Source organism: Promicromonospora sukumoe (assembly GCF_014137995.1).
Taxonomy (GTDB): Bacteria; Actinomycetota; Actinomycetes; order Actinomycetales; family Cellulomonadaceae; genus Promicromonospora; species Promicromonospora sukumoe.
The window spans coordinates 1-56336 of sequence record NZ_JACGWV010000004.1; the positions used below are offsets into that span (position 1 = coordinate 1).

Here is a 56336-nt window from a genome sequence, read left to right on the forward strand (position 1 = left end):
CACCATCCTGAACAGCCCGTCCGACGGGTTCGAGCGGTCCGACGCGAACGGCCTCGGCCTGTACGTCCCGGCCGGCTCGGGCCGCGTCGCGGCCTACGACGTGCGCACCACCGTCCCCGCCGCCGACGCCGACCGCGTGTTCCCCGGGCTGCACCGCACCCTGACCGGCAAGGGGTACGACGACGCCATGGGCCCCGTCGCGAGCGAACCCTCCTCGTGGCGCGCTCGCGACGGGCGGGTCGCCTCGGTGCGCGACGGCGTGGTCACCGGCCGCAAGACGGGCACCACCATGGTGACCGCGGCATCCCTGAGCCGCTGGGGCCTCGCCACCGGCACCACCGAGGTGGAGGTCCTGGGCGACCTGGTCCGGACCGGCGTGGACACGCCGGTCGTCGGGCTGGAGGACGCCGACGCGACCGCGCCGCTGGTCCTGACCGGCTACGACGCCCAGGGCTTCGCCGCGCCGATCGAGGCGCAGGACGTCACGGTGACGGCCGTCGAGCCGGGCGAGCCCCGGATCGCCGGGGTGCGTGCGACCCGCGAACCGGTCGCCGAGCTGGTCCCCCGGGCCGACGGGTCCTTCGAGGTCCGGGCGCTCGCGGCGGTGGGCGGCACCACGTTCGAGCTGTCCGCGCCCGGCCCTCGCGGGACGGACCTGACCACCGAGGTGGCCGTGACGGTCAGCCTGGAGGAGGACGTCGTGGCCGACTTCGCCGACGCCGCCTCCTGGACCTCGGCCAACGACCGCGCCCCGGGCGGCACGCTCGCCCCGGCTACCGGGCACGACGGCGCGGCCGGGCTGCGCATGACCTACGACTTCACGCGGTCCACGGCGACACGCGGCCAGTACGCGGTGCTGCCCGAGGCCGCCGCGGGCGGGCGCGAGCTGCCCGGCGCGCCGCGCGCGGTGACGATGTGGGTGGACGGCGACGGTCACGGCGCCTGGCTGCGCCTCCAGGTGCGGCAGGGCGACGGCGTCGTCACGCAGCTCGACGGCCCCGAGGTCACCTGGACCGGATGGCGCCAGGTCACCTTCCCGGTGCCCGACGGCGTCGCGTTCCCCCTCAGGCTGCAGCGCGTGCGGGCGCTGGAGACGGCGGCGGGCGAGCAGTACACCGGCGCGCTGACGCTGTCGGCGGTCGCGGCGCAGGTGCCGCCCGCGGTGGACGCCCCCGAGGCGCCCCGGGTCGAGGACCCGGTCGTGGGCGCCGACGGCGCCACCGACGACGCGCCCTTGCGCGTCGCCGTCCTGTCCGACGCCCAGTTCGTGGCGCGCGACCCGGAGTCGGGTGCCGTGGCCGGTGCCCGGTCCGCGCTGCGCGAGATCGTGGACGACGATCCCGACCTGCTGGTCATCAACGGCGACCTGGTGGACGAGGCCGCCCCCGAGGACTTCGATCTCGCCCGGCGCGTCCTCACGGAGGAGCTCGCCGACGCCGACTTCCCCTGGTACTACCTGCCGGGCAACCACGAGGTGATGGGCGGCTCGATCGAGAACTTCGAGGAGGAGTTCGGCGAGCGGACCCGGGTGCTGGACATCCCGACGCCGGGCCCGCGGGGTTCCGGCCACCGGACGGGCACCACCCGGCTCGTCATGCTCGACTCGTCGGCCGGCCGGCTGGGCGCCGACTTCGCGCAGGTCCAGATGCTGCGCGAGGCCCTCGACGACGCCGCGACCGACCGCGCCGTCACCGGCGTGCTGGTGTTCGCGCACCACCCGCTCGACGACCCGCTGCCGACCAAGGCCAGCCAGCTCACCGACCGGCTGGAGGCCGACACGCTGCGCGGCTGGTTCGAGGACTTCGAGGAGACCTCCGGCAAGTCGGTCGCGTCGGTGGGCTCCCACGTGGGCGTGTTCCACGCGAGCACGCAGGACGGCGTCCCGTACCTGGTCAACGGCAACTCCGGGAAGAGCCCGGCGAGCACCCCGGCCGACGGCGGCTTCACGGGCTGGTCGATGGTCGGGGTGCGCCCGGCATCTGGCAAGGCCCCGGGAAACGTCCGGGGCAGCTTCCCGGGCGGCGGGTCCCGTGACCCGTGGCTCACCTGGGAGGTCAACGCCCGGGCCGAGCGCGTCACGGTCTCCGGCCCGACGGCGCTCGCGGTGGGCGCGTCCGCGCCTGCGTCCGCCGTCGTCGTGCAGGACGGGGACCGCGAGGTGCCGGTGGCGTGGCCCGTCTCGTCGGACTGGGGCGGCACGGGGGTGTGCGTCACGGACGAGCGGGGCCGGGACGCCCTGCGGGACTGCTCGCACGGCGCGGTGCTCGCGCTCGACCCCGCCACGCACGAGCTCACGGCCCTGCGGCCGGGCCGGGCCACGGTGACCGTCACGGTCAACGGCGCGCGCGGCGAGCTCATGGTCGCCGTGAGCCGGTAGATTTACCTCATGAGCAACTTCGAGGTGGCCCGCAGGCAGAAGCAGGAGCCCACGGCGGCGCTGGTGGTTCGCTTCATCGTGTGCTTCGCCCTGTTCCTGGGCGGGTTCGCGCTGATGGCCGTCGGCTCGCTCGGTGAGGCGGCGTCGTCGCCCTACCTGTTCGTGGGCGGCATCCTCGCCGTCTGCCTGTCGTTCGGCCTGCCGATGATCGGCGCCACCGAACGATAGAAGCACGCGCAGCGCCCGTCCGGTCCCGACCGGACGGGCGCTGCCGCATTTCTTCACCCACATCGTTCCTGACGCCCTGTCCGTGTTGGACAGCAGAAGCCTGACGGCGAGCGACCAGCTCGCCGGGACAGGCGCCGTCGAGCAGACAGGAACAGCCATGTCTCAGCACCGCACGTCCCGTACCGCCCTCCTCCGTCGGGGCCTGGTGGCGCTCGCCACCGCCACGACGCTCCTCGCCGGCGGCCTCGTCGTCGCCCCGTCCGCACAGGCCGTGCCCGTCGTCGACCTCGACTCGCGCGGCGGAACCGTCGTCAAGACCCGCATGGACGCGTGGGGGTCCGTGATCGAGGGCGACGTCACGACCGACAAGCTCTCGGCCGCCAAGGTCCGGTACGAGATCGACCTGGACTGGTCCGGCGGCAAGCTGAGCGTGAGCGACTTCGACGGCGTGGTGACGCTCCAGCGGGTCGGCGCCAAGCAGGTGCGCCAGTTTCCGGTGACCGTCGACAGGGACGGGAAGCGGAGCGGCACGATCAAGCTGCCCGGCACCCTGACGCCCGGTTCCTACCGGGTCGGCATCGAGTTCACCGCGCGGGTGAAGCGTCCCGACGGCCGGTCGATGTGGCACAGGGTCGACGTGAACAACGCGGAGACGGTGTCCGTGCGACGCGAGACGGTGCTGGACGCGTCGATCACCACCCCCCGGGCCACCGACGGCCGGTCCTCACGGATCACCGGCCGGGTCCGGGCCCTCAGCGTCAGCGCCGACGGCGACGTCTACTGGTCCACGCTGCGGAGCGGCACCGTGCAGCTCTCCTACTACCCCGGCGGTCTCTTCCGGAACGAGGCGGAGCCCGTCAGTGTCCGGCCGCTGACGATCGACCGGTACGGGAAGTTCACGACGGTCGTCCCCGCGCGTGACCGGATCTGGGTGCTCGATTACGCGGGCACGAAGCAGCTGAACCCGGACGGCCGCTTCGTCGTCCAGGGCCCTGAGCGGTCCTGCGGCTGCTGACGTCGGTCCGTCGAACAGGAGGGTCGCAGCCTGGTGCTGTGGCCCTCCTCTTCTCGTCCTCAACGTTCCTGTCGCCCCGTCCGTACCCGGTGGTGAGAGCCTGACGACGAGCGACGCGCACGCCGGGACAGGCACCACCGAACAGACAGGAAACCGTGATGTCCCTCCACAGCACGTCCCGCTCGTCCGCCCTCCGCCGGGGCCTGGTGGCGCTCGCCACCGCCGCGACGCTCCTCGCCGGGGGCCTGGTCGTCGCCCCGTCGGCGCAGGCCACCCCGCTCGTCGACACCAGCGAGCGGGCCGGCACCGTCGTCACGACCCGCATGCAGGCCAAGGGCTCGATCATCCGGGGCAACGTCGAGACGGACGAGCTCCACCCCGCCTACGTCACCTACTGGGTGAACCTGGACTGGACCGGCGGCGACCTGCAGGCGTTCGACGGTGTGGTCACGCTCCAGCGCGTCGGCGCGCGGCAGGTGCGCACGTTCCCGCTCACCCTGGACGCGGACGGGGACCGCAGCCGGAGGATCAAGCTGCCCGGGACCATTACCCCCGGGTCCTACCGCGTGGGCATCGAGTTCACCGCGACGGTCGAGCGCCGCGACGGCCGGCTGGTCGAGCACACGGTCGACGTGAACAACGCCAGGACCGTGCCCGTCCGGCGTACGAGCATGATCGAGGCGTCGATCTCGAACCCCACGGCCACCGACGGGCGCACCTCGCGGATCAGGGGAAAGCTGCTGGTCCTCGGGATCGCCGACGACGGCGACCTCACCTGGGACCCGATGCAGAGCGGCACCGTGCGCCTCTCCTACGACCCCGACGGCCCCTGGGAGGACCGTGCCCGGGAGGTGTTCGTGCGCGACCTGACCGTCAGCGGCGCCCACGGGACGTTCTTCACGCGCGTCGCCGCGCGTGACCGGTGGTGGAAGCTCACCTACGCGGGCAACGCCCAGTTCGCCGACTCCGTGCTGTGGCTTCCGCAGGGCGACCACTCGGGCTGCGGCTGCTGACGGACCCGGCCGGCGGCGGCACCCCCCGTCAGCCGCCCGGACCTGCTGAAAGAGGGCCGCAGCCCCGTGCTGCGGCCCTCTTTTTCACCCCGCCGCGCCGATGACGGGAGCGCCACGACACGCCGCTTCACCCGTTTGTCACAGGTTTGTTAGAACCATTGACAGATTATGACCCAAGTGAAAACGTGACCTGCACCACGACGAGAGGCAGGGAAGGTAATGGCCCAGTACAAGAGGCTTGGCGGGATCATGGTGATCACGCTTGCCGCGACGACAGGACTCACGGCCTGCGGGTTCGGCGGGTCCAGCGGCGAGGCGACCGGCGACGGGACGACCCTCGACCTGCTCGTCCCCAGCTACTCCGACGCCACCCAGGGCCTGTGGGACGACGTCATCGCCGGTTTCGAGGAAGAAAACCCGGACATCGACGTCAACCTGCAGGTCGAGTCCTGGGACAACCTCGAGTCCGTCATCGCCACCAAGATCCAGGGCGGCGACGCACCCGACATCTACAACGGCGGCCCCTTCGCGGGCTTCGCCGAGGACGAGCTGCTGTACCCGGTCGAGGACGTCACCTCCGACGAGACCTACGCCGACTTCCAGCCGACGTTCCTGGAGAACGCGCAGGTCGGCGGCACCACGTACGGCCTGCCCTTCATCGCCTCGGCCCGCGCGCTGTTCGTCAACGACGCCCTCCTGGAGGAGGCCGGCGCCGACGTGCCCGCCACCTGGGACGAGCTGCTCGACTCCGCCAAGAAGGTCTCCGAGCTCGGCGGCGGCGTGGCCGGCTACGGCATGCCGCTCGGCTCCGAGGAGGCGCAGGCCGAGGCCGCGGTGTGGCTATGGGGCGGCGGGGGCAGCTTTGGCGACTCCGAGGCCATCACGATCGACACCCCGGAGAACCTCCCGGGCGCCGAGTTCGTCAAGACGATGATCGACGAGGGCGCCACCCAGGCCGACCCCGGCGCCACCGACCGCAGCCCGCTGTTCGACATCTTCGTCCAGGGCAAGGTCGGCATGCAGGTGGGCCTGCCGCCGAGCGTCGGGCAGATCGAGTCGGACAACCCCGAGCTCGAGTACTCGATCCACCCCATCCCCACCGAGGACGGCTCGCCGTTCACGCTGGGCGTGGCCGACCACCTCATGGCGTTCCAGAACGACGGCGACAAGCAGGAGGCCATCACCGCCTTCTTCGACTACTTCTACACCGCCGACGTCTACGTGCCGTGGGTCCAGGCCGAGGGCTTCCTGCCCACCACCCTGTCGGGCTCGGAGCAGCTCGCCGGCGAGGAGGCGCTCGCGCCGTTCCTCGAGGTGCTGCCCGACGCGCAGTTCTACCCGACGACCAACCCCGACTGGTCCGCCACGGACTCCGCGTTCAAGGCGCTCTTCGGCCAGCTCGACGGGAAGAAGTCGGCCCAGGACGTCCTGACCGAGGTCCAGGAGCAGGTCGACGCGGGCTGACGCCCCGACGGACCGCCGTGCCCGGCACGGCTGACCACACGTAACGCCGAACCGAAAGCACGGGGAACTTGGTGAAGGACCTGATGAAGGCCCTGCCGTGGATCGGGCCCGCGGTCGCACTCATTGCGACCGTGGTCCTGTTCCCGGTCGGCCTGATGTTCTGGAACTCGACACGCGACATCAGCCAGAGCGGCGTCGACGGCGGGGGAGTGGGCCTCGCGAACTTCGCGACGGTCATCGGCTTCCAGTACTTCTGGCCGATCCTCGGGCGGACGGTCGTGTGGGTGGTCGTCGTCGTCGCCTGCACCCTGATCGGGTCGCTGGCGCTCGCGGCACTGCTGAACAAGGCGTTCCCGGGCCGCCGGCTCGTGCGGATGGCCGTCATCGTGCCGTGGGCGTCCAGCGTGGTCATGACGACGCTGGTGGTGCACTACGGCCTGGAGCCGTACTTCGGCATCATCAACTCGTTCCTCGTGGACGTCGGCCTGATCAGCACGCCGGAGGGCTACGGCTGGACCCGGCACCCCGGCACCGCGTTCGCGTGGGCCATGGCGGTGGCCGTGTTCGTGTCGCTGCCGTTCACCACCTACACGGTCCTCGCCGGGCTCCAGACGGTGCCCGGCGAGACCGTGGAGGCCGCGCGCATCGACGGCGCCAGCGGGTTCCGCACCTACTTCAGCGTGGTGCTCCCGCAGCTCCGCGGCGCGATCTCGGTGGCGGTGCTGATCAACATCATCAACGTGTTCAACTCGCTGCCGATCCTGCGCGTCATGACGGGGTCCATCCCCGGGTACGACGCCGACACCGTCATGACGATGATCTTCAAGTACATGCAGAACCAGCGGCAGATCGACCTGGCCAGCGCGCTGTCCGTCATCGCGTTCCTGGTGGTCATCGCCATCGTCGCCGTCTACGTGCGGGTCGTCCGCCCCCTGGAGGAGGTCTGATGACCACGATCACCGACCCGGGGACCACCCCGCGCGACGCGACCCGGCCGCCGTCGGGCGACCGGCGGCGGGTACGGAAGTACACGACCGACCAGGTGCCACTTGGCTCCGTGCTGCTGCGGGTGCTGGCCGGGCTCGTGGTGCTGGTGGTGTTCCTGCTGCCGTACCTGATCATGTTCTTCGGCTCCGTGAAGACGAAGGCCGAGATCAGGTCGGTCGACCCCACCTACTTCCCCACCGAGTGGCACTGGGACAACTACGTCACCATGTGGTCCACGCCCGAGACGCCGCTCGCGCAGAACCTGATCTCCACCCTGGTGATCTCGCTGTGCGCCACGCTGCTCGTGCTCGCCGTGGCGCTGCCCGCGGCCTACTACACGGCGCGGTTCCGGTTCCGGGGGCGGCTCGTCTTCCTGTTCCTCGTGATCGTGACCCAGATGGTGCAGCCCGCGGTGCTCACGTCGGGCCTGTTCCGCCAGTTCATCGCCCTCGGCATCCTCGACACGTGGCTCGCGATGATCCTGGTCAACGCGGCGTTCAACCTGTCGTTCGCCGTCTGGATCATGCACAGCTTCTTCGCGGGCATCCCCAAGGAGGTCGACGAGGCCGCGCAGCTCGACGGCGCCGGCACGTTCGCCGTCCTGACCAAGATCAACCTGCCGCTCGTCTGGCCGGGGATCGTCACGGCGGTCGTGTTCACGTTCGTCGCCTCCTGGAACGAGTTCGCGGCCTCGCTCGTGCTGCTGACGACGGCGGGCAACCAGCCGCTGTCGGTGGCGCTCACCAAGTTCGTGGGCCAGTACGAGACGTCGTGGCACTACGTGTTCGGGGTGTCCGTGGTGGCGATCGTGCCCGTCGTGATCCTGTTCATGATCATCGAGAAGCGCCTGGTGGGCGGCCTGGTGGCGGGGTCCGTGAAGTAGCGGACGCTGCGGGTGCGCGGTCCGTGGACCGGGGCGTCTCGACCGCCGGACGAATTCTGTCCCAGTGCTGGACAATCGCTTAGCATGGTGGCGATCCCATCCAGAGCGGTCGAGAGTCCTGGCTCCGTGACACCGCAGCAACCTGCCGACTTCCTGCCTCGTGGCCGTGGCGTGAGGACGTAAGGTGCTCACGCCAGGTTCGATGGAGCAGCCATGGTCGCCGAGGTACACCCGCACCGCCCCACGGTGTCGTTCGAGCTGATGCCTCCCCGCCGGCCCGACGCCGCGCCCAACTTCTGGGAGACGGCGCAGCGGCTCGTGGCGGCCCGCCCGGACTTCGTCTCCGTCACCTACGGGGCGGCCGGCGGCGACCGGGCGACGGCGCGCGAGGTGCTCGCGACGCTGCTGCGCGGTACGCCCGTGCTCCCGGTGGCCCACCTGACCTGCGTGGGCGCCTCCCGGGAGGACGTCTCCGCTGTGATCGAGGAGTTCCTCGAGGCCGGGGTGCGGTCCTTCCTCGCGCTGCGCGGCGACCCGCCGCGCGACGAGCCGGACTGGCGTCCGCCGGCCGACGGCGTGCGCTCCAGCGTCGACCTGGTGCGGCTGCTGCGCCAGGTCGAGGAGCGGCGCTGCGCCGCCGACGTCAGCACGGCGCTGCGCTCCGCCGCCCGTCCGCTGGCCATCGCCGTCGCGACGTTCCCGGACGGCAACCCCGGGGCGGGCACCACGCGCGAGCAGGAGGTGCGGCGGCTCCTGGAGAAGCAGGAGGCGGGCGCGAGCTTCGCAATCACGCAGTTCTTCTACCGGGCCGACTCCTACACCGGGTTCGTCGAGGCGGCCCGCGCCGCGGGCGTGACCATCCCGATCCTGGCCGGCGTCCTGCCGACGACGGAGGCGCGCCGGCTGCGCCGCGTCGAGGAGCTCACCGGCGTGGCGGCGCCCGCCGACCTCCTGCGGGACCTCGACCGGCTCACCGGCCCGGACGGCGCCGTCGACGCCGAGGCCCAGCACGCCCACGGCATCGAGTACTCCGCGGCGCTCGCGCGCGAGGTGCTCGACGCCGGAGCGCCCGGCGTGCACGTGTACACGTTCAACAAGCACCGCCCGGCCCTGGACCTCCTGGACCGCGTAGGCCTCACGGGCCGAGCCGCCGCCTAACCCCCTCGTTGAGTGCTGGGTATTCGCCCTTTTTCGCGCGCCGGAAGGGCGAATACCCAGCACTCAACGAAGCGGGGTCGGCATCTTGTGTCGGGGATATCCACGATGTGATGTACCCCGGGGTCGTGGGGGCGGCTGATACTACGGGTGAATTCGGCCCGTACCAGCGTGACCGACCCCGTGGAGGCCCCACCGTGCACGAACACGACCACAGCTCCACCGACTGCTGTCCCACCTCGCTCGGGCGGCGCGACCTGCTGCGCGGCGCCGTCGTCCTCGGCATCGGTGCCGCGGGCGCGACGATCGCGGCGCCCGGCGTCGCCGCGGCGGCACCCGCCGTCCCACCCTCTCTGGCGCCGGACCCCGAGGCGCCCGCCGACGCGCCGCCCGGCGCCGTCGCCGGGGTCGAGGTGGCCGCGCCGACCATCGCGAGCTGCGCCGGCTGGGGCGCCGCGGCGGCCCGCGGCACCATCGACGCCGTCGCGGCCAACCCGAACAAGATCCTGATCCACCACACGGCGTCGGCCAACGTCACCGACTACTCGCAGGCCGCCGGGTACCAGATCGCCCGCGACATCCAGCAGTGGCACTTCGCCAACGGCTGGGTGGACACCGGGCAGCACCTCACGCTGAGCCGCGGCGGGTACGTCATGGAGGGCCGGCACGGCTCGCTGTCCCGGCTGCAGAGCGGCAGCGGCACGGTGGTGGGCGCGCACGCCCCCGGCCAGAACAGCCAGGCCATCGGCATCGAGAACCAGGGCACCTACACGAGCGCGACGCCGCCGGCGCAGCTCTGGAGCCGCCTGGTCGAGCTGTGCGCCTACATCTGCGACCAGTACGGCATCGCGCCCACCCAGATCTACGGGCACCGGGACTACACGGCGACGGCCTGCCCCGGCGACGTCCTCTACTCGATGCTGCCGCAGCTCCGGTCCGAGGTGGCCGCGGCGCTGTCGGGGACCAGCTGGTCGGTCACCGTCGACAACACCTCGGCGGGCTTCTCCGCTGGCTCGTCCTGGCTGACGTCGTCCTTCTCGGGCGAGCGGTACGGCGCCGACTACCGCTACGCGACGCCCGCCGAGGTCAGCGACCTGGCGACGTACTCGGCGACGATCCCGTCGAGCGGCTCGTACCGCGTCGAGGCCTGGTTCCCGGGCATCGACGGCTACAACGCGTCGACGCCGTTCATCGTCTACACGGGCACCGGGTCGTCGACGATCCGCGTGGACCAGTCCACGGGCGGCGGGACCTGGCTCTCGCTCGGCACCTACGCGATGACGGCGGGCACCCGCACCGTGGTCGCCGTCAGCCGCTGGACCCAGGGCACGGCGTACGTCGTGGCGGACGCCATCAGGATCACGCGCCTCTGACGCCCCGCCCGCCCCTACGTGTCAGACCTACAGGTCCCCCGGGTGACCTGTAGGTCTGACACGGGCCTCAGTGCGGTGTCGGGGCCAGCGCGCGCAGCAGCTCGTCCGGCTCCGCGACGCCCACGAGCACCGACGACGCCCGGACCTTCCGCAGCACCTGCACCCGCGCCGCGGCCGGCCGGGACAGCTCGATCAGCACGGCGGGTGCCGCCATCGTCCGCACCAGCGAGACCCGGCCGGTCTCCTCGTCGAACCCGGCGCCGAGCTCCAGCGGCCGTGCCGGGGCGGCCCGGTACACGGCCGCGGAGACGACGTCGTCGAGCGCGACGTCGACCGCCGCCACCCAGCCCAGCCGCAGCCGGACGACGCCGTCCGCCACGCGGTGCCGCGACCAGAGCGGTGAGACGAACGCGGCCAGCAGGGCGGCCGTGAGCACGCCGGCGACGACGTCGACGGTCAGCGCGACCGGGCGCGGCAGCAGGGCGCCGGCGACCAGGTGCAGCACGAGCACCTCGACCACGCCCAGCGCCGCGACGCCGGCGACCAGCCCGAGCCACGGCCCGCGCCCGCCCAGCCCGAACGACCTGCTCGGGTCCGACGTCCGGCCCGAACCAGACGCCCGGCCCGAACCCGACAGCCTGCTCAGGCCGCGCTCACTCGGCACGCTCCTGGCCGCTCATCGCCTGGATGGACTGCATGACCTGCTCGGTCAGCTCGCGCCGCGCCTGTGCGGGCTTGGTGCCGGCCGCGATCTGCCGGGAGGGGTCGATCGGCGTCCCGAAGTGCAGCTCGACCCGGGCGAACCGCGGCATCTTGCCGATCGGCTTCACCTTGTCCGTGCCGAGCAACGCGACCGGGACCACGGGGGCCTTGCCGGTCAGGGCGAGCCAGGCGACGCCGGTGTGCCCCTTGTGCAGCTTGCCGTCCCGCGAGCGGGTGCCCTCGGGGTAGATGCCGAAGGCGCCGCCGCGCTGCAGCACGGCCAGCGCGTCCTCCAGGGACCGCTGCCCGGCGCGCGGGTCGTCCCGCTGCACGGGGATGTCGCCCATCTTGGTGAAGAACCAGCGCGACATTCGGCCCTTGATGCCCTTGCCGGTCCAGTACTCGGCCTTGGCCAGGAACGCGACGTGCCGCGGGGCCATGATCGGGATGAGCAGCGAGTCGATGAACGACAGGTGGTTGCTCGCGAGGATCACGGCGCCACGCTTCGGGATGTTCTGCAGCCCAGTCACGCGCGGGCGCAGGAGCACGAGCACGAGGATCGAGAGGATGAGCTTGAGGAACCGGTACGTCACCGGCCTATTGTGCACCCCCCAAGCACCGCTGTGGACTGGGTGTTATGTGGTGAAAAATACTAAAGAGACCTACAAGGTGCACACTCCGGTAGACGTGTCAGACGTACAGGTCACCCGGGTGACCTGTACGTCTGACACGTGGAGCGGGAGGGTCAGGCGTTCCCGTCGGCGCCCTTCTCGAAGGCGGCCGGACGCACCTGCACGGCGCGCACGCGGTCGACGTCGAGCTTGACGCTCCGGTCGAACCGGTAGATGCCGTTCTCCTCCTGGAACACGTCCGTGAGCTGCGTGTAGCAGTAGCCGAACATCAGCGGGTCGTCGATCAGCGGGTCCGTGAGGCCTGCGAACCGGACGTGGAACTCCTCCTCGTCCGCGACGCGCTGGCCGTAGCCCCACGAGTCGGGCGAGCTGCCCGAGGCGCTGGCCGCGGTCTCCGGGTTCCACCAGATGCCGCCGTACTCGCTGACGAAGTAGGGCTGACCGTTGTACGGCTGCGAGATCGGCGTGCCGTTGTCCCGCTCGTTGCCGTACGGCTTGCCCTCGGCGAGGCCGCCCACGAGCTCGGTGAACTTGGCCGGGTCCTGCTCGTACAGGTGCGAGTCCCAGACGTCCGTCTCGAGCACGCGGTGCGAGTAGCCGCTCGCGTCCAGCACGGGCCGCGACGGGTCCGCCACCTTGGTGGCGAGCCACATGGCGCGCGTCACGTCGTCGAGCTGCGTGATGCGGTCGTGCAGGTCCTGGTGGGTCTCGTTGAGCGGGCACCAGCCGATGATCGACGGGTGGTTGTGGTCGCGCTGCAGCGCCTCCAGCCACTCGGCGACGAACGACGTCGTCTGCCGCTGGCCGTCCTGCGGGGTGCCGTAACCGCTGACGCCCCAGTCGCCGAACTCGCCCCACACCAGGTAGCCCAGGCGGTCCGCGTGGAACAGGTAGCGCTCCTCGAAGACCTTCTGGTGCAGGCGCGCGCCGTTGAACCCGGCCTCCAGGCCCAGCTCGATGTCGCGCACCAGCGCGGCGTCGGACGGCGCCGTCATGAGCGACTCCGGCCAGTAGCCCTGGTCCAGGACCAGCCGCTGGAAGACGTGCTCGCCGTTGATCTTGATGGCCTGGCCGTCGATCGAGACGGACCGCAGGCCCGCGTACGAGCGCACCGTGTCCACGACGGCGCCGTCGGCGTCGCGCAGCTCGATGTCCACCCCGTACAGGTGCGGGTCCTCGGTGCCCCAGGTGCGCACGCGGTCCGCCGGGACGACGACGCGCAGCGCGGGCGCCAGGTCGAGGTCGGCGCGCGCGGTGGCGCTCGCGACCTCGCCGTCGGCGTCGGTCACCGTGACGGAGACCGTGTGGCCCCGGCGGTTAGCGGACAGCGGCACGACGACGTCGAACGCGGAGCTCGACAGGTCGGGCGTGATCCGCGGGCGGCGCACGTGCACGGCCGGCACGGGCTCCAGCCACACCGTCTGCCAGATCCCCGTGGTGCGCGTGTAGTTGCACTCGAAGTTGGCGTAGCGGTTGGACTGCTTGCCGCGGGCCTGCGGCCCGTGGCGCGTGTCCCGCGCCCGGACGACGACGGTGACCGTGTCGCCGGGGGCGGCGATGCCGTGCAGGTCGGCCGTGAACGGGGTGAACCCGCCGCGGTGCCGCACGACCTCGGTGCCGTCGACCCACACGGTCGCGTCGTGGTCGACGGCCCCGAAGTGCAGCAGCACGTGGGGGTCGTCGCCGACAGCGGACCAGTCCGCGGGCACGGTGATCTCGCGGCGGTACCAGACCGCCTCGAGGAAGTCCGTGTTCTCGATGCCGGACAGCTCCGACTCCGGGGCGAACGGCACGGTGATCTCGGCCTGGAGCGGCCGCTCGACAAGACCGCGCTCCAGACCGGAGTCGCCCGCGTCGATCTCGAACTGCCAGGTTCCGTTGAGGTTGAGCCAGCGGTCCCGGACCAGCTGGGGCCGGGGGTACTCGGGGCGCGGGACGGGGGTCGCCGTCGGCGCCCCGTCGGGCGAGAAGCGGTCGAGGAAAGTCATCAGCTGCTCCATTGCGTCTACGACAGGTGCGCGGTGATTCAACACGTCTTCCGACAAGAATGCAACGTTGTATCACTGGGAAGGCCCGGTGACGCCCCGGACCAGGGGCGTCACCAGGTCACGCGCGGCTGCTCTCCCGGACCAGCAGGCGGTGCGGCACGAGCTCGTCCACCGGGTCGACGCCGGGCTTCTCGAGCTGGGCGATGATCCGGTCCACCGCGGTCTCCGCGATGGCCCGCAGGTCCGGTGCCACGGTCGTCAGCGTGGGGTTCGAGAACCGCCCGTCCTCGGTGTTGTCCCAGCCCGTCACCGCGATGTCGTCGGGCACGCGCACCCCGTTCAGGCGCAGCGCGTGCAGCGCGCCGAGCGCGAGCTCGTCGTTGGCGCACACGATCCCGTCGATCTGGTCGATCCGGGGCAGCACCGACTCCACGGTGGCCGCGCCGGCCGGGCGCGAGAACTGCGGGCACTGGAGCACCCAGCGCTCGTCGACCTCCAGGCCGGCCGCGGTGTGGGCGTCGAGGAAGCCCTGCACGCGCTGCGCCCCCGTGCGGCCCGCGCCCGGCGGCTCGGCGCCGAGGAAGGCCAGCCGGCTCCGGCCGGTGTCGAGCAGGTGCGCCGTGACCTGTGCCGCCGCCGCGACGTTGTCGATGCTCACGTGGTCCGTCCGGCGCTCGCGGGCGGGGTCCGGGTCGGCCCGCTCGCCGAGCAGCACGAGGGGCACGGGCCCGCGGACCCCGTCGATCTCGGCCGGGGTCAGCTCCAGCGGCGAGAAGATGATGCCGTCGATCGCCTGGACGTCGAAGCCGCGCGCCACCTCGAGCTCGGTGTCGCGCGAGGACCGGGTCTCCTCGATGAGCACGCGGTAGCCGCGGGCGCTGCCGACGTCGATCACCTCGTGCGCCAGCACCGAGAAGTACGGCGCGTGCACCCACGGCACGGCGAGGGCGAGGGTGTTGGTGCGGCCCCGCCGGAGCTGGCGGCCCGCGAGGTTGGGGCGGTAGCCCAGCTCGGCGATCACCGCCTCCACCCGGGCCCGCGTGGCGTCACCGACCCGGCCCGTGTCGTTGACCACGTTGGAGACCGTCTTCCAGGAGACCCCCGCCGCCGCCGCTACCTCTTTGATCCCGACCCGTCGGCCACCGTTCTCGGACAAGCCTTCACTTCCTTCCGCACCGTGCCCTCTTGACTGGACGCCCGTCCTAGTCCATCGTGATCCAACGTTGGAGCGCAACGTTGCACCATTGGAGGTCGATGATGACCGTAGTACGAGGACGCGGTATCCCGGGCCAGGGAAGCCCCGTGGCCGCGTCGAGAGCCCGCAATCCTGTGGGTAGTTCCGGAGGGCTGAGCAGGCGAGACCTGCTCCGCGCGGCCCTCGTCGGGGCGGGCGGTGTCGCGCTCGGCGGCGCGCTCGCCGGTTGCGCCACCCCGAGCGCGGCAGGCTCGGGCAAGACCTCGGTCATGGTCTGGGACCTCTTCTCGGGCGGTGACGGCGCCCTGATGCAGGAGATGGCGGGAGTCGTCGCGTCGGCGAACCCGGACATCGCCGTCGAGACCACGACCCTCGCGTGGGGGCCGCCGTACTACACGAAGCTCGCGATGGCCTCGTCCGGCGGGCGACCGCCGGAGGCCGCCGTCATGCACATGTCCCGGCTGGCCGGGTACGCGCCGGGCGGGCTCCTGGAGCCGTTCGACCTCGAGGCGCTCGCCGCGCTGGGGATCCGCGAGGAGCACTTCGCGCCCGCCGTGTGGCAGAAGGCGCAGTTCGACGGCCAGCTCTACGCGCTGCCGCTGGACACGCACCCGTACATCGCGTTCCACAACCCCGACATCGTCCAGCAGGCCGGGCTCGCGGGCGCGGACGGGAAGCTGGACCTGTCGGCCGTCGCCGGCGCCGACAACTTCCTGGAAGCCGGCCGCGCGATGGCCGAGGTCACGGGCGAGACGGGCGTCAGCTGGGGCTACCAGCGCGACCCCGCCGGCTGCTGGCGCATGTTCTGGGGCCTCTACTCCCAGAACGGCGGCGGCTACGAGCTCACGCCGGGCCGTCCCGCGGCGCTCGACGAGGAGGCCGCCACCGAGGTCTTTGAGTTCCTCCAGGCCATGGTCGACGGCAAGGTCGCCGCCAAGAACCAGGACGGCAACGCCGCGTCCGGCCGCTTCATGTCGAACCGCACCGGTCTGATGTTCGCGGGCGAGTGGGACCTGCCGATGTTCCAGGGCGCTAACCCCGACGTCGGCGCCACGCAGTTCCCGGCGATCTTCGACACCCCGGCGAACTATGCCGACTCGCACGCGTTCGTGCTGCCCAAGCAGGGCACGCCGAACCCGGCCAAGCGCGAGGCGACGTACCGCGTGCTCGCCGGCCTCCTCAAGGAGGGCCTGACCTGGGCCTCGGCCGGACACATCCCGGCCTACCAGCCCATCGTCCAGGAGCCCGCCTACCAGGAGCTCACCCCGCAGCGCGACTACGCGCCCGCGGCCGAGGTCGCCGTCTTCGACCCCGACGCCTGGTTCACCGGCGGCGGCAGCGACTTCCAGACGCGCATGGCCGACGCCATGACCGACACCCTGGCCGGCAAGGCCCCGGCGCGCACCGCCGTGACCCGCATGCTGAGCGAGATGGACCGGTTCCTCTCCCAGCCCAACCCCGCCTGATCGAGAGGACGACGATGACTGTCTCGAACGCCGGCGTCACGGCGCCCCCCGGGCGGGCACTGCCCGACTCGCGGAAACCCTCCGGCCGTCCCGCCCCGCGCACCGCGGCGCGGGGCAAGTCCCTGCGTGAGCGGGACAAGTCCGGCTACCTGTTCGTCGCGCCGTTCGCCGTCGCGACCGGCCTGTTCCTGCTGCTGCCCACGCTGTACGGCCTGTGGATGAGCTTCACGAACCAGAGCCTCACGGGCACCGGCTCCGAGTTCATCGGCTTCGCCAACTACGCCGAGGCCTTCAGCGATCCCCAGGTCTGGCAGACCCTGTGGAACACCGTCTGGTTCACGATCCTGAGCACCGTGCCCCTGGTCGTCGTCGCCCTGGTCATGGCGCTGCTCGTGCACACGGGCCTGCCGGGCCAGTGGGTGTGGCGCATGTCGTTCTTCGCGCCCTACCTGCTGACCAGCGCGGTGGTCTCCTCGCTGAGCAGCTGGCTGTTCCAGCCCGACATCGGGCTGCTCGACACCTGGCTCGCGGGTCTCGGTCTCGGGCCCGTCGGCTGGCTCACCGACGAGAACGTCGCGATGTTCTCGATCGCCGCCGTCACCGTGTGGTGGACCGTCGGCTTCAACTTCCTGCTCTACCTGGCGGCGCTGCAGGGCATCCCCGCCCAGCAGTACGAGGCGGCGACGATCGACGGCGCGGGCGGCTGGCGCCGGCTGTTCTCCATCACCCTGCCCCAGCTGCGTCCGATCACCCTGGTCATCCTGGTGCTGCAGCTGCTCGCCTCGCTCAAGGTCTTCGACCAGATCTACCTGCTCACCGCGGGCGGGCCGAACGGCAGCACGCGGCCCATCCTCGAGTACGTCTACGACACCGGCTTCACCAACTACCGGCTGGGCTACGCGTCGGCGATCTCGTACGTGTTCTTCGCGCTGATCCTGGTGTTCACCCTGGTGCGGCTCCTGCCGTCGAAGAAGGAGGCCTGACGTGTCCGTCGCCGAACTTGTCGCAGACCGCCGGACCAAGGCGCTGCAGGAGCGTGCCGAGAACCGGGCCCTCACCAAGCTGACGATCGGGCCCTCCCCGTGGGTCCGTGTCGGTGCCCTCGCCGCGCTCGTCGTGCTCGCGGGCCTCTGGCTGCTCCCCGTCGCCTGGGGCGCCGTCACCAGCTTCAAGCAGGAGGCCGAGGCCGCCCTGCCGGCGTCGTGGTGGCCCACCATGGGCTGGACGGCCGACGCCTATCGCCAGGTGCTCAGCAACAGCGACCTGCTGATCTGGATGGGGAACAGCCTCGTCGTCGCGGTGCTCGTGACCGTGCTGACCGTGCTGATCTCCGCCATGGCGGCGTTCGCCTTCTCGCAGACGATCTTCAAGGGCCGCGGCCTGCTCCAGTGGCTGACCGTCGCCTCGATCATGATGCCCGGCCAGATCCTCATCGTGCCGCTGTTCCGGCAGATGCAGGTCATGGGCCTCGTGGACACGTTCGCGGGCATCGTGCTGCCGCAGATCGTGGCCCCCGTGATGGTGTTCATCCTCAAGCGGTTCTTCGACGCCATCCCGCAGGAGCTGCTCGACGCCGCCCGGATCGACGGGGCGGGCACGTTCCGGTTGTTCTGGACCATCGTGCTGCCGCTGTCGCGGTCGATCCTCGTGGCCGTGGCGATCTTCGTGTTCATCGGCGCCTGGAACAACTTCCTGTGGCCGTTCATCGTCACGACCGACCCGCAGTTCATGACGCTGCCCGTCGGCCTGTCCACCGTGAAGAACGCCTACGGCGTGCAGTACGCGCAGAACATGGCCTCCGCGATGATCGCGGCGCTGCCCCTGCTCGTGGTGTTCATGCTGTTCCAGCGCCGCATCGTCCAGGGTGTCGCGACCACCGGCATGGGCGGGCAGTAGTACGCGACAATCGGGTGTGGCCATTCCGACCCCCCGCCCTTCGCAACGCCCGCACCTCGCCGCGGTCGTGGAGGATCACCTCTACGCCGCGGCGGGGTGGGCGCTCGCCCGCGCCGGCTGGCGGCCCCGGCTGGAGGCGTACGCCGGGTACGGCACGCCGGACCGCGTCCGGGTGCTCGCCCGCGTGGTGCTCTCCCCGCAGCGCCCCGGCGCGCCGAACCGGGACGCGCTCCGCGCCGGCCGGCGCGGGTTCCGGCACTTCATGACCGTGCCCGCGCCCGAGAGGCGCGTGCGGATCCAGGTGGGCGGCCGCACGACGACGGTCACGAGCGACCGCGCCGGGTACGTCGACGTCGAGCTCGCCACCGACGAACCGCTGACCGACGGCTGGCACACCGCCCTCGTGACCTGCCTCGACGGGCCCGACCTCGGTGAGGCCGAGGCGCCGCTCCGGGTGCTCGACGAGTCCACGCGGTTCGGCGTGGTGAGCGACATCGACGACACGACGATGGTGACCGCCGTGCCCCGGCCGCTGCTCGCGGCGTGGAACACGTTCGTGCGGCACTCCAGCGCGCGGCGGGCCGTGCCGGGCATGCCCGAGCTGTACCGGAGCATCCAGCGCGCGCACCCCGACGCCGCCTTCTTCTACCTCTCGACCGGCGCCTGGAACACGGCGGGCACCCTGCGCGCGTTCCTCTCGCGCCACGCCTACCCGCCGGGCCCGCTGCTCCTGACCGACTGGGGCCCCACTCTCACCGGGTGGTTCCGCAGCGGCCAGGCCCACAAGAGGGCCAGCCTCGACCTGCTCATGTCGTGGTTCCCGCACGTCCGCTGGGTGCTGATCGGCGACGACGGCCAGCACGACGTCGAGATCTACCAGGACTACGCGCGCCGCCGTCCGGAGCAGGTGCGGGTCGTGGCGATCCGGCAGCTCACCGGCGGGCAGCAGGTGCTCGCGGGGAACGCGCCGCACGTCGGGAACGGGTCCCACGGCGGGAACGGGTCCCACGGCGGGAGCGGCTCGGGCGCCGGGAACGGCGCGCCCGCCGGGGCCGGCCCGGACGCCGGGACGGCGACGGCCGGGGCCGGCGGCTCGCCGGTGCCGACCGTCGCGGGTCCCGACGGCGACGAGCTGGGCCGCCGTCTCGCCACCGTGCCGGGCGTGCTCGACGACGGGGACCCCGCCTAGGCCCGGCGTCTCAGACCAGGCCTCTCAGACCCGGCCTCAGACCTGGTTCGCGCCGCCGTCGACGTAGAGGTTCGCGCCCACGACGTAGCTGCTCTGCTCCGAGGCCAGGAAGGCGATGGCCGCGGCGGCCTCCTCGGACTCGCCCATGCGCCCCTTGGGCACGGTCGCGGCGGCGTGGTCCCGGATCGCCGGCATCGCCTCCTCGCCACCGTTGACGGCGGTGCCGCCGGGGGTGTCGATCCAGCCCGGCGAGAGCACGTTGACCCGGATGCCGCGGCCCTTGAGCTCGTTGGACCAGGTCCGGGCGAACGACCGGAGGGCCGCCTTCGACGCCGCGTACGCGCCGAACGCCTCCATGCCGCGGTCGGCGGCCGTGGAGCCGGTCAGGATCACCGAGGCCCCGTCGCTCAGCAGCGGCAGCGCCTTCTGCACGGTGAACAGCACGCCTCGGGTGTTGACCCCGAAGGTGTGGTCGAAGTGCTCCTCGGTGGTCTGCTCCAGCGTCACGAACGCGCTGACGGCGGCGTTCGCCACGAGCACGTCCAGTCCCTGGCCGTGCGCCCGCACGGCCGCGTAGAGGCGGTCGAGGTCCTCGGGCTTCCCGACGTCGCCGACCACCCCGGTGGCCCGGTCCTCCCCGATGGTCTTCACGGCTGCCTCCAGCTCGGCCGCGCGTCGTCCCATGACGAACACGTACGAGCCCTCGTCCGCCAGCCGTACGGCGGTGGCGAGGCCGATCCCGGTGCTGCCGCCGGTGACCACCGACGTCTTGCCCTCGAGCTGTCCCATGGGTGTCTCCATCACTCTCTTCAGCGGTCTGATCCGGTCGAGCCCTTCGGCCCGGTCTCGATCCTGCGCGAGCGATGTCGTACGATCCATAACGCACAGTCCAAGGTTCTTTACGCATCGTCCAGGAGGCACTCGATGCTCGGTTTTCAGGACCCGGTCGCGGACGCGATCGGCCTGCTCCGGCCCCGCACGGTGGTCGGGCCCAGCCTCCGGGCCGTGGGGGAGTGGGCGCTGCGCTTCGAGCCGTTCCTGCACGTGCGGATCGGCGGCGTCGTGCACGGGTCGTGCTGGCTGATCCTGGAGGGGCAGGAGCCGGTGCTCCTGCGGGCGGGCGACACCTTCATGCTCGGCAACCCGCCGCCCTACGTGCTGGCCGGCACGCCCGACGCGCGCCCGCGCCCCGCGGAGCAGGCCTGGGCGACCGCCGAGGACGGGCTCGTGCGGATCGGCCCGGAGTCCGAGGACGACGTCTACATCTGCGTCGGGCACATCGGGTTCGACGACGACAACGCCGCCCTCCTCACCGACCTGCTGCCGCCGCTCGTGATCGTCCGCGCGGGCGATCCCCACGGCGGGCGGCTCGCGCAGCTCATCGACCACCTGGCCACCGAGGTCGGGGTCGCCGCGGCCGGCGGCCCGCTGGTGCAGAACCACCTCGCCCAGATCCTGCTGGTGCACATGCTGCGTGCCCACGCCGGCCAGACCGACCGGCCCACGGGCTGGCTCGGCGCCCTGAACGACGACGGCATCGGCGCCGCCCTGCGCGCCGTGCACGCGGACGTGGCGCACTCGTGGACGCTCAACGAGCTCGCCGGCATCAGCCACATGTCACGGTCCGCGTTCGCCCAGGCCTTCAAGAGCCACGTCGGGGTGCCGCCGCTGGAGTACCTCATCCAGTGGCGCATGAGCCTCGCGCGTGACGCCCTGGTGCGGGACACGCTGTCGATCTCCGAGCTCACGCAGGCCACCGGCTACCAGTCCGAGAGCGCGTTCAGCACCGCGTTCCGCCGCGTGGTGGGCTCGTCGCCCGCGAAGTTCCGGGACGAGGCGCGGAGGGACTACGCGGTTTCTTCCACCGTCTGAACCTGCGGTTCTGCTCATCCCCTTCGAGACCTAAGTTTCTTCGCTTTCGGCCGCTCCAAAGCGAAGAAACCTAGGTCTCAAAGGAGAGACGGCTCAGGCTCTACCTTTGCCGCCTGAGCCTGCGGTTCCGCTTCGGGCGGGTGCCTCGTTCCTCGGCCCCCACCCTGCGCTGCATCTCCGGCTCAGGCGGTGACCAGGTAGTCGTCCGCGTCGTCGTCCCAGGCCAGGGAGACCGTGCCCGCGGCCTCCGCCGCCTTCGCGAACTGGAGGAACCCGCGGAAGCCGAGCGCCTTCTCGGAGAAGTCCGGGCGACGCTTGCGCACCGCGTTCTTCAGGCCGGACAGCGCGGCCGAACCGTTGGAGTCCTGCACGACGTCGCGCAGCAGCGCGAAGGCCGCGTCGGTGTCGCCCTGCTCGGGCAGCGACACCTCGGGGTCGCCCGCCGAGGGGCCTGGCGCCAGCTCCACGAACCCGCGGTCCGCGAGGAACCGCAGGAACTCGCCGAACGTGCGGAACCCGTAGTCCGACTCGCTGAACGTGGCGTCCTTGCGCAGCAGCGTCCGCTTGAGGGCGGACGCGGTGACGGCGCCGCTGGTGGACGACTGCAGGTCGCCGAGCGTCTGCGCCACCCGGACCTCCATCGGCGCGTCGCTCGTGCCCGACCCGTCCTCCTCCTGCTCGGCCTCGATGACGGCCTCGATCTCGGCCTCGGCCTGCTCCAGGGCCTCGGCGGGCACCGGAGCGGGCTCCGCCTTCTTCCGCCGCCGGGTCGCGGGCTTCGTCTCGGCCTCGGCCGGTGCCTCGGCGGACGTCTCGGGTGCGTTCGCGTCGGCGACGGCCTCCGCGACCGCCTCCGCGGCCTTGGCGCGGCGCGACGTCGCCGGAGCCTTCTGCGCCGTGGCGCGCTCCGCCGTGCCGGACTTGCGGGCACGCGAGCCGCGCTTGGGGGCCGGGGCGCCCTGGTCCTCGTCGGGCACCTCGACGCCCTCGAGGCGGTCGTAGAAGAGGAACTCGTCGCACGCGGCCGGCAGCAGGCGCGACGTCGACTTCTCGACGCCGACGCCGATGACGCGCTTGTTCAGCTCGCGCAGCTTGTGGACCAGCGGGGAGAAGTCGCTGTCGCCCGTGCACATCACGAACGTCGAGATGTAGTCGCGCTCGAAGGCCATCTCGATGGCGTCGACCACCATCTTGATGTCGGCGGCGTTCTTGCGGGAGGCCCCCATCCGCTGGGTCATCTCGATGAGCTCGACCTGGTGCCGCGTGAGCATGCGGCGGTCCTCGTCGAAGTAGGACCAGTCCGCGTACGCCCGGCGCGCGACGACGCGGCCGCGCACGGCCAGCGCGTCGGCGATCGGGCCGAAGTCGAACTGCATCCCGCCCAGGTGTTCCCGGGCGCCGAGCGCCAGGTTCTCGTAGTCGATGAAGACTGCCAGGCGTTCTTCGAGGTCCATGCCCGCCACTCTAGGGGGTCCTCAGCGACGGAGCGGTCGGAGCCGCGCTCGCCCGACGCTCCGCAGGACGAAATGACGAGCGGGTGAAAAGACGGTTCCGAGGCCATGTCCCACGGCCCGGAAGTTCACCCGTTGCCTAGGATTTGGGCATGGCCGAGGCGACCGCCGGACACGACGACGACCCGATCTCCAACCGGAGTCGGATCATCGGTGCTGCGGTCCGCCTGACGTGCGAGCACGGCTGGTCGAAGGTGACGATGGGCCGCCTCGCGACCGAGGCCGGCGTGAGCCGCCAGACGGTCTACAACGCGGTCGGCAGCCGCGACGACCTGGCCGAGGCGATGGTGCTCACGGAGTCCGCGCAGTTCGTCTTCCGTATCGTCGAGGCCTTCGACAACCACCCCGACGACCTGCTGCCCGCGATCCACGAGGCCGTGGAGAGCACGCTGCGGTTCGCCGAGGGGAACGCGCTGCTGCGTGCCGTGGTCTCGGCGACGCACGGCGCGGACACCGAGCTGCTGCCCCTGCTCACCACGCACTCGGAGTCGCTGCTCGGCACAGTGAAGGTGGTCGTCCAGGACCGGGTGGACCGGTACGAGGTCACGCTGCCGCCGGAACGGATCGCGGCGACCATCGACATCGTGGTGCGGACGGCGCTGAGCCACGTCATGCAGCCGACGGCGTCCCCGCGCGAGACGGCGGACTCGATCACGTGGCTCGTGGCGTGCGTCCTGGGACGCACGGAGGAGCTGGTCGTCTCCCGCGCGTGACGCCCCGCGCTTGACGCCCGGCGTCGGCGGAGGAGGATCGGTGCATGCGAATCGGCACCCACTTCATGCGTTTCGACTCGATGGAACCCGCCGGGATGCGGACCGAGCTGGCGGACGCCGCCCGGTACGCCGACGAGGGCGGCGTCTCGTGGATCTCCGTGATGGACCACTACTTCCAGATGGAGCACCAGGGTTTCCCGGCGTCGGACCCGATGCTGGAGGCGTACACGACCCTGGGCTACCTGGCCGGGGTGACCGAGAAGGCGCAGCTCGGCGCACTGGTCACGGGGGTGACATACCGGTACCCGGCCCTGCTGGCCAAGATCGTGGCGTCGCTCGACGTGGTCTCCGGCGGGCGCGCGACCTACGGCATCGGCGCCGCCTGGTACGAGAAGGAGCACGCGGGGCTGGGGGTGCCGTTCCCGCCGGTCAAGGAGCGGTTCGAGATGCTCGAGGAGACCGTGCGGATCGCCCGCCAGATGTACGACCCGCAGGAGGACGGCCCGTTCGAGGGCAAGCACTTCCAGCTCGCCGAGACGCTGTGCTACCCGCCGCCCTTGTCGGGGCCGGAGATCATGATCGGCGGCTCCGGCGAGAAGAAGACCCTCCGGCTCGTGGCCCAGTACGCCGACGCGTGCAACCTGTTCGCCGAGACCCCGGAGCGGCTGCGCCACCTGCTCGACGTGCTGCACCGGCACTGCGACGACGTGGGGCGCGACTCCGCCGAGATCCGCGTCACCATGCTGCACCGCGGCAGGCCGATCGGCCCGGACGACACCGCGGCCTTCGTCGAGGAGATGCGGGGCTTCGCCGTGCACGGGGTGGACACCGTGATCCTGCGCCCGCCGGGCACGTCGCTCGCCGCGTGGGTGCGCGACGCGGTGCTCCCGGTCGTGGAGCCGTGCGCCGACCTGTGACTCTCAGCCGGCCACCTCGGAGGCCCCGGCCGCCGCGACCCGGCCGGCCTCCGCGGCCCGGCGGAGCACCACCGGGCACGTAGCCAGGTGGTCGTCCACCAGGCCGCAGGCCTGCATGGCCGCGTAGGCCGTGGTCGGGCCGATGAACCGGAAGCCCTCCTTCTTGAGCGCCTTGCTCATGGCCTTCGACTCGGCCGTCCAGGCCGGCAGGTCCGCGAACGTGGCCCGGCGCGCGTGCTCGGTGGGCTCCGGGGCGAAGGACCAGAACAGCTCGTCGAGCGTGCGGCCCGAGTCGTGCAGCGCGACCACGGCCCGCGCGTTGTCGACGGTGGCCTCGATCTTCATCCGGTTCCGGATGATCCGGGCGTCGCCGAGCAGCCGCTCGACGTCGTCGGGGCCGAAGGCCGCCACCCGCTCGGGGTCGAAGCCCTCGAAGACCTCGCGGAACGCCGGGCGCTTGCGCAGCACGGTGATCCAGGAGAGCCCGGACTGGAAGCCCTCCAGTGCGATGCGCTCCAGCAGGGCCTGGTCGCCGTGCACGGGCACGCCCCACTCGTCGTCGTGGTACGCCGAGTAGAGGGGGTCGCCGTCGCCGAAGCAGCGCTGGGCCGGGGCGGCGTCGTCGCCCGGCGTCCTGAGGTCTGTCACGCGGTCAGTGGTCACGGCACCACTCTGACCCACGGCACCGGCACTCCGCGCCGGTCGGCCGCCCGCCTGTGCACGACGTCCGAAAACCGCTGCCTGTGGTCGCGCCAGGACCGTTGATCCGCCCTGCCGAGGGGCTCCCGGCCGGCATCACCGGTCACGAACCGACGCCGCCGATCGCACCCCGCCGCCGCAGGTAGGCGTCGACGCCGTCGAGCACCACGGTGATGCCGAACGCGATGTCGTCGTCGGCGGGCGAGTCGATCGTCCCTCCCTGCCACGACGCGAACGACGCGAACAGGTTCGGGTACGCCTGCGGCCCGGCGTACTTCAGGAGCACCGTCTCGAAGTCCGCGAAGGGGTCGGCAGCCTCGATCGCGGCGGGGTCCAGGTCCGCCTCGGGAGTCTCGTCGGGCAGCCCGGCGTCGCGCCGGACCTTCTCCACCGCCGCGCGCCGGGTCTCGACGTGCACCCGGGCCTCGCCCAGCACGTGCTGGGCCAGCAGGCCGACGATCGCGAGCTTCTCGTCCGCGGGCAGGTCCACGTCGCGCAGGGCGCCGAACGCCTGGTCCATCCAGCGTACCCGGTTGGGCCCCGGCGGGACGGCGGACAGCGGCAGGTCGAGCATCCACGGGCGGGTGATGGCGAGGTCGATCTGGGCCCGGGTCCAGGCCTCCAGCCCGGCCCGCCAGCCACCGTCCTCGGGTATGTCGGGCAGGTCGGCCGCCACGGCGTCCGACATGAGGATCAGCAGCTCGTCCTTGCCGGACATGTGCCGGTACAGGGCCATCGACGTGTAGCCGACGGCCTCCGCGACCCGGGCCATGGAGACGGCGGCGAGGCCCTCGGCGTCGGCCAGGTCCATGGCTGCCCGCACGATCTGCCCCGCGGAGAGCGCGGGCTTCGGCCCGCGGCGGCGCGGCGCGGCGTCCCCCCAGAGCCGCTGCACGACGACGGGCAGCTCGTGCTCCCGCGCCGCGGGCTGCGGCTGCTCGGGCGTCTCCGGGGGCTGCCCGGCCGGCCCGGGCGTGTCGTCGGTGCGCATCGGCTCCATCCTGCCCTGCTCCGCCGGGATGATCCGACCCGAAACTCTCTTGACCCCATACTGTTTACGCCCCACACTAAATCGCGTAGGCCATAAACAGTATCTGGACGGAAGAAGGAACCATGGCAGCGATCGTCACGGCCGAGGGGCTGGGCAAGTCCTTCGGGAGGCGAGGCTCGACGAGCCCGCCCGTGCTGGACGGGCTCGACCTCGAGCTCCAGGAAGGGGCGGTCCTCGCGCTCCTCGGCCCCAACGGGGCGGGCAAGACCACCACTGTCCGCATCCTGTCCACCCTGCTGCGGCCCGACGCCGGACGCGCGACCGTCGGCGGGCTCGATGTCGTCCGCGACGCGCGGCGGGTGCGCGAGATCATCAGCCTCACGGGGCAGCAGGTCGCCGTCGACGACAAGCTGTCGGGCGCCGAGAACCTCACGATGATGGGCCGGCTCGCCCACCTGCCGCGCCGGGTCGTGCGCGACCGCGTGGCCGAGCTGCTCACCGCGTTCGACCTGGCCGACGCCGCCCACCGGCACGTCGGCACCTGGTCGGGCGGCATGCGGCGCCGGCTCGACCTCGCGGCAGGCCTGCTCACCCGGCCCCGCGTCATGTTCCTCGACGAACCCACCACCGGGCTCGACCCCCGGTCGCGGCAGGCGCTGTGGGACGTCGTCCGCGGCGTGGTCGCCGACGGCACCAGTGTGCTCCTGACCACCCAGTACCTGGAGGAGGCCGACCGGCTCGCGCAGCGCGTCGCGCTGGTGGACGGCGGCCGCATCGTCGCCGAGGGCACGCCCGCGCAGCTCAAGCGCCAGGTGGGCGAGGCGGGCGTCGAGCTCACGTTCCCCACCCCGGCCGACGCCGGCCGGATCGCACCGGCGCTCGCGGCCGCCACGGTCGACGGCGCGCGCGTGCGCGTGCCCACCGACGGCTCGGTCGCGCACGTGCGCTCCGTGCTGTCGGTGGTCGAGGACTCCGGCGTGGCGCCCGAGCACTGGGAGGTGCGGGCGCCGAGACTCGACGACGTCTTCCTCACCCTGACCGGCCACGCCGGCCAGGGCAGCCCGGCCCGCACGACGGAGGTGGCGGCATGACGCACGTCCTGAGCGACGTCTCGACGATGACCACCCGCGGCCTGCGGCTCATGTCGCGCGACGCGGACGCGATGATCACCGCGGTGGTGCTGCCGGTCATCATCCTGCTGATGTTCGTGCTCGTGTTCGGCGGGGCGCTGGACACCGGCACGGACTACATCAACTACGTGACCCCGGGCGTGATCCTGCTGGCGGCCGGCTTCGGCGCCGCGAACACGGCGATGGCGGTGGAACGCGACATGTCCGGGGGCATGGTCGACCGGCTCCGGTCGATGCCCGTGAGCTCCTGGACCGTGCTGTCCGGGCACGTGGTCGCCAGCCTGGTGAAGAACCTGGCGACCACCGCGATCGTCTTCGGCGTCTCGATCCTGCTGGGGTTCCGGCCCCAGGCCACGCCCCTCGAATGGCTCGCGGCGGTAGGCATGATCCTGCTCTTCGTCGGATGGATCACCTGGCTCGCCACGTTCGTGGGCGTGCTGGTCCGGTCGCCCGACGCCGCCGGCGGCTTCTCATTCTTCGTGATGTTCCTGCCGTACGTGTCGAGCGCGTTCGTGCCCGTCGACACACTCCCGGGCTGGCTGCGCGGGTTCGCGGAGCACCAGCCCGTGACGCCCGTGATCGAGACGGTCCGCGGGCTGCTCGCCGGGGACACGGCGGGTACCGTCGCCGGGGTCGCCGACCCCGCCGGCGCCGCCGCGCTCGCGGTCACCTGGTGCGTGGGTCTCGGGCTGGTCTTCGCCGTCGCCGCAGGGCTGGCCTTCCGTGCCCGGCGCTGAGCGGCAGGGGGCCGGGCGGCAGGAGGCCGTCCGCTGGTGGCGCCGCCCCTGGATCGCGCCCCTCGCCGTGATCACCGGCGTGTTCCTGGTGACGGCCCTGCCCCGGTACGTGGGCCTGGACCCGACGCAGTCCCTGGTCCCGACGGACCGCGGGCCGGCGTTCTACCCGGCCCTGGTGACCCACATCTTCGCGGGCTCGGTGATGCTGACCGCGGGCGTGCTCCAGCTCTGGCCGTGGCTGCGCGCCCACCACCCGCGCGTGCACCGGTGGAGCGGCCGCGTCTACGTCGTCTCGGCGCTCGTGTCCGGCACCGGTGCGCTGGTCACCGCACAGTTCCCGAGCGCCGGCGTGGCGCAGCAGGTGGCCAACACGCTGCTCGCCGTCCTGCTCCTGACGTTCACGCTGCTCGGCTACCGGGCCGTGCGGCAGCGCAGGTTCGCCGACCACCGCGAGTGGATGGTCCGCAGCACCGCGCTGGCCTTCTCGATCGTGGCCAACCGGTTCTGGGCGCCCGTGCTCATCGCGATCTACGTGCCCGAGGCGCTCACCGACCCGTCCGTCGGGTTCGGCGCGCCCGAGATCGAGGGCGCGGCCATCGCCTCGGCGTGGGTGTCCTGGATCGCGAACCTCCTCTTCGCCGAGTGGTGGCTCCACCGGAAGCCGGGACGGCGGGCCCGGGTGCAAAGAACTCGATGAATGTCGGTGGCTGAGGACACACTGTCCCCATGTCACAGACCACCGGCGGGACCGCGGGCGTCGCGGAGCTCGAGCAGAAGCAGATCCTGAAGAAGTACCTCCAGGAGACCCGTGAGGCCCTCGTGTGGAAGCTCGAGGGCCTCACGGAGAAGCAGGCGCGCTGGCCCCTGGTGCCCTCCGGCAACAACCTCCTGGGCATCGTGAAGCACTGCGCCAACGTCGAGATCGGCTACCTCGGGCCGGTCTTCGGCCGCCAGTGGCCCGACCCGGCGGAGCTCGTCTCCGACCAGGACTGGGAGCAGGACCCGCAGGCCGACTGGTACGCGACCGAGGACGAGTCGGTCGCCTCCGTCGTGGACCTCTACCGGCGCGCCTGGGCGTTCTGCGACGAGACCATCGACACGCTCCCCCTGGACACGGTCGGGCGCGTGCCCTGGTGGCGCACCGGCGAGGTCACGCTGTTCCGGATCATCGTGCACGTCACTGACGAGACCGCCCGGCACGCCGGCCACGCGGACATCCTGCGCGAGCTCACCGACCGGTCCGTCGGCCTCTACGCCGGCAACACCAACATCCCGGACTGGCAGGACGGCGAGGCGGTCGCCTACTTCGACAAGCTCAAGAACCTCGCTGAGCAGGCAGGCAACTAGCGCCGACGCCCGAGATTCGCCAAACTGCGGGCCATGCCCATCAACGTGGAGCCGTCCACATCCTCCGGGCCCTCGCCCGCACCCGCTCTCGCGGAAGCACCGAAGCCCGCCCGGTCCGCGTCGACCCCGGAGGTGGCGTCCGGTAGAACGGACATCCCGCCGCTCGGGCCCGGCAGACGGCCCGACGGCGGCTCCATGCGACCGCTGTTCGTCTTCCTCATCGCCGCCGCCGCGGCGCTGACCGGCAGCATCGTGTTCGCTCTCGTGCACACCGGGAACGAGCGCGAGCTGGAACAGCTCAACGAAGCACGCGCCGACGTCGTCCAGGCCGTCGACGAGGGACGCGCCGCCCAGGACGGGCTCGCCGCCCAGATCGAGGCCGCCGAGAACGCCCTCGCCGCCTCCAAGGGCAAGGTGCTCGACGGCGCGCTGCGCGCCGAGCTCGCCGGGCACGTCGCCGCAGCCAAGGAGCTCGGCGACACGGTGCCACCGTCGATCCCCGAGGCCGGGGCCGCCGGCCTCGAGGCCGCCGAGGACCTGGACGCGCTGGAGGCCCAGGCCACCGAGTGGTCGATGACGATGCAGACCGCCTCGACGACCCTCACCGCGGCGACCGCGGACGTCCAGGACTCCTTCCGGCAGTGGCAGCAGCAGCGCGAGGACGCCCAGGCCGAGGCCGACGCCGCGGGCGACCAGGAGGCCGACGCCGCCGCACAGCTCACCGAGGCACAGGCCACCCTGTCGTCCGTCACCGCCCAGCTCAAGATCTCCGTGCGCGACTCCAAGTACACCCTCGACTGGGCCGCCGGGCTGAAGGCTCCCACAGCGGAGCGCAAGGCCCTCATGACGGACCGCACGGAGGGCGAGGCGGCGCTCGCGGCACGAGCCGACGCGAACGACCTGACGGCCGTCCAGGGGCTCGCGGAGGAGCGGGAGGCCGCGCGCGTGGCGATCGAGGGCGCCGCGTGGGCCGTGCGTGCCACGGCGGCGGACGGCAGCAACGGGCGGCTGGCGCAGAAGGACCTGTGCAAGGTGGGGGTCGGGCCCGAGGGGCAGAACCAGTACCTGCGGTGCGACGCCGCCGAGGACTGGAAGCGGCTCGGCGCCGCGTTCGAGGCCGAGCTCGGCAAGCCGCTGCGGGTCGAGTACGGCTACCGCCCGTACGACTGGCAGCTCCAGGCGATGGACGAGTTCGGCGCCGGGCAGGTCGCCGCGCCCGGCACCTCGAACCACGGCTGGGCCGCCGCTGTGGACGTACCTGTGGACGACGGCTTCCGGTTCGGCCAGCCCGAGTTCGAGTGGCTCGCGGCCAACGGGCCGAAGTTCGGCTGGGAGCACCCGGACTGGGCGCGGGCCGGCGGCGGGCGCGAGGAGCCCTGGCACTTCGAGTACACGGGCTGACCCGGCCGCCCGGCCGGGCCGACCCGGCCGGGTGCCCTGCCGCGCGGCCGCCGCTGATCCCGGCGGTCGCGCGGGGCTGGATAATGGGTCGGTGCAGTGCCCCCACTACGACGCCGACCGCTGCCGTTCCTGCACCCTCCTGGAGATCGACTACCCCACCCAGGTGCTCGACAAGGAGCGGCACGTCGCCGCCCTTCTCGACCCCGTCGCCGCCGCGCCCACCTGGCTCCCGGCGGTCAGCAGCGTCGAGTCCGGCTTCCGGAACAAGGCCAAGATGGTCGTCAGCGGGACCGTGGCCGAGCCGGTGCTGGGCATCCTCGACCGGGGCGGGCACGGCGTCGACCTGACGGACTGCGGGCTCTACCCCGACGCGCTCCAGGCGTCGTTCGGGCCGCTGGCCGCGTTCGTGACGCGGGCGAACCTGGAGCCGTACCAGGTCTCGGGCACGGGCAAGCGTGCCCAGCAGCGCGGCGAGCTCAAGTACCTCCTGGTCACGCTGTCGCCCGACGGCGAGCTCATGGTGCGGTTCGTGCTGCGCTCCCAGGAGGCGATCGCCCGCATCCGCAAGCACCTGGGCTCGCTCCGGTCGGAGCTCCCCGCCCTCGCGGTGGCGTCGGCGAACATCCAGCCCGCGCACGCCGCGGTGCTCGAGGGCGACCTGGAGATCCCGCTCACCGAGCGCACCACCCTCCCCATGCGGATCGACGACATCACGCTGGACCTGCGCCCGCAGAGCTTCTTCCAGACCAACACCGCGGTGGCGACCGAGCTGTACCGCCAGGCGCGGGCCTGGGTCGACGAGGTGGACCCGGGCAGCCTCTGGGACCTTTACTGCGGCGTCGGCGGCTTCGCCCTGCACTGCGCGGCGCCCGGGCGCGCCGTCACCGGCATCGAGATCAGCGCCGAGGCGGTCGTGGCGGCGTCGGGCACCGTGGAGCGGCTGCGCGACGGCGACGGCGGCGAGCGGTTCCGCGACGTCACTTTCGCGGCGGGGGACGCGACGGCGTTCGCCGTCGGGCCGCAGAGGCCCGGGCTGCCGGAGATGGTGATCGTGAACCCGCCCCGGCGAGGCATCGGCCCCGACCTGGCGGATTGGCTGGAGGGCTCGGGGATCGAGCACGTCCTGTACTCGAGCTGCAACGCGACGACCCTCGCGAAGGACCTCGCCGCGATGCCCTCGCTCCGGCCGGTGCGGGCGCGGCTGCTCGACATGTTCCCGCAGACCTCGCACTACGAGGTGCTGGTGCTCCTGGAGCGCGCGGCACCTGACCTGCCCTGACGCCCTACTTCGACCTGCCCGGCGGGACGCCGTCCTTCGTCGCGTGGCCGGGCTGGGCGGCCTTGTTCGGCTGGGCGGGCTGGGCGGTCTGCCCCAGCGGGGCGGCCTTCGTGGCCTGACCGGGCGGGACCTTGTCCTTCCTGGCGTGGCCCGGTGGGGTCCCGTCCTTCTTCGCCTGCCCCGGCGGAGTCGCCTTCTTGTCCTGGCCGGGAGGTGTCCCGTTCTTCTTGGCCTGCCCTGGAGGGACCGCCTTCTTCGCCTGCCCGGGCGGTACCCCGTCCTTTTTCGCCAGGCTGGGCGGGACACCGTCCTTCTTGGCGAGGCCCGGCGGTACCCCGTCCTTCTTCGCGAGGCCGGGCGGTACCCCGTCCTTCTTCGCGAGACCCGGCGGGGTGAGCCGCGCCGGGCTCACGTCGGTGAGCCGCGGGACGTCCGCCGGGTCCGGCAGCGGGGAGACCTGGGCGGCCTGCCGGACGGCGTGCCGGGTCTCGTCCGCGGCGGAGACCGCGACCGTCCCGGTCTCGGGGAACGGCGGCGCGGCGTCGACGCCGCCCACCACCCCGGTCGTGACGGCCGTGGTGACGAACAGGCCGCCCGCGACCGTCGCGGTCAGGCTCATCGGGTCGGTCAGCACGCTCCGGGCGGTCAGGGCAGCCCGGGCTCCGACGGTCGTGAACCAGCCGCCGGCTCCCGCTCCGCCCGCGCCACCCGCCGCGGTGGCGACCGCGCCCGTGGCGGCCGCACCCGTCGCGGCGAGCCCGCTCCCGGCGGTACCCGTCCCCGCGGCCCCCGCCGCGGCCGCCGTCGTGCCCGGGGCCGCCGCGGTGCCGAGCAGCAGGACCGGTGCGGCGGCGCGCAGCATCCAGTAGGACTCGCGGACGTCGACGTATGCCCGCGTGCAGCCGGCGCACCCGACCATGTGGTCCTCGACCTCCTGCCGACGGCGGGGCAGCAGGCGGTTCCGGACGAAGTCGTGCAGGGCCGCCCGGGTGGTCCGGCACGGCAGGTCGGCGGTGGTGCCGGCGTGCGTCTCGGCGAAGGTGCTCGCGAGCCGGTTCTCGGCGCGGCGCAGGCGCCGTTTGGCGGCGTAGGGGAGCACGCCGATCTCGTCGGCGATCGCGGCCACGGGGCGGGACCCGACGTGGTGGTCCCAGAGGAGCTGCTGCTCACCCGCGGGCAGCCGTTCCATGGCCAGGTTCAGCACCTCGAGGTCGAGGGCGTGCCGGAGCGGCCCGGGCCCGACGACGCCGTCGGCGGGGCTGTCGGCGGCCTCCTCCTGCTGCTGGGCCATCCGCCGCGCCACCTCGATGGAGGCGCTGCTCCAGAAGGCGAGGGGGTCCACGACGTCGCTCTCCTTGAGCAGCTCGACGCAGAGCAGCTCGAGACCGCAGCTCGCGGCCAGCTCCGGGTCCACACCGGGGACCCGCCGGGACACCGTGAAGACGACGGCGCGCCGGTGTGCCGCCCACCGGCTCAGGTCGGCGCTCGTGACGGTCACGCGGCCCCCCTCCTGCACACGACGCGGCACCTGGTGGTACCTCGTCGCGCGTGCCCCCGGGCGTGCATGCTCGCAAAGAATGTATGCGCATGGAAGGGACCCGTGTGATGGCGGGACGATCTTGGGCTAGCGCCCAGATGACCTGTGCGGACGCACAGCAGTGAGCGGACACGGGCCTCGTGGGAGGCCCGCGCGACCATCAGTCCCCGGTCGCCGGATCTGTCTCGTCGGGCACGGTCGAGAACGTGCCGAAGAGCAGCTGCCAGATCTCGTCCAGGGTGGTCGTCGCGAGATCGATCCCGGGCAGGCCCTCGAGCCCGAGGCTGGCGAGCAGCTCGCTCAGCGCGGTCCCGACACCCGGTGTCGTCGCCGGGGGCTCCTCCGGGACCTCCGGCGGTTCCACCGGCGGCTCGGGATCGGTCGGCGGTTCCTCGGGCTGCTGAGGCTGCTCCGGTTCCTCCGGCGTGCCCGAGCCACCGCCCGGGTTCGACCCGGAGCCGGAGTCCGGGCCGGAGCCCCCGCCGGAACCGCCGGAGCCGCTGGGGGCCTCGGTGTCCGGAGCGGGCGCCGGCTCGGCCACCACGGGCGCCGCGTCGGCGGGCGTGGTCGTCCCGTCCTCCTTCGGCGTGGTGGCGGGACGCGGCTGCGGGTCGGCGGGCGGGATCGACGGCGGCTTCTCGTCCGTCGACGGATCCTCCGACGTGGACGGCGAACCACCGGCGTCGCCGCCCCCGCCACCCGCGCCGGACCCGCCGGACCCGGCTCCGCCGCCTGCCCCGGAACCGTCACCGGCGGCATCCTCGACGGCCTGGATCGGCGGGTCGCCGAGCTGGTTCACGATCAGGGCCGCGGCCCCGCTGCCGATGGCGAGCGCGGCCAGCACGCCCGCGGCGACGGCGGTCTCCTTCTTGCCGAACGAGCGCGGCTTGGCAGCGCCCGCCGCGCCCGCAGCCCCGGCAGCGGCGCCGGTGCTGAGCAGCCCGCCGGCGATGAGGTGCTGTCCCAGGTCGCGGAGCATCCAGGACACCTCGCGGACGTCGATGAACGCGCGGGTGCACTCGGTGCAGCCGTCCATGTGGACCTCCAGGCGCCGCTGCCTGCGCGGCAGGAGGCGGCCCTTGAGGTAGTCGTGCATGGCGGCACGGGTGGTGCGGCACTCGGGCTCGTTGACGGCCTGGGCGTGGGCGGCGGCGAACGCGCCGGCGAGGCGCTCCTCGGCCCGCCGCAGCCGCATCGTCACCGCGTGCGGGCGTACCCCGAGGTCGCCCGCGATGTCGGTGACCGCCATGTCGTGGACGTGGCGGTCGAGCAGGATCTTGCGGTCGTCGTCGGCCAGGTCGGACAGCGCCGAGCGGAGCATGCTGACGTCCGCCTCGCGTTCGGCGTCGAGCTCGGCGCCCTGCACGGGAGGCGTGAGTCCGTCGAGGGTGTCGTCCTCGACGGGTCGGGCGCGGCCCGCCTCACGGGTCATCGAGATGGCCTCGTTGACGGCGGCCCTGCGCCAGTAGGGGGCGGGGTCGTCGATGGTGCCGCCGGTGGAGACGATGCGGACCATCTTCTCCAGGGCTCGGCTGGTGGCCTCCTCGGCGTCGATACCGGGCACGCGGGCCGCGACGGAGCGCACCACGTTCGGCCGGTGCACCACCCAGTCGTCGATCCGCAGGTCACCTGTGGTCGTCACGCGAACCTGCTCCCCTCTGCGCATACTGTCCGGTTTCGACATGCTCGGCAATGATCGCACCACAGATCCTTGTTTGTGCAACTTTCCGGCGTGATCGTCCGGCGTGGCGGCACCGCTGGGGGGCGCGGCCGGCACGGGCGGTCTGGTGGGGTCCATCTGTGCTCACCTCCGGGTCGTCGAGAACGTGGTCGATACGGCGTCGAGGCCCTGCGGTCCGGACGTCGCGTGGATGATCGCGAGCGCGACCTCGCACGTGGCGGCGATCAGGTCGCTCGCTCCCCAGGCGTCCGCGAGCCGGTACAGGTTGACGGCGTCGCCCTCCGCGTACGCGCGCAGGTACTGGGCGCCCAGGCGAACGAGTTCGGGGTGCTCGGTGTGTTCCATGCAGCCCAGACGCGCGAGCCGCGCGGATGTCACAGCACTTCTGGAAATTTCTTCTGATTGTTCCGTGGCGTCCGGTTCGGGGCGGTGTGAGGGTGAAAATGAGTGCCCAGGGCAGCGTTCAGCGCGCGAGATGCGTTTTCATCCGGTAGGCCTGGGAGCCGGGCCACATGTGAATACATCGAAAAGTGCTGTGACATCCGGGTCGGGACCGCGTCCTACCTGTGACGCGGACGGAGTTCGGACCTCGCTGGGGGCGGGCCGAGCTACGACACGTCGGACGGGAGCCGTGGTTCGGAGTGCGCTGGGGGCACGCCGAGCCACGGGCTCCCGTCCTTTACCCGGCCGGCCGGCCCGCGTACCGTGGCCGCATGCGCACCGCACGCTCGCTGCTTACCTAGCCGCACCGGATTCGCCCTCGATCGGGCACGACCGGTGCGGCCGCCCCTCCTTGCGAGGGGCTTTTTCGTGCCCGGACCCGATCGACGTACCGGAGAGCGAGAGCGATGAGCGAGCAGCACCCCACCCCAGGACCCACCGGCGGCGGCAACACAGAGCCCGGCCCGTTCGAGGCGGCCGACGACGGCGCCCGGCCCCGCCGCTACCTGCTGACGATGTTCCCCTACCCCTCGGGCGACCTGCACATGGGCCACGCGGAGGTCTTCGCGATCACCGACGTCCAAGCCAGATATTGGCGCGCCAAGGGCTTCGACGTGCTGAACCCGGTCGGCTGGGACTCGTTCGGCCTGCCCGCGGAGAACGCCGCGATCCGCCGGGGCGAGCACCCGGCGGTGTTCACCGAGGCGAACATCGCGACCCAGGCGGCGTCGATCCGGCGCTACGGCGTCTCGTTCGACTGGTCGCGACGGCTGCACACCCACGAGCCGGCGTACTACCGATGGACGCAGTGGCTGTTCGCCCGGTTGCACGAGCGGGGCCTGGCCTACCGGGCCGAGGCGGAGGTGAACTGGTGCCCGCAGGACCGGACGGTGCTGGCGAACGAGCAGGTGGTCGACGGCGCGTGCGAGCGCTGCGGGACCGCCGTCGTCGGGCGCAGCCTGACGCAGTGGTTCTTCCGGACCACCGCCTACGCCGACCGCCTGCTGGACGACATGGCCCTGCTGGAACCGGGCTGGCCCGCGCACGTGCTGACGATGCAGCGCAACTGGATCGGCCGCTCCGAGGACCCGAACGGCGGGACCACCTACCGCCTGCACGACTGGCTGGTCTCGCGGCAGCGCTACTGGGGCGCCCCCGTCCCGGTGGTGCACTGCCCGGCGTGCGGCGAGGTGCTGGTGCCCGACGACGAGCTGCCCGTCGAGCTGCCGCACCTGGAGGGGGACCGGCTGGCGCCCGGCGACGTCTCGCCCCTGGCCGCCGCCCGGGACTGGGTGGAGACCACCTGCCCGCGCTGCGGCGGCCCGGCCGAGCGCGACACGGACACGATGGACACGTTCGTGGACTCGTCCTGGTACTTCCTGCGCTACCTGTCGCCCGGGTACGAGGACGGCCCGTTCCGTCCCGAGGACGCCGCCCGCTGGATGCCCGCCGCCCTGTACGTCGGCGGGGTCGAGCACGCGACGATGCACCTGCTGTACGCGCGGTTCGTGACCAAGGTGCTGTACGACATGGGCCTGGTCCCGTCGCCCGAGCCGTACGCCCGCCTGCTGAACCAGGGGCAGGTGGTCAACCACGGCCGCGCGATGAGCAAGTCGCTGGGGAACGGCGTGGACCTGGCCGCCGAGCTGGACCGCCACGGCGTGGACGCCGTCCGGCTGGCGATGCTGTTCGCGGGGCCGCCGGAGGACGACGTCGACTGGGCGGACGTCTCGCCGGAGGCGATGCGCAAGTTCCTGGCCCGCGTGCTGCGGCTGACGTCCCGTGGGTCGAGCGCCTTCCGCGGGTCGAGCGTGTCGAGACCAGGGTCTCGACACGCTCGACCGGCGGACGGACCGGCGGACGGACCGGCGGACGGGCCAACGGCGGAGTCCGACGCCCTGCGGCGGGTGGTGCACCGCACCGTGCACGACGTCGACGGCCTGGTCGAGGCCGGCCGGTTCAACGTCGCGATCGCGCGGCTGATGGAGCTGGTGGGTGTGGTGCGGCGCGCGGCGCCGTCCGACGGTGACGCGGACGACGGCGTCTCGTCCGACGGCGGCCTAGAGGCCTACCGCGAGGCCGTCGCCGCGGTCGCGGTGCTGCTCAGCCTGTTCGCCCCGTCCACCGCCCAGGACCTGTGGGAGCGCCTGGGGCGTACGACGCCGGTCGCGGCCCAGCCGTGGCCCGACGTGGACCCGGCGTACCTGGTGACCTCCGAGGTCGAGGCCGTGGTCCAGGTGGACGGCCGGCTGCGGGACCGGATCGTGGTCCTGGCGGACGTCGCGCCGGCCGACCTGGAGCGGGCGGCCCTGGCGCGGCCGGCGGTGACTCGCGCGGTGGGCGACCGGGCGGTGCGGCGGGTCGTCGTCCGCCCGCCGCACCTGGTCAACGTGGTGCTGGACCGGGCCTGACGGTCAGGCGACCGCGCCGTCGTCGTCCTCGTCGAGCTTCGCCCGCAGGGAGCGGAGCTCGGCGAGGATCTCGCGGTTCTGCGCGGCCAGGGTGTCGAGCCGCTCGTCCTTCTGCTCGTCGTCGTGGCGCTCCTCCTCCGCGATCTCCTCCATGCCGTTGACGATGACGGCGATGAACAGGTTCAGCACCGCGAAGCTCACGACCAGGATGTAGAGCACGAAGAAGATCCACGCGGCGGGGTGGGTCTCCATCACCGAGCGCGCGATGTCGGGCCAGGCCTCGCCCGTCATGGCCTGGAAGAGCGTGAACAGGGAGATCCACAGGCTGCCGAAGTACTCGGGGGACGACGCGCCGAACAGGCCGGTCGCGATGACCGCCGACACGTACATGACCAGGACCAGCAGGGCTCCCACGGCGCCCATCCCCGGCACGGCCCGCAGCAGGCCGTCGACCACGCGCCGCAGCGACGGCACCACGGTGATCACCCGCAGGACCCGCAGTACCCGCAGGGCACGCAGCGCGGACAGGGACTCGCTCGCGGGGAGCACCGCGACGCCGACGACGAGCAGGTCGAACACGTTCCACGGGTCGCGGAAGAACTTCCGGCCGTAGGCGACCATCCGCAGCACCAGCTCGAGCACGAAGAAGCCGAGCATGGTGTGGTCGATCGCGATCAGGACGTCGAGGGCCGCGCCCGTCACCATCGTCTCGGCGCCGAGGACCAGGGCGTTCGCCAGGATCACCCCCAGCACCAGGTTGGTGACCCACTTCTGGTCGAGGAACGCCCGGAGCCGTTCCCGTCCGGTCCGCGGTACCGCCTGCGTGCCGATGTCCTGGTTCATCCGGTCTCTCCTCAACGTTCCCGTGCCCGGAGCCCGTGCTCCGGCAGTGCCTCGGGCCCCGTGCCCGGCCGAACTCTAGCGCTGCGGTGCGCCCTGTCTTGTCCGCCTGCAATGTCCCGATATAGGTCTAATCGGCGGGTCCGGTGGCAACTGAACCAAATCAGTGCTTGAGTAGAGCACAAGCAAGCAACACGACTGGAGGAAAATGCCATGGGCTTCTGGGCCTTTCTCATCCTCGGACTGATCGCCGGTGTCATCGCACGCATCGTCATCCCGGGCAAGCAGCCGGGCGGTTTCTGGGTCACCTTGCTTCTCGGCGTGCTCGGAGCCATGCTCGGCGGCTGGCTGGGCGGCCTCCTCTTCAACATCAGCTTCGACGCGTTCTGGTCCTGGTCGACCTGGCTGTTCGCGGTCATCGGCTCGATCATCGTCATCCTGATCGCCCAGGCGATCTTCGGTCGGCGCAAGACCGCCTGACCGGCAGACCGCTGTGGCCCGCGGCCGCACCGCCCTCGTCGTCGCCCTGACGACGCTGGTCGGGGCGGCCGCGGTCGCATGTTCGGGCGGTGCGCCCACGCCGTCGTCGACCCTGGGCCCCGTGCCCGACGACGTGGCCGGCCACCTCACCGTCCAGGTGGACCAGGGGCGCACGCAGTACGCCGCCCGGGAGATCGTCCTCGCGGTCACCAACGACTCGGACGAGACGATGACGCTCCTGTCGGGCGTCCTGGACGCGGACGGCTTCGGTCCGTCGCACCCCACCAAGGAGAACCGCACCCCGGCGCTGCGGCCCGGCACGACGCGCGACGTCTACCTCGGGCTGGGCGAGGCGGAGTGCGCGGGGTTCCCGGCAGGGCCCGGCGAGCCCGTGCCGGACGCCGCGCCGTCGGCTGTCCTCATGCTGGCCCTGGGCGAGTACGACGACCTCGGGCCGGCCACCGACGTCGTCGTCGACGAGGTGGGCGACCCCGGCGGCCACCTCGCCCGGAACCACGCGGTGGACTGTGCCGGCGCGGCCGTCGCCGCGGGCGTGAGCCTGACCGTCGACGCCGACGTCCCCGTCGAGACCCGGGACGGTGAGCTCACCGCGCTGGTCACGCTGCGGGTCGAGCCGGTGGACGGCGGACCCGAGGTCACGATCGACCGCATCGCCGGGACCACCATCATGAACAACCCCGACCCGGGCGACGACGGCTCCGGCTGGACCGGCGCGGCGCTCGACGGCCAGCGGTCCGGCGGCAGCGTCACGCTGCCCGTCGTGCCCGCCCGCTGCGACGCCCACGCCGTCGGCGAGGACAAGCGCGGCACGTTCCTGCCCGTGTCGGCGAGCGTCGACGGGGTGGCGCAGCACGTGATCTACGTGCCCATGCCGGACTCGGCACGCGCCGACCTGGTCGCGTTCATCGCGGAGAGCTGCGACTGGCCGGAGTAGGGCGCGCCTCGCGGGGGAACGCGAAAGGCGCCGCCCCGCCGTCGGGCCGGGGCCCGAGGTGGAGGCGGCGCCTCACTAGGTGCTGCGGCTCAGACTCTGCTCTTTGTCGTCTGAGCCTGCGGCTCCGCTCCGGGCGAGTGCCTCGTTCCTCGGCCCTCACCCTGCGCTGCGCCTCCGGCTCAGACGACCCGGATGAAGGTCGGGCTGTTCTGCCACATCTCGGTGTAGCGCACCGGCATGCCGGCGGCCCAGGCCTCGATGATCATGCCGTTGCCCGCGTAGAGGGCCACGTGGCCGGGCGTCCAGACGATGTCGCCCGGCTCGGGGTACGTGACCTGGTAGCCGGAGCTGAGCATCGCGCTCGAGGAGTGCGGCAGGGAGACACCGAGCTGCGCGTACACGTACTGGATCAGGCCGGAGCAGTCCATGCCCTCAGCCGGCGAGGCGCCGCCCAGCACGTAGGTGATGCCCAGGTAGTTGAAGGCGATGTTGACGGCCTGCTGGCCCACCGGCACGGGGTCCGGGGCGTCGACCGAGACGACGGCGGGGCCCTCGCCCTTCTCGCCGTCGGCGCCCTTCGAGGTGCCCAGGGCTTCCATCTCGATCGGCATCTTCGCGTCGGCCGGGACGGTCACGGTGGGCGCGCCGACGAGGGACTGCTTGGCTACCGCGGTGAGGGAGTTGAGGTCGACCGAGTTGAGCTTCGCGGTCTTGACCTCGGTCTTCAGGTCCATCGCGGGGGCCGCGTGGGCCGTCGTCGCGATGGTCGAGATGAGGACGCCGCCTGCGGCTGCCGCGATGGCGCCACGGCGGGCGACGGTGCCGGCGTTCTCGGTGGCGGTACGAGCGAGGATAGTCAGTGGTGTCTGGGCCGGGCGGCTGTCACGATGCCGTCCGCGGAGGGAGTTCGTCACCTAAGGTCTCCTGTACCGCCTGCGAGGTCAGCTGTCGGGTTCGGGTGAGGAGTGCTACCCGGCCGCACGGCTTACAAGGGGGTACCGTCCGGCTTCACCCCGAGGACGACGATCCTGCTGTCGCCCGGGAATGGGTCCCCCGCTCCTGTCTTGAACGTCTGGTCACGAACCGGTGACAGGATTCGGCGTCCGGATCGCGACTCCACCGTGGGGGTGGAGCAGAAGTCAAAGTACACACGTTCATGGAAAAAGTCACGATCGGGTTACGCATTCCGGTCTGACCCAACGAAGGCGCAGATTTGCGCCGTTTCGGGCGTCCGGGGTTATGACCGACATCACACATCCGCTAGCGTTCGGCCGCATGGGCGAATCGCACTCCCGTATCTCCGCCTGGTGGGTGTTTCCCATCAGTGCGATCGTCTGGTGGGCCTGCGGCTTCCTGCCGTGGCTGGCGCAGATGTCGTACCAGGTCACAGGCATTGCGGAGGCGTCCGACGCCGCGGCGGCCGGACTGCTCCCGCTGCCGTTCACGGCTGACGGCGCCGTCGCGGGCCTCGTCGTCATGGCCCTGATCGGCGGCCTGCTCTCCGGCGTCACCGCCCGCCTCCCCGCCTCGGCCGGCGCGGGTGCGGCCGCCGCGATCGCGGGCACGCTGACCGCCATGGCGGCCGCGGGCGGCTCGTCCTGGTGGCTCGCGGCCCGCGAGACCGTGCCCGGTGACGCCATGCCGCTCGGGATGCTCGTCGTCACCTGCGCCGCGGGCCTCTTCGGCCTCGCGGCGGGCCTCCTGGCCGGCCTCGGGCCCGCGGCGCTGCGCGGCGTCGCGCTCGCCCTGCCCGTGGTGCTCCTCGACGGCTGGTTCTGGGGCCTCGTGCCGGGCGGCTCCGTGTCCCCGGTCGGCACCTGGTGGATCTTCGCGGTGGCGCTGGGCGTCGCGTTCGGCCTCACCGTCGACAGCCGGCCGATCGAGCTGCTCGGCTGGCTGCCCGCCGCCGGCGTCGTGTGGGTGTTCCAGGCGGCCGGCCCCGCCCTGCTGGCCGTGCAGGAGAACATCTGGCCCGGCTCGGCCCTCAGCGAGGACCCCCTGTCCGCGGTAGCGATGGCCGCGGGCAGGATCGCCTCCGCCGCGATCTCTCCCGAGGGGCACCAGCTCGGCGCCTGGGTGGTGGCCCTGCTGCTCGGCGCCTCGATCGCCGCGCTGCGGCTGTCCCGGGAGGCCTCCGACGAGGGCGAGCTCTCCCAGGCCTGGGCCTGATTGCGATCGTGTAAATTTCACCCCCGATCGGACGCGGGGCCTGTTCGGCGCCTGTCCGGTCCCCCTAGGTTTGCCCCAGTTCGGGGGTAATCAACCCCCGTGCGAGCACAGGGGGCACAGATGAACAGGAAGTCCTTTGCCGGCGCCGCCACCTCCGTGGCGCTCGTCGTGACGGCGCTGGTCGCCGTCGCGCCGGGCGCGCAGGCCGCGACCAGCGATCCCCTCCGGGACAAGCAGTGGGGCCTGGACCAGATCAACGCCGAGGCGGCCTGGCCGGCCAGCACCGGCGCGGGCGTGGTGGTGGCCGTGGTCGACACAGGAGTCGACTTCGACCAGCCGGACCTGGCGGGACAGCTCCTGCCGGGTGCCACCTTCACGGGCTGCGCGGACGTCCGTCCGTGCGGCGACGGGGACTTCAGGGGCCCCGACGGCGCCAACGACGGCGACGAGCACGGTACGCACGTGGCGGGCATCGTCGCCGCGGCCACGGACAACGGCATCGGGGTAGCGGGCGTGGCGCCGGACGCCAAGGTCCTGCCGGTCAAGGTGCTCGAGGCCGGGACGGGCTCGTCGCAGGACATCGCGGACGGCATCCGCTGGGCGGCCGACCACGGCGCCGACGTCATCAACCTCTCCCTGGGCTCCGGCCTGGGCGGTCAGCTGCTGACTATCATCGGCGTGGACACCCTGATGCGCGACGCCATCGCGTACGCCCGCGAGCGGGGCGTGCTCACCGTGGCGGCGGCCGGCAACTCGTCGACCCCGCTCTGCAGCGACCCGGCGTTCACCAGCGTCGCGATCTGCATCGGGGCGACCGACTCCGCCGGCCTGCACTCCTACTACTCGGAGCTGCCGGTCAAGCTCGACCTGAAGAGCGTGTCGGCGCCCGGCGGCTCGGGCGGGCTGACCGGCTGCGACGGCGACGTCTGGTCGACGGTCCCCGTCGGCACGGGCTCCGACACCTGCGCGGGCGGCAGCTACGACTCCTACGCGGGCACGTCGATGGCGACGCCGCACGTGGCCGGGGTCGCGGCGCTCCTCTTCGCGCAGGGGCGCACGGCCGACGACGTCGAGGACGCCATCCTGTACACGGCCCGCGACCCGCTCCTGGGTCTGACCGGGCTGTGGACGCCGCTGTACGGGTACGGCGTGGTCGACGCGGCCGCCGCGGTCGCGTACTGAGGCCTGGCGCGCAGGAGCACCGCGGCGCACGCCGCGGTGCTCCTGCGCTCTGGTTGTCGGTACGGGGTCGTCAGTACGGGCGGATGTAGACCGCGTAGTCCTGCCACTGCTCGGTGTAGCGCACAGGACTGCCGTAGTTGGCGGCCTCGACCACCATGCCGTCGCCCGCGTAGAGGGACACGTGGCCCTGGGTCCAGACGATGTCGCCCGGGATCGGCGACGTGACCTGGTACCCGGTCGCCACCATGGACGACGACGAGTGGGGCAGCTCCACGCCGAGCTGCGCGTACACGTACTTGATCAGGCCCGAGCAGTCGAAGCCCGTGGCGGGCGAGCTGCCGCCGTACGCGTAGGCGATGCCGATGTACTGCATCGCGATCGAGATGGCCTGGGCTCCGATGGAGCCGTCGGACGCGTAGTCCGGCGTGGCCGGCTCGGCCTCCTCGGTGGCCGTGGACGTCGCGGTCACCTCTGCTGTGGTGGTCTCCACGACTGGCTCGGGCTCTGGCTCCGGCTCGGGAGCGGGGGTGACCTTGACGGCCTTGCTCTCGATCTGAAGCTTCGCGTCGTTCGCGACCTGCACCGCTGGTGCCGTCGCGACGTCCTTGGCCAGCCGGTTCGAACCGTCTCCTGCGATCGCGTGTGCACTGGGTGCGAACGCTGTGGCGAGAAGTCCGGATGATGCCGCGATCACTGCACCGGAACGAGCTGCGGTGCGGGTGACGGACATGAAGTGAGTGCTAGGAGCGTGATCGGCGCGGTGTCGGCCGCGTCGGACGGTGGTACTCACCGAAGTTCTCCAAGTCGCCGGTTGCGCGGTCCCGTACCGGTCTGGGGAATGGGGTCCGCGGCTGTGCCTCCGGTGGCGCAGCGAATCCGACGCTACATACGGGTACCCACCTTGTCTCGATCAGATAACACTTGTCGTGAAGTATCGGCCTGTCCTAAACGCGCGTAACTTTTCGACCAGATGCCTTTTCCCAGCGTAAGGAGCATTTTCAACACCGAAATGCGGTCCTGACGGCTATGAAAAGACAGTGGACGAAATGTTGCGACACGCGCCTCTCCGGCGGTGTGTCAGCCCTTGTCCCGTGCGCGCAGCTCCGCCTCGGCCTTGAGGTCGGCGAGCTCCGCGTCCACCAGCTCGCGCGCTCTCGGGGCCTGCGCGAGGTCGGTCAGGCCGGCGAGCATCCCGCTCCGCGCGACGGCGAACGTGACCTCGCACGCGGCACCGCCGTCCTGCCCCGCACCACCGTCCGGCCCGACCCCGCGCAGCGGCGTGACCCGGTGCGCGATCCCGGTCCGGACGCCGGGGGTGCCGCTGCTCGACCAGGAGAAGCCCTGGCCCTCGGTGAGTCCGTCCACCTCCCAGGTCGCCGTCGGCAGGCCGGGCTGGTCGATCTCCACCCGGGACCCGACGACGATCGCCCGCTGGGGGCCCAGCAGCGTCACACGGGTCATGGCACTGGTCCAGGAAGGCATCCGCTCGACGTCGGACAGCACCTGCCAGACGACGTCGGCGGACGCCTCGATCCGGGCGCTGGTGCTATAGGCATGAGCCACGGGCCCCAGGCTACGCCGGGCTGGGGAGCATCCGGCGCAGGCTGGGGCCCGTGGCGGGCCTTCGGGTGGAGGTGGCGGTGCCGGTCAGGGACCCGCGGAGATCACGACCGTCACCGGGGTACCCCAGATGACGAGCGCGCCCTTGGCCGGGTCGGACGAGATGACGGTTCCCTCCGGCGCCGTGTCCGACTCCTCGTCCGTCAACGTGCATGCAAGGTGCTTCTGCAGGCACACGACCTCGACGTCCTCGCGGGTCATCGCGACGAGGTCGGGGATCTCGATGACGCTGTCGGCGACCTCTTCGGGCAGGCCGGTGAACTCGGTCGTCAGGTAGATGTCCGTACCGTGCTTCGTGTCCTGCGTCTCGAGCGGCAGGTTCCGCGTCTCGTCGTAGATCACGGTCCGGAACCGGTCGTCGTCGGCGTACTGGTACGTCGCCGCGGTGCCTGGCCGGTCCTCCGAGTCCCGGACGTCCTCCTCGACCTCGACGTCGTCGAGGTTCGTGAGCACCTCCCACGCCGCGGCCCGCAGCTCCGGTGATGCCGGTGCCTGGGTGGCCAGGCGGGCAGCGAGGTCGCGCAGCTGCTCCATGCCGTAGCTCGACGGGGCGTCGACGTCGTCGTAGTTGCTCAGCAGGGCGTCGTGCAGGGCCTCCGGATCGGTCGGGAGCGCCTCCATCTCCGCCCAGGAGTAGCTGCGGGTGTGGCCCTCGATGTTGATGTAGTCGCCGAGACCCATCAGCGCGGGGCCGCTCGCGGTGAGCTCGAAGTTGACGCCGTCGCCGTACCAGCTCTCGCTGCCCAGCGTGCTGCCCAGCGGCGCCTCGGGCCCGGACCCCTCGCCGGCCGGGCCGGTCGCGCCCCGGGTCACGACATGGAAGTACGTGGCATCCCGCCAGCCCTCGGGCGGCACCACCGGGTCGATGGACGGGTAGCTGGGCAGCTCGGTCAGGCTGTCGCCCTCGCTCGACGTCAGGGGCGGCCCGGTCGGCGACGGTGACGGCTCGACCGGCATCGTCGTCGAACCGCCGGGCAGGACCACGCCGTACTCGGTGGCCGCCACCCAGGCGCCGCCCGCCAGGGCCAGCCCCAGGGCCAGGGTGACGCCGCCCGCCCGGGCGGCCCGTCGCCGTCGGGCAGCGGGGACGACGCGCGTGACGTCGACGTCGATCCGGGGCGCGACCCGGGTCACCCGGGCGCGCAGGTTCTCGGCGAACTGCTCGTCGTCGGTCATGACCCGCTCCTCTCGTGGTGGGTAGGTGGTGTTGTCGTGCCGGTCGCGTCCGTCGCGTCGAAGCCCTGGAGGATCTCGCGCAGGCGGACGAGGCCGCGCGACGCCGTGGACTTGACCGTGCCCACGGAGACACCGGCCGCGTCGGCGACCTCGCGCTCCGACAGGCCCTCGAGGTGCCGGAGCACCACGATCCGGCGCTGCTTGGTGGGCAGCAGCCGCAGGGCGCGGGCCAGGCGGTCCCGCTCCGCGTGCAGCTCGTCGGTGCCCTGCCTGTCGCCCGCCCGCTCGGGCAGGGCGTCGGCGGACATGAGCACCTCGCGGCGCCGTCGGCGCCACCCGTCGATCCGCTGGTTCGCCAGGACGCGCCGGGCGTAGGCGAGCGGTTCGCCCTGCCGGGCCTTGGGCCACGCCAGGTACGTCTTCATCAGGGCCTGTTGCACCAGCTCCTCGGCCTGGTGCGTGTCGCCGCACAGCAACCAGGCGGTGCGGGCGAGGGCGGGGGCGGACCGGGACATGAAGGAGGCGAACTCGGCCTCCTTGTCGCCGGCGACCACGACGTCGACGGGGCCGGCCTCGTGGGACCCGTCGGCGGCTTGGATCGGATCGGGGCTCGAGCGCCCCGCGACCATCGGCATGCTCATGTCTCCTTCACGGTCGAACGGGGCGAAAGGTTGAGCGCGCCGTCCGGCGAGCGTGTCGGTGTGCTTCCGTATCCTCGCGGCATGGCCACCCACCGGCTCACCGTGCAGCAGGCGCGCCGCATCGCGCTGCGCGCCCAGCTCCTCGACGCCCACCGCCCGGTCGACCTGGTGCACCTCGTGGAGGACCTGACGTTCCTCGCGGTGGACCCGACGTCGGCGGTCGCTCCCGCGGTGGACCTCGTCGCCTGGTCGCGGCTCGGGAACGAGTACTGGGTGGGCGCCGTCGACGACGCGATCACGGACCGCATGCTGTTCCAGCTCCGTGGCACCGTCCGCTCGACGGGCGACCTGCCCCTCTATCTGGAGCAGATGGCGCAGTGGCCGCAGAACGAGACCATGCGCGGGTGGCTGGCCGACAACGTGGAGTTCGAGCGCGAGGTGCTCGCGCTGGTCGAGGCCGAGGGCCCGGTGCTCGCCAAGGACGTGCCTGACACGGCGCGGGTCCCGTTCACCTGGGGCGCTGACGGATGGAGCAGCCGGCGCAGCGTGGCCGAGATGCTCGAGGCCCTGAACATGCAGGGCAAGCTCGCGATGGTGGGGCGCAAGGGCCGCCAGCGGCTGTGGGACCTCGCCGACCGGGTGTACCCGCAGGTCGAGGCGGTGCCGCTGGAGGACGCGCTGCGCGAGCGGCTGGACCGGCGGCTGGCCGCGGAGGGCATCGCGCGCAAGCGGGCGCAGGGCCGGTCGGGCGACGGTGCCTGGTGGGTGGACCTGCCCGGCGAGGTGGTCCGGATCGAGGGTGTGGACGGCGAGTGGCGGGTGGACCCCGAGCTGCTGGACCGGGCGGACGACGACTTCGAGCCGCGCACCGCCCTGCTGTCCCCGTTCGACGCCATCGCCGCGGACCGGGCCCGGCTCCTCGACCTGTTCGGCTACGAGTACACGCTGGAGATGTACAAGCCGAAGGGGAAGCGGCGCTGGGGCTACTTCGCGCTGCCGATCCTGCACGGGGAGCGGTTCGTGGGGAAGCTCGACGCCAAGGCGGACCGCAAGGAGGGCGTGCTGAACGTCTTCGCGGTGCACGAGGACCTGCCGTTCGACGGGGAGACGATGGACGCGGTGCACGCCGAGATCGAGCGGCTCGCGTCGTGGCTCGGGCTGGGCCGCGTCGACTACGCGCGGTCCGTCTAGGGGCGAGTTCTGTTCGGGATGGGAAAAACCACCCGTGGACGGTTCCGGCCGGACCTTCCGGACGGTGGGGTGCCTGTGGTCGGATGACCGCCATGACACACCGGACAATTCGGTACGAGACGGACTCGTTGACCAACCTGACAGGGCTCGTGTCTCTGACGGCGCTGACCAGCAGCCCGGACCCGCAAGCGGCGTACGACGCGCTCCGTGCGCGGTGGGGTGCGGTGGCGCCGGTCGAGATCGAGGCCGGAGTGCCCGGGTGGCTCGTCATGGGACATCAGGAGAGCTGCCACGTGATGCGCTCCGAGGCGGCGTTCGCCAAGGACCCGCGCACGTGGCGGTGGAACTACGAGGACCTGCTGCCGCCCGGCACCGCCATCGCGACCTTCGCGCCGGCGGACCCCCGCCCGTCGTCGTTCCACCACGACGGCGAGGAGCGGCGCCGCCTGCGCAAGCCGCTCGACGACGCGCTGGAGGCCCTGGACGAGCGCACGGTGCGCGACAACATCACGACGCTGTGCATCAGCATCATCGACCGCATGGGCCCGAGCGGGACCACCGACCTGGTCCGGGCGTTCTGCCAGCCCATGGGCTTCCTCGCGATGACCACGCTGCTCGGGTTCGACCTCGAGACCGGCGCACAGCTCATGACCGACTCGGCCAAGGTCGTGGTGGGCGACGGCGACGAGGTGGCGGCCGCGCAGGCCCGCGTCGCCGGCACGATCCTGCAGCACATCCAGCAGCGTCGGGAGGACGGCGGCCAGGACCTGATCTCGTTCCTCGCGGTCCACCAGAACTTCGCGCACGACGGCGAGATCGCCTCGACGGCCGTGGTCCCGATGCATGCCGCGGCGATCTTCCTCACCGCGTGGATCACCCAGACCCTGCACCTGCGGCTGTCCGACCAGCGGCTCGCGTCGCGGGTGAACGGCGGCCGGGTCGGGCTGGACGACGCGCTCGACGAGGTGCTCTGGCGACAGTCGCCGATCGCGCAGTCCCCGGCGCTGCGGTTCGCCCGCAACGACGTCGAGCTGGGCGGGCGCCTGATCGCCAAGGGTGACGCCCTGGTGCTGTCGATCGCCGCGGCGAACGGCGACCCGGCCGTGCACACCAGCGACCCGTGGGACGAGGTGGGCAACCGGGCGCACCTGTCCTGGGGCACGGGGCCGCACTCCTGCCCGGCCCCGCGGCAGGCCCGTCTGATCGCGCGGATCGCCGTCGACCAGCTCCTGCGGCACATGGACGTCCAGCTCCACGTGCCGGAGGAGGGGCTGCCCTGGGCGCACTCGCCCTGGGTGCGGCATCCCGAGCGGATGCCGGTGACCTACCGCCGGGCCACGGCCTACGGCGACGTCAACGCGTGACGCCGGGCCCGGGCGGCGGTGCCGCCCGGGCCGTGTCGGCCGCGCCGCCTCCGGGCGGCGGGACTAGGACAGGCGGGCCGGCAGCCGGGACGGCCCGTTGGCGACGAAGCCGGGCACCTGCCCGTGGTCGCCGTCGGGCTCGACGAGCCGCAGGCCGGGGAACCGCTCGAACAGCGCGGGCAGCGCGACCTCGGCCTCCAGCCGCGCGAGCGGCTCGCCGGGGCAGTGGTGCGCGCCGCCGCCGAACGCGAGGTGCGTGCGGTCCGCCCGCGCGGGGTCGAACACGGCGGGCTGCTGGTGCACGGCCGGGTCCCGTCCCGGGGCGCCGAAGGCCGCGATGATCGGGTCGCCCTTGCGGATCTGCTGGCCGCCGAGCTCCAGGTCCTCGACCGCGAAGCGCAGCGGGATGTACATGACCGGCGGCGCGACCCGGAGGGTCTCGTCGACCACGGCCGACCACGTGACCTCGCCCGCGCGCACCGCGGCGAGCACGTGCGGGTGGGTCAGCAGCAGGCGGGTGGCCGAGGCCAGCAGGTTGACGGTCGTCTCGTGGCCGGCGATCAGCATCAGCCGGACGGTCGAGACGGCCTCCTCGTCCGTGAGCGCCTCGGCGACGGTGCTGGTCAGGTCCTCGCCGGGCTGCTCGCGCTTGGCCTGGACCATGCTCGCGATGAGCTTGCCCAGCTCGATCTGGTTGGCCAGGGCCTCGGCCGCCGTCACGCTCGTGTCCATCAGGGTGTCCGCGCACCGGCGCATGTCGCCGCGCACGTCGCCGGGCACCCCGATCAGGTCGCAGATCACCTCGATCGGGATCGGGTAGGCGAACAGCTCGCGCAGGTCCACGACCGCGCCGTCGGCGCCCGCCGCGGCGAGCCGGTCGAGCGTCGAGGCGGTCGCCACCTCGACCGCGGGGCGCATCTCCCGGGTGCGTCGCGCGGTGAACGCGCCCGCGACCGAGCGGCGCAGCCGGCGGTGCTCGCCCCCGTAGGAGTTGAACATCGACTTGCTCGTGACCCAGGTGTACAGCGGCCACTGCGGGGTGATCGTGCCGTCGGCGAGCGCGGTCCAGTGCTGGTGCGAGTCCTTGGAGATCCGCGGGTCCACCAGCATCGGGCGGAGCAGCGCGACGTCGGTCACCGTCCATGCCTCCACCCCGCCCGGCAGGGCGACGCGTGCGACGGGGCCCGTCGCACGCAGGCGGGCGGCTTCTTCAAGCACCGCACCGCCGGTGGGGTCAAGTACCACGGTCTCCACGAGGGCTCCTCACGACTTGGTTCAGGTCAGTAGCCTCAGTCTTTTCCGAGATGCCCGCTTTGTCCATACCCGAAGTGGTTGAATATTTCAGTAGCATCGGATGCCACGAAATCGGACTATCATCCGCCACGTGACATCGCAGATGATGGTTGATCTCGTTCCGGTGGGCGAGGACGTTCTCGAAGACCTGCTCGCCCTCGCCGTGGCCGAGGCCCGACCCGGCGAGGTGATGCCGCCCGCGTCCGGCGAGTCCGCCGACGACGCGCGCACCACGTGGACCGAGCTCCGCAAGGGTGCCTTCCGCGACTACCACCGACGGTGCCGGGTCAACCTGACCGCTCCCGTCCCGGAGGTGACCTGGGCGGTCAAGGCCCGGGGCCGGATCGTGGGGGCCGCGCGCCTCGCCCTGGTCGACGACGACCCGGGGGCGCGCGAGGTCGGTCTCTGGCTCGGCGAGCCCTACCGCGGGCAGGGCATCGCGGGCGAGGTGGCCTACTGGGCGGTCGCCGCGGCTCGGACCATGGACGCCCGGCGGCTCGTGGCCCGCACCGTGGCGAGCACCCCCGCGCGCAGGACGCTGGAGCGCATCGGCTTCGAGGTGGCCGAGCACGACGGCGGTCTGGTCGGGACCATCGCCCTGGCCTGACGGCGGGGACGCCGGGCCGCTGGCCCGCCGGCCCCCGGTCAGGGCAGCGTGAGCGCGGCCAGCTCCTCGCGCGTGCCCGCGAAGACGTTGAGGTCGATGTACGGCTCCACGCCGTCGTAGCCCGGCAGCCGGTCGCGGTTCGAGTACTGCCAGACCGTCCAGTCCCGGCCGTCGGACAGCCCGGGCGTCCAGGCGACGGACCGGATCCAGACCGGCAGGTCGGGGTAGCGGCCCGCGAGGTACAGGTCGTACGCCTCCTCGGTCGCGTACACGACCGGCGGCACGCCGTAGTGCTCCTCGATGCCCGCGACGAGCGGGTCGAGGATCGCGCGCACCTCGTCGGGTGCCGGCGGGTCGTCGAAGTACGGGCCGTAGAACTCCAGGTCGATCACGGGCGGGAGCGTGCCCGGGGTCGCCGGCACCTCGCTCGCGAGGTGGGCCGCCTGGTCCGCGCCCGGGCTCTCGAAGCTCATGAAGTGGTAAGCGCCCACGAGCAGGTCCGTCCGCGTCGCGGCCGCCCAGCTCTCCGCGAAGCGGGGGTCGGTGTGCGACGCGCCCTCGGTGGCCTTGATCCACGCGAAGTCGAGGTCCTGCGCGGCCAGCACGTCCCAGTCGATCTCGCCCTGGTAGTGCGAGACGTCCACGCCCCGCACGTCGTAGGCCGCGGCCGGTATCCGGTTCGGCCAGACGATCCCGGTCGCCACGAGCGCGGCGAGGACCGCGAGCCCGGCGACGCCGGCCGCCGTCGTCCACAGGGCTGTGCGCATGACCGGAGGCTAGCGGCGAGATCCGTGGGCCACGGCCGACAACGGTGCAGGTCGTGTGCGGATGGCTACTCGCCCGTCGCGCCGCCCGCGATCTCGGCGGCGACGTCGAGGTGGCCCGCGTGGCGGGCGTACTCCTGCAGCACGTGGAAGCAGATCCAGGCCAGCGTGGGCGGGTCCTCGGTGAACCGGCCGCCGAGCACCGCGTGCTCCGCCAGGTCGTGCCCGGTGAGCACCGACCGGGTCGCCTCGCCCCCGGCGTGCAGCGCGGCGAGGAGATCGTCCGGGCCTACGCCGTCGGGCACGGCCCACGGTCCGTGCGGGTCCTGGCCGGCGTGGTCGCCCCACGGCTGGTCGACCTGCTCGCCCAGGAACCCCCACCGGAACCAGCGGCGCTCCATGTGCACCAGGTGGATCAGGAGCTCCAGCGGCGACCAGCCCGACGGCAGCCGCGAGGTGCGCAGGTCGGCGTCGGACAGGCTGCGCACCTTCCGGTCCACGGCCTGCCGGTAGTAGTCCAGGTAGGCGGCGAACAGCACGGGGGTGTCGGCGGAGTCGAGGCGGGGCTCGCGGTCGGAGAGGGGCACGTGGCGAGATTACGACGCGGAGCCAGGACACTGCCGAAACTGGTGGCCGAAGTGCTGTGACATCTGCGGGGTCACCGCGTCCTCAGTGCATGACCGCGACGAAGAGCAGGACCTACGGACTGGCCTCGAACCCCTCGGAGTGGGCCGCGCACCGGCGCGCCGTCGTCTTCTCGGTGCACCGGATGTACCCCGGGGTGGACGCCGAGCGCGCCGCCACCGAGGGGCTGGGCGAGCTGTGCCGACAGATCGTGATGCGCGGCGCCGTCGACCGGCCCGCCGTCGTGTGGTGCGAGGCCGCCGTCGCGGCCGCCGCGCGCATGCGGGGCGCGAGCGGCGTCGCGGCGTGAGCCGGCGGAGGTGCGACCGGTTCCCGGCGTCTCGCCAGAGGCACCCGCGGATGTCGGACGCACAGGTCTACGGGACCTGTGCGCCCGACGCGATCGTCAGCGCGTACTGCCGACCTCTGCCACGAACCGAGCGGCGCGTTCGCGCAGACCGGAGATGCGGCGGTCGGTGATCAGCTCACGCATGGCCGGGTCGTTGCCGGCCTCGGTGAACGTGGGCGTGCGGCGCACGTTGCGGGAGCAGGCGAACTCGGTGCAGATCAGCGTGCCGATCGTGTTCCCGTTGCGCCCGGACGCGCCGCCGCGCTTGGCGACGTACAGGGAGACGTCCTCGGTGACGACGACGTCCTCGCACCAGGCGCAGACGCCCTTGGTGCGCTTGCCGCCCGCCTTGGCGTCGTTGGAGCGCAGCAGAACGCCGGTCGGTTCGCCGTCGAGCTCGAGCACCACGTACGCGGACAGCGGCGCCTTGCGGTCACGCCATCCGAGGTAGTCGAGGCGCTCCCAGTCGAGGTCGTCGAGGTCGGGGAGGGTCGCCTGCGCGGCCTCGCGCTTGCTCGCGTTCAGGAAGGACGCGCGGATCTGCTTCTCGGTCAGGGGGTTCATCAGGTTTCTCGGCTTCCGGTCGTGCGGAAACCACCGGTCGGCGCCCGTCGTCGGGCGCGCACGACGGCGTCACGGTCACCGACGCGTGTCGGTCACCGGGCCGGCCGGCGGCAGGGCAGGGGACGCTGCCGCGCCTGCCCTCCGAGCCGTGTAACCAGGTCAGAGAGCGGTGGCGCGGGTCCGGGTGCTGCCCGAGCAGGCCGAGACGGCCGCCCCGCATCCCGCGGTGTGCTCCCGCATCTCTCGCTCCTCGTGGTCGACCGGTCGTGTGTGACCGGTGCGTCGGCCGGGCCTCGTGCCGCACAGCCGACACTCGATGCTACGACACCGTTGCCACGAGGCACATGTGCTTTTCCACACGTCCGGCGCCGGCGCGGGGGAGGCAGGTCGCCTCAGGCCCAGACGGCGGTCTCCGGGTCGACGCCGTGCTCCCGGGCGTTCGCGTCGATGACGTCGCGGAGCCAGGCGGTCAGGCCCGGCGCCAGGCCGTCGTAGAACGACCGGAACCCGGGGTCGGCGACGTACGACCGGCCGAGGCACACCTGCATCGAGCGGGTGCAGTCGAAGTAGGTGCCGATCGACGCTCGATGCCGCTCGGCCAGGTCGTTCGCCTCCGCGCTGCCCGGCCGCACACCCGCACGACAGGCCGCGGCCAGGTCGGCGTGGAGCGCCTCGACGGCTGCCGTGATCCGGCGCCAGTCCTCGGGCCCGCGCTCTGCCGCGCGCTCGGCGTACTGCGCCCACTGCTCGCCGTCGCCCCACCGGTCCCGCGCCTGCGCCGTCCACTCCGGCCGCCACTGCTCCCCGAAGATCGCCACCTGGTCCTCGGGGGAGAGCAGGACGCCGGACCGGCGCGCCTCGATCATCCGGTCCAGCGCCTCCGCGGACTGCTCCAGCCGCTGGATCTGCTCCCGCACCTGGTCCCGCTGCCGGCACAGGGACTCCTCGGCGTCGTCGGCCGCCGCGCCCAGCAGGTCCGCGATCTCGCCGAGCGGCACGCCCAGCTCGCGGTAGAGGCGCACCCGGTGCAGCCGGGCGACGTCGGCGGAGTCGTAGAGCCGGTGTCCGCCGGACGTGCGCTGCGACGGGCGGGCCAGCCCCACCTGGTCCCAGTGGTGCAGCGTCCGGACGGTGACGCCCACGACGGACGCGGCGCCGCCGACGGTCAGACCGTCCGGCGGCACCGCGTCGGTCGTGCTCGGATGTGTCATCCGGATCAGTCTCGCAGCCGGGTCACGCCCCGGGCCCCTCGATCCCGATGTCCCGCAGGTGCTGGGCCTCGGGGCTCTCGGGGTCGTACGGCCGGGCCGCGGTCATCACCACCCGCGCGTTCTCGGGCGTGATCACCTCGAGCTCGACCGAGCCCCAGGGCATCGTCCGAGGACCCGTGGTACTGCCCGGAAGGGCCGCCTCGCAGGCCGCCGCGATCTCGTCGACCTGACCGAGCACGCAGGAGAAGCTCACGCTCAGGGCCGGCGCCTCGGCGGGGCGGCCCGCCGGCACCAGCAGGATGTCCTGGAACATCCAGCGGCGCAGGTGAACCACCTGGCCGGGGGCGGAGAAGAGCGCGAAGAAGCCGAGCCCGCGGACCCAGAAGTCCGTGGACGCGGCCAGGTCGGAGGTGGGCACGGAGACGAACATCGGCATCCCGTAGATGCCGTGGAACGGCTCCGGCGCGACGGTGTCCGGGCCGGGGGCGGGGACGGGGCTGACCTCGAAGGCGGGGTAGGTGTCTGTCATGCGGCCAGACTCGGCCCTCACGCGACGTGAGGTTCAAGTCGGGCCCGGAACCCGTGCCCGAGACCCGCTCCCGCTACCGCGTGGGCTGCAGCTCGGCGGCCCGCTCCCGGGCCGCCGCCTCGCGCTCGGCGGGCTCGGCCAGGTGGCCCGTCCGCTTGAGCCACCACTCGGCGACCAGCGTGGTCAGCGGCGGCACCGACGAGGCCAGCGCCACGAGCGTCCGGAACCAGCCCCACCGCAGCCGCACGCCCACGACCAGCGTGACCACGACGAAGAGCACGAACGCCCCGCCGTGCAGGCGGCCGAACAGCCACACCCCGGCCTCCGTGGTCTCCGTGACGTACTTGAGGAACATCCCGACCAGCAGTCCGGCCCAGGTGAACGCCTCGATCCAGGCGACGACGGCGAACAGGCGGCCCAGACGGGACATCGGGGGCATGCGGGGTTCCTTCCGGAGGTGGGTCGGGTGTGCGCCCAGTCTGCCCGACGCCGGACGGTGCCCCTCAGCCCGGCTGCCGCAGGCGGGACCGCACGGCGACGCCCGCGC

At 72.4% G+C, this 56336-nt stretch carries 56 protein-coding genes and 2 riboswitches (1 of these 58 running past the window's edge); of the genes, 31 read left to right on the forward strand and 25 right to left on the reverse strand.

The features are described from left to right. From FHX71_RS28430 to FHX71_RS28470, 9 genes are all read left to right on the forward strand, one after another. Positions 1–2377 (forward strand): metallophosphoesterase family protein (locus FHX71_RS28430; RefSeq protein ID WP_182620882.1); only part of this gene is annotated, 2377 nt, incomplete at its 5' end. A gap of 9 nt (positions 2378–2386) precedes the next feature. Continuing rightward, positions 2387–2605 carry a hypothetical protein gene (locus FHX71_RS28435; RefSeq protein WP_182619912.1) on the forward strand — a complete coding sequence of 73 codons (219 nt, stop codon included), beginning with the start codon at positions 2387–2389 and terminating at the stop codon, positions 2603–2605. 157 nt (positions 2606–2762) lie between these two features. Continuing rightward, positions 2763–3620, forward strand: a complete 858-nt coding sequence (locus FHX71_RS28440; RefSeq protein WP_182620883.1) for a hypothetical protein — start codon at positions 2763–2765, stop codon at positions 3618–3620. A 158-nt stretch (positions 3621–3778) separates the two neighbouring features. After that, positions 3779–4633 carry a hypothetical protein gene (locus FHX71_RS28445; protein ID WP_182620884.1) on the forward strand — a complete coding sequence of 285 codons (855 nt, stop codon included), beginning with the start codon at positions 3779–3781 and terminating at the stop codon, positions 4631–4633. A 249-nt stretch (positions 4634–4882) separates the two neighbouring features. Beyond that, positions 4883–6097, forward strand: coding sequence for an extracellular solute-binding protein (locus FHX71_RS28450; protein WP_246403740.1), 1215 nt, complete (start codon positions 4883–4885; stop codon positions 6095–6097). Between the two features lie 71 nt (positions 6098–6168). Continuing rightward, positions 6169–7044, forward strand: a complete 876-nt coding sequence (locus tag FHX71_RS28455; protein ID WP_312877253.1) for a carbohydrate ABC transporter permease — start codon at positions 6169–6171, stop codon at positions 7042–7044. Continuing rightward, a complete protein-coding gene (locus FHX71_RS28460) occupies positions 7044–7967 on the forward strand; it encodes a carbohydrate ABC transporter permease (RefSeq protein ID WP_220490652.1) in 924 nt (307 codons plus the stop codon). Before FHX71_RS28455 ends, FHX71_RS28460 begins: the two co-directional genes overlap by 1 nt. Positions 7968–8060: 93 nt before the next feature. Then, positions 8061–8176: riboswitch (SAM riboswitch) on the forward strand. Between the two features lie 4 nt (positions 8177–8180). Then, entirely contained in the window at positions 8181–9125 is a 945-nt protein-coding gene (locus FHX71_RS28465; protein WP_182620886.1) for a methylenetetrahydrofolate reductase, read from the forward strand. Positions 9126–9319: 194 nt separating this feature from the next. Continuing rightward, positions 9320–10495, forward strand: a complete 1176-nt coding sequence (locus FHX71_RS28470) for a golvesin C-terminal-like domain-containing protein (protein ID WP_182620887.1) — start codon at positions 9320–9322, stop codon at positions 10493–10495. Between the two features lie 67 nt (positions 10496–10562). On the opposite strand, the gene FHX71_RS28475 is transcribed toward FHX71_RS28470, so the two are convergent. The 4 genes from FHX71_RS28475 to FHX71_RS28490 form a co-directional block, all read right to left on the reverse strand. Beyond that, positions 10563–11159, reverse strand: a complete 597-nt coding sequence (locus FHX71_RS28475; protein ID WP_182620888.1) for a hypothetical protein — start codon at positions 11157–11159, stop codon at positions 10563–10565. After that, entirely contained in the window at positions 11149–11790 is a 642-nt protein-coding gene (locus FHX71_RS28480; protein ID WP_182620889.1) for a lysophospholipid acyltransferase family protein, read from the reverse strand. The genes FHX71_RS28475 and FHX71_RS28480 overlap by 11 nt, the downstream gene beginning before the upstream one ends. Positions 11791–11942: 152 nt before the next feature. Continuing rightward, on the reverse strand, positions 11943–13817 hold the full coding sequence (locus tag FHX71_RS28485) for a glycoside hydrolase family 2 protein (protein WP_246403743.1): 1875 nt from the start codon (positions 13815–13817) through the stop codon (positions 11943–11945). Positions 13818–13935: 118 nt separating this feature from the next. Then, the gene (locus FHX71_RS28490; RefSeq protein WP_182620891.1) at positions 13936–14973 is read right to left on the reverse strand and encodes a LacI family DNA-binding transcriptional regulator; all 1038 of its coding nucleotides are present in this window, start codon (positions 14971–14973) and stop codon (positions 13936–13938) included. Positions 14974–15146: 173 nt separating this feature from the next. Between FHX71_RS28490 and FHX71_RS28495 the strand changes: the two genes are divergently transcribed. The 4 genes from FHX71_RS28495 to FHX71_RS30260 all read left to right on the forward strand — a co-directional run bounded on the left by FHX71_RS28495 (position 15147) and on the right by FHX71_RS30260 (position 19563). Further along, positions 15147–16478: an extracellular solute-binding protein gene (locus FHX71_RS28495; RefSeq protein ID WP_312877254.1), complete on the forward strand. Its 1332-nt coding sequence runs from the start codon at positions 15147–15149 to the stop codon at positions 16476–16478. 14 nt (positions 16479–16492) lie between these two features. Beyond that, positions 16493–17461 carry a carbohydrate ABC transporter permease gene (locus FHX71_RS28500; protein WP_182620892.1) on the forward strand — a complete coding sequence of 323 codons (969 nt, stop codon included), beginning with the start codon at positions 16493–16495 and terminating at the stop codon, positions 17459–17461. Between the two features lies 1 nt (position 17462). Then, positions 17463–18374: a carbohydrate ABC transporter permease gene (locus tag FHX71_RS28505; protein ID WP_182620893.1), complete on the forward strand. Its 912-nt coding sequence runs from the start codon at positions 17463–17465 to the stop codon at positions 18372–18374. A 67-nt stretch (positions 18375–18441) separates the two neighbouring features. Then, entirely contained in the window at positions 18442–19563 is a 1122-nt protein-coding gene (locus FHX71_RS30260; protein WP_312877255.1) for an App1 family protein phosphatidate phosphatase, read from the forward strand. 36 nt (positions 19564–19599) lie between these two features. Here the strand turns inward: FHX71_RS30260 and FHX71_RS28515 are convergent, their stop codons facing one another. Further along, entirely contained in the window at positions 19600–20352 is a 753-nt protein-coding gene (locus tag FHX71_RS28515; RefSeq protein ID WP_182620895.1) for an SDR family NAD(P)-dependent oxidoreductase, read from the reverse strand. Between the two features lie 135 nt (positions 20353–20487). On the opposite strand from FHX71_RS28515, the gene FHX71_RS28520 reads away from it, so the two are divergent. Continuing rightward, entirely contained in the window at positions 20488–21435 is a 948-nt protein-coding gene (locus FHX71_RS28520) for an AraC family transcriptional regulator (RefSeq protein ID WP_182620896.1), read from the forward strand. A gap of 182 nt (positions 21436–21617) precedes the next feature. Here the strand turns inward: FHX71_RS28520 and FHX71_RS28525 are convergent, their stop codons facing one another. Further along, positions 21618–22889, reverse strand: coding sequence for an NYN domain-containing protein (locus FHX71_RS28525; RefSeq protein ID WP_182620897.1), 1272 nt, complete (start codon positions 22887–22889; stop codon positions 21618–21620). Between the two features lie 149 nt (positions 22890–23038). On the opposite strand from FHX71_RS28525, the gene FHX71_RS28530 reads away from it, so the two are divergent. Continuing rightward, the gene (locus FHX71_RS28530) at positions 23039–23659 is read left to right on the forward strand and encodes a TetR/AcrR family transcriptional regulator (RefSeq protein ID WP_182620898.1); all 621 of its coding nucleotides are present in this window, start codon (positions 23039–23041) and stop codon (positions 23657–23659) included. Between the two features lie 44 nt (positions 23660–23703). Continuing rightward, entirely contained in the window at positions 23704–24576 is an 873-nt protein-coding gene (locus tag FHX71_RS28535; protein WP_182620899.1) for an LLM class F420-dependent oxidoreductase, read from the forward strand. Positions 24577–24579: 3 nt separating this feature from the next. Here FHX71_RS28535 and FHX71_RS28540 read toward each other — a convergent pair whose 3' ends face one another. Together FHX71_RS28540 and FHX71_RS28545 are read right to left on the reverse strand one after the other, a co-directional pair. Further along, on the reverse strand, positions 24580–25239 hold the full coding sequence (locus FHX71_RS28540) for a DNA-3-methyladenine glycosylase I (protein ID WP_182620900.1): 660 nt from the start codon (positions 25237–25239) through the stop codon (positions 24580–24582). A gap of 139 nt (positions 25240–25378) precedes the next feature. Next, on the reverse strand, positions 25379–26266 hold the full coding sequence (locus FHX71_RS28545; protein WP_182620901.1) for a TetR/AcrR family transcriptional regulator: 888 nt from the start codon (positions 26264–26266) through the stop codon (positions 25379–25381). Between the two features lie 122 nt (positions 26267–26388). Between FHX71_RS28545 and FHX71_RS28550 the strand changes: the two genes are divergently transcribed. The 6 genes from FHX71_RS28550 (at position 26389) to rlmC (ending at position 32160) form a co-directional block, all read left to right on the forward strand. Then, positions 26389–27357, forward strand: coding sequence for an ATP-binding cassette domain-containing protein (locus FHX71_RS28550; protein WP_182620902.1), 969 nt, complete (start codon positions 26389–26391; stop codon positions 27355–27357). Then, the gene (locus FHX71_RS28555) at positions 27354–28133 is read left to right on the forward strand and encodes an ABC transporter permease (protein ID WP_182620903.1); all 780 of its coding nucleotides are present in this window, start codon (positions 27354–27356) and stop codon (positions 28131–28133) included. Before FHX71_RS28550 ends, FHX71_RS28555 begins: the two co-directional genes overlap by 4 nt. Beyond that, entirely contained in the window at positions 28120–28830 is a 711-nt protein-coding gene (locus FHX71_RS28560) for a DUF2306 domain-containing protein (RefSeq protein WP_182620904.1), read from the forward strand. Before FHX71_RS28555 ends, FHX71_RS28560 begins: the two co-directional genes overlap by 14 nt. 29 nt (positions 28831–28859) lie before the next feature. After that, complete coding sequence (locus FHX71_RS28565; RefSeq protein ID WP_182620905.1) at positions 28860–29480, forward strand: DinB family protein; 621 nt, start codon at positions 28860–28862, stop codon at positions 29478–29480. A gap of 33 nt (positions 29481–29513) precedes the next feature. Beyond that, entirely contained in the window at positions 29514–30881 is a 1368-nt protein-coding gene (locus FHX71_RS28920) for a M15 family metallopeptidase (protein ID WP_220490653.1), read from the forward strand. A 91-nt stretch (positions 30882–30972) separates the two neighbouring features. Then, the gene (gene rlmC / locus FHX71_RS28575; protein WP_182620906.1) at positions 30973–32160 is read left to right on the forward strand and encodes a 23S rRNA (uracil(747)-C(5))-methyltransferase RlmC; all 1188 of its coding nucleotides are present in this window, start codon (positions 30973–30975) and stop codon (positions 32158–32160) included. Positions 32161–32164: 4 nt separating this feature from the next. On the opposite strand, the gene FHX71_RS28580 is transcribed toward rlmC, so the two are convergent. The 3 genes from FHX71_RS28580 to FHX71_RS28590 form a co-directional block, all read right to left on the reverse strand. After that, positions 32165–33658, reverse strand: coding sequence for a zf-HC2 domain-containing protein (locus FHX71_RS28580; RefSeq protein WP_182620907.1), 1494 nt, complete (start codon positions 33656–33658; stop codon positions 32165–32167). A gap of 199 nt (positions 33659–33857) precedes the next feature. Beyond that, the gene (locus FHX71_RS29625; RefSeq protein ID WP_182620908.1) at positions 33858–35339 is read right to left on the reverse strand and encodes an RNA polymerase sigma factor; all 1482 of its coding nucleotides are present in this window, start codon (positions 35337–35339) and stop codon (positions 33858–33860) included. Between the two features lie 162 nt (positions 35340–35501). Continuing rightward, positions 35502–35723: a hypothetical protein gene (locus FHX71_RS28590; protein ID WP_182620909.1), complete on the reverse strand. Its 222-nt coding sequence runs from the start codon at positions 35721–35723 to the stop codon at positions 35502–35504. Between the two features lie 503 nt (positions 35724–36226). On the opposite strand from FHX71_RS28590, the gene FHX71_RS28595 reads away from it, so the two are divergent. Continuing rightward, positions 36227–38230, forward strand: coding sequence for a class I tRNA ligase family protein (locus tag FHX71_RS28595; protein ID WP_182620910.1), 2004 nt, complete (start codon positions 36227–36229; stop codon positions 38228–38230). 3 nt (positions 38231–38233) lie between these two features. Here FHX71_RS28595 and FHX71_RS28600 read toward each other — a convergent pair whose 3' ends face one another. Beyond that, complete coding sequence (locus FHX71_RS28600) at positions 38234–39073, reverse strand: ion transporter (protein ID WP_182620911.1); 840 nt, start codon at positions 39071–39073, stop codon at positions 38234–38236. A gap of 210 nt (positions 39074–39283) precedes the next feature. Between FHX71_RS28600 and FHX71_RS28605 the strand changes: the two genes are divergently transcribed. After that, positions 39284–39550 carry a GlsB/YeaQ/YmgE family stress response membrane protein gene (locus tag FHX71_RS28605; protein WP_182620912.1) on the forward strand — a complete coding sequence of 89 codons (267 nt, stop codon included), beginning with the start codon at positions 39284–39286 and terminating at the stop codon, positions 39548–39550. A 13-nt stretch (positions 39551–39563) separates the two neighbouring features. Beyond that, the gene (locus FHX71_RS28610; RefSeq protein WP_182620913.1) at positions 39564–40505 is read left to right on the forward strand and encodes a hypothetical protein; all 942 of its coding nucleotides are present in this window, start codon (positions 39564–39566) and stop codon (positions 40503–40505) included. A gap of 179 nt (positions 40506–40684) precedes the next feature. Here the strand turns inward: FHX71_RS28610 and FHX71_RS28615 are convergent, their stop codons facing one another. Beyond that, positions 40685–41419, reverse strand: coding sequence for a C40 family peptidase (locus FHX71_RS28615; protein WP_182620914.1), 735 nt, complete (start codon positions 41417–41419; stop codon positions 40685–40687). Between the two features lies 1 nt (position 41420). Continuing rightward, positions 41421–41617, reverse strand: a riboswitch (cyclic di-AMP (ydaO/yuaA leader). Between the two features lie 163 nt (positions 41618–41780). On the opposite strand from FHX71_RS28615, the gene FHX71_RS28620 reads away from it, so the two are divergent. Further along, entirely contained in the window at positions 41781–42674 is an 894-nt protein-coding gene (locus FHX71_RS28620; RefSeq protein ID WP_182620915.1) for a hypothetical protein, read from the forward strand. A gap of 120 nt (positions 42675–42794) precedes the next feature. Further along, positions 42795–43856 (forward strand): S8 family serine peptidase, encoded by a 1062-nt coding sequence (locus tag FHX71_RS28625; protein WP_182620916.1) that lies wholly within the window; start codon positions 42795–42797, stop codon positions 43854–43856. 70 nt (positions 43857–43926) lie between these two features. On the opposite strand, the gene FHX71_RS28630 is transcribed toward FHX71_RS28625, so the two are convergent. The 4 genes from FHX71_RS28630 to FHX71_RS28645 form a co-directional block, all read right to left on the reverse strand. Then, positions 43927–44586, reverse strand: coding sequence for a C40 family peptidase (locus tag FHX71_RS28630; RefSeq protein ID WP_182620917.1), 660 nt, complete (start codon positions 44584–44586; stop codon positions 43927–43929). Between the two features lie 347 nt (positions 44587–44933). Next, positions 44934–45419 carry an SRPBCC family protein gene (locus FHX71_RS28635; RefSeq protein ID WP_182620918.1) on the reverse strand — a complete coding sequence of 162 codons (486 nt, stop codon included), beginning with the start codon at positions 45417–45419 and terminating at the stop codon, positions 44934–44936. A gap of 84 nt (positions 45420–45503) precedes the next feature. Then, the gene (locus tag FHX71_RS28640; protein WP_182620919.1) at positions 45504–46652 is read right to left on the reverse strand and encodes a PASTA domain-containing protein; all 1149 of its coding nucleotides are present in this window, start codon (positions 46650–46652) and stop codon (positions 45504–45506) included. Next, positions 46649–47293: a SigE family RNA polymerase sigma factor gene (locus FHX71_RS28645; protein WP_246403745.1), complete on the reverse strand. Its 645-nt coding sequence runs from the start codon at positions 47291–47293 to the stop codon at positions 46649–46651. Before FHX71_RS28645 ends, FHX71_RS28640 begins: the two co-directional genes overlap by 4 nt. A gap of 81 nt (positions 47294–47374) precedes the next feature. Between FHX71_RS28645 and FHX71_RS28650 the strand changes: the two genes are divergently transcribed. Next, positions 47375–48484, forward strand: coding sequence for a DNA glycosylase AlkZ-like family protein (locus tag FHX71_RS28650; RefSeq protein ID WP_182620920.1), 1110 nt, complete (start codon positions 47375–47377; stop codon positions 48482–48484). A gap of 128 nt (positions 48485–48612) precedes the next feature. Next, positions 48613–49848, forward strand: coding sequence for a cytochrome P450 family protein (locus FHX71_RS28655; RefSeq protein ID WP_182620921.1), 1236 nt, complete (start codon positions 48613–48615; stop codon positions 49846–49848). A 63-nt stretch (positions 49849–49911) separates the two neighbouring features. On the opposite strand, the gene FHX71_RS30265 is transcribed toward FHX71_RS28655, so the two are convergent. After that, positions 49912–51102, reverse strand: a complete 1191-nt coding sequence (locus FHX71_RS30265) for a cytochrome P450 family protein (RefSeq protein ID WP_182620922.1) — start codon at positions 51100–51102, stop codon at positions 49912–49914. Between the two features lie 130 nt (positions 51103–51232). Between FHX71_RS30265 and FHX71_RS28665 the strand changes: the two genes are divergently transcribed. Then, entirely contained in the window at positions 51233–51748 is a 516-nt protein-coding gene (locus FHX71_RS28665) for a GNAT family N-acetyltransferase (RefSeq protein ID WP_182620923.1), read from the forward strand. A 38-nt stretch (positions 51749–51786) separates the two neighbouring features. Here the strand turns inward: FHX71_RS28665 and FHX71_RS28670 are convergent, their stop codons facing one another. Beyond that, on the reverse strand, positions 51787–52515 hold the full coding sequence (locus tag FHX71_RS28670; RefSeq protein WP_182620924.1) for a GH25 family lysozyme: 729 nt from the start codon (positions 52513–52515) through the stop codon (positions 51787–51789). Between the two features lie 65 nt (positions 52516–52580). After that, a complete protein-coding gene (locus FHX71_RS28675; RefSeq protein ID WP_182620925.1) occupies positions 52581–53099 on the reverse strand; it encodes a mycothiol transferase in 519 nt (172 codons plus the stop codon). Between the two features lie 89 nt (positions 53100–53188). On the opposite strand from FHX71_RS28675, the gene FHX71_RS28680 reads away from it, so the two are divergent. Beyond that, on the forward strand, positions 53189–53446 hold the full coding sequence (locus FHX71_RS28680) for a hypothetical protein (protein WP_182620926.1): 258 nt from the start codon (positions 53189–53191) through the stop codon (positions 53444–53446). Between the two features lie 96 nt (positions 53447–53542). Here the strand turns inward: FHX71_RS28680 and FHX71_RS28685 are convergent, their stop codons facing one another. The 5 genes from FHX71_RS28685 to FHX71_RS28705 all read right to left on the reverse strand — a co-directional run. Then, positions 53543–54049 (reverse strand): FBP domain-containing protein, encoded by a 507-nt coding sequence (locus FHX71_RS28685; RefSeq protein ID WP_182620927.1) that lies wholly within the window; start codon positions 54047–54049, stop codon positions 53543–53545. A 392-nt stretch (positions 54050–54441) separates the two neighbouring features. Continuing rightward, positions 54442–55260: a MerR family transcriptional regulator gene (locus tag FHX71_RS28690; protein ID WP_182620928.1), complete on the reverse strand. Its 819-nt coding sequence runs from the start codon at positions 55258–55260 to the stop codon at positions 54442–54444. Positions 55261–55282: 22 nt separating this feature from the next. Continuing rightward, the gene (locus FHX71_RS28695; RefSeq protein WP_182620929.1) at positions 55283–55789 is read right to left on the reverse strand and encodes a VOC family protein; all 507 of its coding nucleotides are present in this window, start codon (positions 55787–55789) and stop codon (positions 55283–55285) included. A 73-nt stretch (positions 55790–55862) separates the two neighbouring features. Then, entirely contained in the window at positions 55863–56228 is a 366-nt protein-coding gene (locus tag FHX71_RS28700; RefSeq protein ID WP_182620930.1) for a DUF3817 domain-containing protein, read from the reverse strand. A 64-nt stretch (positions 56229–56292) separates the two neighbouring features. After that, positions 56293–56336, reverse strand: the 3' portion of a protein-coding gene (locus tag FHX71_RS28705) for a DMT family transporter (protein WP_182620931.1). The gene runs 886 nt beyond the window's last position; 44 of the gene's 930 nt are visible here — the last part of the coding sequence; the start codon falls outside the window, past its right edge; the stop codon is at positions 56293–56295.

Coding starts and splice junctions, on each gene's coding strand:
- FHX71_RS28695 (WP_182620929.1), bottom strand. CDS start 55,789: ATGACAGACACCTACCCCGCCTTCGAGGTCAGCCCCGTCCCCGCCCCC.
- FHX71_RS28590 (WP_182620909.1), bottom strand. CDS start 35,723: ATGGAACACACCGAGCACCCCGAACTCGTTCGCCTGGGCGCCCAGTAC.
- FHX71_RS28450 (WP_246403740.1), top strand. CDS start 4,883: ATGGTGATCACGCTTGCCGCGACGACAGGACTCACGGCCTGCGGGTTC.
- FHX71_RS28920 (WP_220490653.1), top strand. CDS start 29,514: ATGCCCATCAACGTGGAGCCGTCCACATCCTCCGGGCCCTCGCCCGCA.
- FHX71_RS28555 (WP_182620903.1), top strand. CDS start 27,354: ATGACGCACGTCCTGAGCGACGTCTCGACGATGACCACCCGCGGCCTG.
- FHX71_RS28595 (WP_182620910.1), top strand. CDS start 36,227: ATGAGCGAGCAGCACCCCACCCCAGGACCCACCGGCGGCGGCAACACA.
- FHX71_RS28640 (WP_182620919.1), bottom strand. CDS start 46,652: ATGACCGACGACGAGCAGTTCGCCGAGAACCTGCGCGCCCGGGTGACC.
- FHX71_RS28550 (WP_182620902.1), top strand. CDS start 26,389: ATGGCAGCGATCGTCACGGCCGAGGGGCTGGGCAAGTCCTTCGGGAGG.
- FHX71_RS28620 (WP_182620915.1), top strand. CDS start 41,781: ATGGGCGAATCGCACTCCCGTATCTCCGCCTGGTGGGTGTTTCCCATC.
- FHX71_RS28600 (WP_182620911.1), bottom strand. CDS start 39,073: ATGAACCAGGACATCGGCACGCAGGCGGTACCGCGGACCGGACGGGAA.
- FHX71_RS28520 (WP_182620896.1), top strand. CDS start 20,488: ATGCTCGGTTTTCAGGACCCGGTCGCGGACGCGATCGGCCTGCTCCGG.
- FHX71_RS28435 (WP_182619912.1), top strand. CDS start 2,387: ATGAGCAACTTCGAGGTGGCCCGCAGGCAGAAGCAGGAGCCCACGGCG.
- FHX71_RS28460 (WP_220490652.1), top strand. CDS start 7,044: ATGACCACGATCACCGACCCGGGGACCACCCCGCGCGACGCGACCCGG.
- FHX71_RS28605 (WP_182620912.1), top strand. CDS start 39,284: ATGGGCTTCTGGGCCTTTCTCATCCTCGGACTGATCGCCGGTGTCATC.
- FHX71_RS28440 (WP_182620883.1), top strand. CDS start 2,763: ATGTCTCAGCACCGCACGTCCCGTACCGCCCTCCTCCGTCGGGGCCTG.
- FHX71_RS28465 (WP_182620886.1), top strand. CDS start 8,181: ATGGTCGCCGAGGTACACCCGCACCGCCCCACGGTGTCGTTCGAGCTG.
- FHX71_RS28485 (WP_246403743.1), bottom strand. CDS start 13,817: ATGACTTTCCTCGACCGCTTCTCGCCCGACGGGGCGCCGACGGCGACC.
- FHX71_RS28680 (WP_182620926.1), top strand. CDS start 53,189: ATGACCGCGACGAAGAGCAGGACCTACGGACTGGCCTCGAACCCCTCG.
- FHX71_RS28515 (WP_182620895.1), bottom strand. CDS start 20,352: ATGGGACAGCTCGAGGGCAAGACGTCGGTGGTCACCGGCGGCAGCACC.
- FHX71_RS28535 (WP_182620899.1), top strand. CDS start 23,704: ATGCGAATCGGCACCCACTTCATGCGTTTCGACTCGATGGAACCCGCC.
- FHX71_RS28530 (WP_182620898.1), top strand. CDS start 23,039: ATGGCCGAGGCGACCGCCGGACACGACGACGACCCGATCTCCAACCGG.
- FHX71_RS28670 (WP_182620924.1), bottom strand. CDS start 52,515: ATGCGCACAGCCCTGTGGACGACGGCGGCCGGCGTCGCCGGGCTCGCG.
- FHX71_RS28565 (WP_182620905.1), top strand. CDS start 28,860: ATGTCACAGACCACCGGCGGGACCGCGGGCGTCGCGGAGCTCGAGCAG.
- FHX71_RS28445 (WP_182620884.1), top strand. CDS start 3,779: ATGTCCCTCCACAGCACGTCCCGCTCGTCCGCCCTCCGCCGGGGCCTG.
- FHX71_RS28645 (WP_246403745.1), bottom strand. CDS start 47,293: ATGAGCATGCCGATGGTCGCGGGGCGCTCGAGCCCCGATCCGATCCAA.
- FHX71_RS28525 (WP_182620897.1), bottom strand. CDS start 22,889: ATGGACCTCGAAGAACGCCTGGCAGTCTTCATCGACTACGAGAACCTG.
- FHX71_RS28630 (WP_182620917.1), bottom strand. CDS start 44,586: ATGTCCGTCACCCGCACCGCAGCTCGTTCCGGTGCAGTGATCGCGGCA.
- FHX71_RS28625 (WP_182620916.1), top strand. CDS start 42,795: ATGAACAGGAAGTCCTTTGCCGGCGCCGCCACCTCCGTGGCGCTCGTC.
- FHX71_RS28685 (WP_182620927.1), bottom strand. CDS start 54,049: ATGAACCCCCTGACCGAGAAGCAGATCCGCGCGTCCTTCCTGAACGCG.
- FHX71_RS28700 (WP_182620930.1), bottom strand. CDS start 56,228: ATGCCCCCGATGTCCCGTCTGGGCCGCCTGTTCGCCGTCGTCGCCTGG.
- FHX71_RS28545 (WP_182620901.1), bottom strand. CDS start 26,266: ATGCGCACCGACGACACGCCCGGGCCGGCCGGGCAGCCCCCGGAGACG.
- FHX71_RS28690 (WP_182620928.1), bottom strand. CDS start 55,260: ATGACACATCCGAGCACGACCGACGCGGTGCCGCCGGACGGTCTGACC.
- FHX71_RS28650 (WP_182620920.1), top strand. CDS start 47,375: ATGGCCACCCACCGGCTCACCGTGCAGCAGGCGCGCCGCATCGCGCTG.
- FHX71_RS28500 (WP_182620892.1), top strand. CDS start 16,493: ATGACTGTCTCGAACGCCGGCGTCACGGCGCCCCCCGGGCGGGCACTG.